This is a genomic window from Ruegeria sp. BG9 (assembly GCF_056538305.1).
Map to the genome: position 1 here is coordinate 1 of NZ_JBQFSY010000016.1, position 54,100 is coordinate 54,100.

Genomic DNA, 54,100 nt, shown 5'->3' on the forward strand with positions numbered 1-54,100 from the left:
AACAGGCCTGCTTCCCGCCGGGCTCCATGGGCGTCGACAAATACTGGTCCCCCGTCAACCGCGTCGACAACGCATACGGAGACCGAAACCTTGTCTGCACATGCCCTCCAATGGAAGCATACGAAGAAGCCGCAGAATAAACAAAAAGACCCCGCCGCGAAATCGGTGGGGTTTTCGCTTATCGGAAACCTCTGTTCTTATTTGCGCTCATCTTTGGTGTCGTTTTTTGCGGTGAAAGCGTCTTTTTCGCTTGCTGCGTCTGCGAAGGCCTCATAGCTCTGTCCGTGGGACACCCCTCCCCAACGAGGGGCGTGTATCTGGAAGGGTAATACAGATGAGCATTGAACAACCGGCGACGCGGCCGGCGAATCCGCGTTTTTCCTCGGGCCCCTGCGCCAAACCCCCCACATTTGATCTGTCCAAACTGGCCGATGCCGCGCTGGGTCGTTCACACCGTGCTGCTGTCGGCAAGGACAAGCTGAAAGCGGCCATCGAAGGCACGCGTGAGATTCTGGGCATCCCAGCGGACTACAAGATCGGTATTGTTCCCGCGTCGGACACCGGCGCGGTTGAGATGGCGCTTTGGTCGCTGCTGGGTGAGCGCAAGGTTGAAATGCTGGCTTGGGAGAGCTTCGGCGCGGGCTGGGTGACTGACGTGGTCAAGCAGCTGAAGATAGATGCCGAGGTGAAGACAGCAGATTACGGGCAGATCGTTGATCTTGCTTCGGTCGATTTCGCCAATGACGTGGTGTTTACGTGGAACGGGACGACTTCGGGCGTGCGGGTTCCTAATGGCGACTGGATCGCCGATGATCGTCAGGGCCTGACGATTTGTGATGCGACCTCGGCGGCGTTTGCAATGGATTTGCCATGGGACAAGCTGGATGTGACCACCTTCAGCTGGCAGAAAGTGCTGGGTGGCGAAGCGGCCCACGGGATGCTGATCCTTTCGCCCCGTGCCGTTGAGCGGCTGGAAAGCTATACCCCCGCATGGCCACTGCCGAAGATTTTCCGCCTGACCAAAGGCGGCAAGCTGATCGACGGTATCTTTACCGGGGCTACGATCAACACGCCCTCGATGCTGGCCGTCGAGGACTACCTGTTTGCGCTGGATTGGGCGCGCTCAGTTGGTGGGTTGCAGGGGCTGATCGCTCGTGCCGATGCCAATGCCATTGCGGTGCATGCCTTCTGCGACCAGAACGACTGGATCGCCAATCTGGCCGAGGATGCGGCGACGCAATCGAACACCTCGGTCTGCCTGAAATTCACAGATGGGCGCATTCAGGACGGTGCTGCATTCGCGAAAGCCGTGGCCAAACGGCTTGAGGCCGAGAATATCGCTTTGGACATCGGTGCCTATCGCGACGCGCCTGCGGGCCTGCGCATCTGGTGCGGTGGTACGGTCGAGACCTCGGACATCGAGGCGATGCTGCCATGGCTGGCATGGGCCTTTGAGGCCGAGATCGCGGCGCAGTCGGAGGCTGCCTGACTTTTCACCGGGCCGTCCAAGGCCCGGACCTTCCATACAATTCAAGGACCAGAGAATATGGCCCCCAAAGTACTCGTATCTGACAAGCTCAGCGAAACCGCCGTGCAGATTTTCCGCGATCGCGGCATCGACGTGGATTTCATGCCCGATCTGGGTAAGGACAAAGACAAACTGGCCGAGGTGATCGGTCAGTATGACGGCCTTGCCATCCGTTCGGCCACAAAAGTTACACCGACCATTCTGGAGAAAGCCGACAAACTGAAAGTGATCGGTCGTGCCGGGATCGGGACCGACAATATCGACAAGGATGCAGCGTCGAAGAAGGGTGTGATCGTGATGAACACGCCCTTTGGCAACATGATCACCACCGCTGAGCACGCGATTGCGATGATGTTCGCAGTGGCGCGGCAGATACCCGAGGCCAGCACCTCGACCCATGCGGGTAAGTGGGAAAAGTCCAAGTTCATGGGCATCGAGCTGACCAACAAGACCCTCGGCGTGATCGGGGCGGGCAATATCGGCGGCATCGTTTGTGAACGCGCGCTTGGCCTGAAGATGAAGGTTGTGGCCTATGACCCCTATCTGGGTGAAGAGAAAGCCGCGCAGATGGGTGTTGAAAAGGTCGAGCTGGACGAGCTGCTGGCCCGCGCTGACTTTATCACTCTGCATGTTCCGCTGACCGATCAGACCCGCAATATCCTGAGCCGAGAAAACCTTGCGAAGACCAAGAAGGGCGTGCGGATCATCAACTGTGCCCGCGGTGGTCTGGTCGACGAAGACGCGCTGGCCGAGGCACTGCAATCGGGCCATGTTGCCGGCGCGGCGTTTGACGTGTTCAGCGAAGAGCCGGCGAAAGAAAACGCTCTGTTCAACCTGCCCAACGTGGTCTGCACGCCTCACCTTGGCGCGGCAACGACCGAGGCGCAGGAGAACGTGGCGCTGCAGGTGGCGGAGCAGATCTCGAACTATCTGCTGACCGGTGCGGTGGAAAACGCGCTTAACATGCCCAGCGTGACGGCTGAAGAGGCCAAGGTCATGGGCCCGTGGATCAAACTGGCGGGCCATCTTGGCAGCTTCATCGGCCAGATGACCGATGAGCCGGTGCAGGCGATCAACATCCTCTACGATGGTGTGGCCGCCGAAATGAACCTGGCTGCGCTGAACTGCGCCGTTGTTGCGGGGATCATGAAGAAGTTCAATCCCGAGGTGAACATGGTCTCGGCGCCGGTTGTCGCCAAAGAGCGTGGCATCAAGATCTCGACCACCAATCAGGACAAGTCCGGTGCGTTTGAGGGCTACATCAAGGTCACCGTCGTGACCACCAAGCGCGAACGCTCGATCGGTGGGACAGTGTTCAGTGATGGCAAGCCGCGCTTCATCCAGATCAAAGGCATCAATATCGACGCCGAGATCGGGGCGCATATGCTCTACACCACCAACGAGGATGTGCCGGGCATCATCGGTGCGCTGGGTCAGACCATGGGCGAGAACGACGTCAATATCGCGAACTTTACACTCGGTCGGTCTGAGGCGGGGGGTGAGGCCATTGCGCTGCTTTACGTGGACGAACCTGTCCCGGCCGAGGCGCGCGCAAAGCTGGCGGAAACGGGCTTGTTCACGCAGATTAAACCGCTGGAGTTCGACGTCGCCTGATTGGCACCCTTTTTCATTTCAAACAATTTGACACCCGCGCCAAGGACCGGCGCGGGTGTTCCTGATTGCGCTATCAGCACTTTCGCCGCTAAACTGCCGTGACAGCAGCAGAGACCTTTTCATGACCAAACCGATCTACGCCATTGGCGACCTGCACGGGCAGAGCGCCGAGTTCGACCGACTCCTTTCTCTGATCGACCGCGATGGCGGGCCTGAGGCTCAGGTGGTGTTTCTGGGCGACTATACCGACCGGGGGCCGGACAGCCGGGGTGTTCTCGACCGCTTGATCGCGGGACGCGCCGAAGGGCGGGACTGGATCACTTTGCTGGGTAATCACGACCGTATGTTTGCATGGTTTCTAGAGGATTTCCCCCGCCATGATCCGCATCTTCTGGTCGGTTACCACTGGCTGCATGAGCGTCTGGGCGGGGTCGAAACACTTGCCAGCTATGGTATCGTGTTCGAGGGACAAACCCGGCTTGAGGATCTGCACGCCATGGCGTTGCAGGCCGTGCCCGAGGATCATCGTGCGTTCCTGCGGGGGCTGGTCTTGATGCACCAGACACCCGATCTGGCTTTCGTTCATGCGGGCATCCGCCCCGGTATCGCGTTGGATCAGCAGGATGAAAACGATCTGGTCTGGATCCGGCAGGAGTTTTTGAAACATACCGCGCCGCATCCCAAGCTGATCGTCCATGGCCATACTCCGGTCGACCGGGTGACGTATTGCGGCAATCGCGTGAACCTGGATACCGGCGCGGGGTATGGACGCCCGGCCAGTGTCGTTGTCTTCGAAGGCCGCACCTGTTGGGAGTTGACTGAAAAGGGCCGGGTCAGCCTTGTATAAAGCTGTCTTTATAGGTCGCGCGCAGGGCGTTCTTTTGCACCTTGCCCATGGTGTTGCGGGGTAGCTCATCCAGCACGATCAGTTTGCGCGGATGTTTGAACCGGGCCAGTTGATCCTGAACGCGCGCTAGAATGGCATCCAGATCAAGGGCTTGTTCGGGCTGAGGCACCAGAATGCCTAGCACGGTTTCGCCAAAATCCGGGTGCGGCACGCCGATGACCGCGCTTTCCAGAACGCCGGGTTGGTCATCCAACAACAGCTCGATTTCCTTAGGGTAGATGTTGTAGCCGCCCGAGATGATCAGGTCTTTGCCACGGCCGACGATATGGAGATAGCCATCCTCGTCCACCCGACCCAGATCGCCAGTGATAAAGAACCCGTCCTCGCGCAGCTCGGCCTCGGTTTTCTCGGGCATCTGCCAATAGCCCTTGAAGACGTTCGGACCGCGCACCTCAATCATGCCGATCTCGCCGTGTGGCAGCAGCGCGCCGGTTTCGGGGTCCGTGACTTTCAGCTCGACGTCCGGCAGAGGGAACCCGACGGTCCCGGCGCGGCGTTCGCCGTCATAGGGGTTTGAGGTGTTCATGTTGGTCTCGGTCATGCCGTAGCGTTCGAGGATACGATGCCCGGTGCGGGCCTCGAACTGCTCATGAGTTTCCGCCAGCATCGGGGCCGAGCCCGAAATGAACAGCCGCATATGGTGCGCCAGATCGCCGGTAAACCGGTCATCGCCCAGCAGGCGAGTGTAGAAGGTTGGCACACCCATCATCGAGGTGGCCTCCGGCATCAGACGCAGGATGTCGTCCTGATCGAACTTGGGCAGAAAGATCATCGACCCGCCCGAAGCCAGCATCACATTGGTCGCCACGAACAGCCCATGCGTGTGAAAGATCGGCAGCACATGCAGAAGAACATCGTCTTTTGTAAAGCGCCACTCCTGCACCAGAGTTTCGGCATTGGACAGCAGGTTGGCCTGCGTTAGCATCGCGCCTTTCGACCGCCCCGTGGTGCCCGAAGTATAAAGGAACGCGGCCAGATCATCCTCGGATCGGCTGACAGGTTCAAACGCAGGTAGCATCCCCAGCGCCCGGCGCATCAGGCTGCCATTGCCATCGGCGTTCAGAGTTGCAAGATGGGCGTTCTGCGCTTGGGCAATCGGGGTCAGGCCAGCCTCGTTCGCGATATCGCAGACCACTAGCTTCGCGCCGCTGTTTTCGATGAAATACTGCAGCTCGGTGGTCGTATAGGCGGTGTTGAGCGGCAAGAAAATCAGCCCGGTCTGCGCGCATGCGGCGTAGAGGGCAAGCGCCTCAGGCGATTTTTCGACCTGAACGGCGACGCGGTCTCCGGGCTCAAGCTCCAGCCCGGTCAGCGCGTTGGCCAGCCGCGCGGCCATGTCGAGAAAGGCGGCGTGGGTCAGAACTTGACCGTCGGGCAGATGCAGGAACGGCGTGGATTTCCCAGCGTGAATGCCAAACAGACGATCATAAAGCGGGTTGGCCATTCGGTGTTCCTTTCTGTGCGTCGCGGGCTGAATCTGGCTGGGAAAACCGGGACCGTAAAGCCCCGTTTGCCAGATATTTCCAACCAACTCTGGCGAAAATGCTGCACCTGCGATATGCGCTATGCAGATTGCCGGAGACCTGCCATGTACGTTGCCACCTTGCTGACAAATCCCACCACACCCTCGCTTGAGGTCCCGATGGTGGACGCGCTGCGAAATGCGTGGGGCGGAGGTGAGGTCACGTGGCTCAACACCGGTGAGGCGGCCGAGTTCAGGCTGCCCGAGATGCCAGACAATCGCTGGGATGTCTGGGCCGATCTGCAAGAGATGAGCGTTGATCTGGTCGTTCAGCCATCCGAGGGGCGGCGCAAGAAAATGCTTCTGGCGGATATGGACAGCACCATGATCCAGCAGGAATGCATTGATGAGTTGGCGGATGAGGCGGGCGTGGGTGAGCGCGTCAAGGACATCACCGCCCGCGCGATGAATGGTGAGCTGGACTTCGAAGGCGCGCTGATCGAACGGGTCGGCCTGTTGAAAGGGCTGGACGAGGCGGTCATTGACCATGTTCTGAACACACGGATCTCCCTCATGCCCGGCGGGCGCGAATTGGTGGCGACCATGCGCACGGCTGGCGGCTATGCGGCCTTGGTCTCGGGCGGGTTCACCGCGTTTACGGCCCGCGTGGCAGAGCAGTTGGGGTTTGATGAGAACCGGGCGAACACTCTGTTGACCGAGAATGGGCATCTAACGGGCGATGTGCAGCGCCCGATCCTAGGGCGGCAGGCCAAGGTGGAGTCGCTGGAGCGGATCACCGCAACGCTCGGCTTGTCCGAGGGCGACGTGATCGCGGTTGGCGACGGAGCTAACGATCTGGGCATGTTGGGGCGGGCCGGAACCGGCGTTGCACTGCACGCGAAGCCCTCGGTTGCGGCTGAGTGCGACGTGCGGATCAATCACGGAGACCTGACGGCCCTGCTTTACATTCAGGGCTACAGCAAGGCTGATTTCAGCGGCTAAAGTCGCTTAGAACAAGTCAAAGCGCACCGGATTCTGCGCCCAGTACACACGCGCGGCCAGCAACAGCCGGGCCTTTGGATCGCTGGCGGCGGCATAAGGAACCGGAACTCCGAACTTTGCGCTGATATTCTCCAGCGCAGTCAGAGTCGCCGGGCCGACTTGGCCATCGACGGTAACATTTTCCCCAAGTTCGTTCAGCGCCAGTTGCAAAGCCCGATCCAGATCCCCGCGCGAGAGGCTGTCGAGTTGCGATTGAGCCTGCGCGGCAGGTTCCTCATTCGGCAGCAGGGCTGCTTTGGCCGCCCTGAGCGCGGCGTCAGCGGGACCTTTACCCGGTACCTGACCGTCCAGAATGATAAAGGCTCCGTTCGCACCGCCCCAGGCATCACCGCGTTCCAGCGATGTATCGTACCAGGCCAAAGCCTCAGTGCGAGGCCGGCCCTGTAGCTGGTCCCGCATGATCATGCGGGCGATACTTGCCGGAGCGGTTGGGTGCCCGCCTTGGGCTGCCGCCAGAAAGTAGGACTCCGCCTTATCGAAATCGACCGGATTGCCGCCCAGACCATTCAGCGAGACATAGGCCAGATTGTCGTACCCATAGATGTCCTGCCGTAGTTCGGAAGCGCGGAGATATCGCAAACCACGCTCGGGGATATAGCGTTCCGAGTTTTCACGCAGGAAATACATGCCCAGTTCATTCATCGAATAGGTATGTCCAAGCTCGACCGACCGTTCCAACAGCTCGAAGCCGCGGTTTTTCTCTTCGGTCGTTTCACCTTTGCGCAGTAGTTGTTGGCCCAGCCGGTGCATGGCATAGGGGTCTTGCTGGGAGATGGCCTCTTCTAGCAGGGCGCGCGCTTTGTCCGGGTCATAAGGGGTCTTGGTGACCGCGCGGTCGATGCGCTGTGTATCCAACAAAGTTGCCAGAGCGTATTTGGCGCGGATATGCCCGCCGTCTACAGCACTCGTGAAACTCTCAAAGGCGCCTGGCACATTGCCTGCGGCTTGTTGCAAACGGCCTAGTTGATACTGGAACCGCGCGTTTTCCGGATAGTCCTCGACCGCTTGCGAACAGGCGGCCAGACCTTTGGTGATATCCAGCTCATTCGGCAGGCGAAACACGCCAACGCCATTAAGATCCAGCGCGTCCCCCGCTTCGAGATCGCAGGTGTTCATCCCCAATTCCAGAGAGACCTCAACCGTCTGTCGCGTCTGATCGGCGGTTACGACCTCGACCGCAAAACTATCGGCAAAATCGGTTTTGGGCAGGTCGACGGCACGTGTGTCCGTGATCTGGGGTGTATAGGTCAGAGATGTGTCGTTCGCGCTGACAGCACCCCGGTCAGGGGTTTCCGTCACCCGCACATCTAAGATATCCCTTCCCAGCGCTTGGCTCAGGCTTTGGGACAGCGGGACGGATTTGTCGAACTGATAGCTGAGCGATAGGGATTGGGGGGCGCCATCCTGCAGCGCCTCAGGTTCAACCTCGACCTTTTGCTGTGCCAGATAGAACGGGCGCACCAGTGTCGAGCTTTCCCAGGGGATCTGCTGCCCCGAGGTTTTGGTGTGAACCCGTTCGCGTATGACCGGAAACAGCTGTTGGATATTCTCAAACGGAGAGGATTGGGCGGTTTCCAGAACGGCCGCCGTATAGGGGCTGTTGTGGCCGATTTCGCCATCACTGGCCACCGCACCGGGCGAGGTTGAATAGGCCACCAGAGAATTCAACGGCGTTTTGAAGACGTCGAACCCTTCGCGGGTCTCAAAAAGGTTGGCGTCCAGATCGGCCGCCAATCTGAGGTCTTGAAACGGATTGTCCCTGCACGAGTCCAGAATGGCGACATGGGCCGCGCTGCGGGCGGATAGGGTGTCAATCACACGATCCAGCGTCATCGTTGCCAGCGGCACATCATAGACGCTTTCAAACTTGGCATCCACGGGCAGCAAATAGTTTCGCCGCCCGATCTGAATGCCGTGACCCGCATAGTAGAACAGAACATCTGCGGAATCTGGGATGTTCAGAACCGCTGTGCGGATCAGCTCTTCAAACTCGCGTTTGGTCAGGTCATAGCCGTCGAAGACTTGGAAATCGAAGTCTCGCAGCATGTCCGCAATGTCTTCGGCGTCTTTTCTGGCATTGGTCAGGTCGCCAACGCTCGTGTAGTCCTGATTGCCGATGACGATCGCAACCCTGCTGTTGGCGCTGGTTGCCGACGAGGACTGCGCGCTGAGGCCGCTTGCGCAAATCGTCAGGATAGACGCAGCTGCTAGTAAATGGCGCCGACCAGTTTTAGACCCAAGCTTAAGCATGTGGTGTCGTCTCCGGCTTAACCGCCCCAGCCGCCACCGCCGCCGCCGCCGTCTCCACCACCGCCGCCACCACCGCCACCACCACCATCTCCGCCGTCGCGGTCATACGCATTTTGAGGCGCTGTCGATGAAACGGCCGTCGGGGTCACCGCGGGGGCTGCTGCAGGGGCTACTGCCGCCGTCGTTGTGGGCGCAGGCGCGGGAGTTGTCGCTACCGCCGCCGCTGGGGTTGGTTGAGCGGCGGTTGCAGCCGGGGTGACAGTCTCAGTCTGTGACCAAGGGGACGCACAGCCTGCAACAGCAAGGGTACAGGCGATAAACAATGAAGTGGACGCGAAGCGCATCTCAAGCCTCCTAAAATAAAACAACTTATTAAACTCACACATAACACCGTAACTTGTGTCTTTGGAGCAGGTCTATGAACCTTTTCACATATACACGAAAAGAAGAGGATCGGCCAATTTTCCTGATTGGCGCTGACAAAAGGTAGGCTTTCCTAAATTTAACATTTGTGTTAAATAAGAATCATGACCGATCTTATTACAGCCTTTTCCGCACTATCTGACCGCACTCGGTTTGCCATCGTCGAGCAACTGATGGAAGGCGGTGAACTGCCCGCCGGAGACCTGGTCGAAGGCAAAGGCATGTCAGGTGCCGCAATCTCGCGCCACCTGAAGGTGCTGCGACAGGCCGGATTGGTGCAACAACGCGTGCTGGGCACCCAGAGGCTGTATTCCGTCCACTCCGAAGGCCTTCGTTCGATTGCCGAGTGGACGATCTCGAAACGGCAGTTCTGGGAAAGCAGTCTGGATCGTTTGGGTGACATTTTGGAAAGGGAAAATTCATGGCCGACCTGAAATTGGAGCGGGACTTTCCCGTCAGCCCAGAAGACCTTTTTGTTTGGGTGACAGATGGCTCGAAACTGCTGAAGTGGTGGGGGCCGGAAGGCATGCATGTGCCGGATCACAATCTGGATTTTTCCAGAACCGGCCCATGGTTTTCGGTGATGGAGAACAGCGATGGGCAGCAATTCAAGGTTTCGGGGCATGTCACGCATGTTGATCCACCGCACTCGGTTGGCTTCACGTGGGGTTGGCATGACGATCAGGATCAACGCGGGTCGGAAAGCCACGTGACTTTCTCGATAGCGGCAACCGAAACCGGCGCCCGACTTGTTATTGATCACCGCGAGTTCGCCGACGCCGAGGCAGCTGAGAACCACAACACAGGCTGGACATCCTCGCTGCGCAAACTCGAAGCGCAGTGCCAATAGATTTCATTCAGGGAGGAACAAAATGCCCCAATATCTATTTGTTTATCACGGGGGCCACACCCCAACTGACCCCGCAGAAATCGAAGCAACCATGGCCGCATGGGGCGCGTGGTTTCAAAACATGGGCGAGGCTTTGGATATCCCGGGAAACCCGGTGGGCCAATCCTATACCGTCAGCAACGGCGGCGTTGTCGACAATGGCGGGGCGAACCCGGCCTCTGGCTTCACGGTGATCAAAGCCGACAACATGGATGCCGCGACCGAGATGGCCAAAGGCTGCCCGATGGTCGTCAACGGATCTGGCTCGGTCGAAGTGGCGGAAATCCACGAAATCGAGATGTAGCTGCCTTAGTTCGGAAAGCCCGGCGCGGGTCGGATGACACCGCATTCCAGCCCTCGGCGGCTGTATTGCGTTGCATTCATGAATTTGCGCGTGGCCGGGTGATCAGCCTCCAACACCCCGAGGCTGACCAGAATGGCGGCGATGGCGCATTCACTGGCGCGGGTGGTGCCGTCGGTGATCTTCAGCGCGACACCCATGCGTTTTTCCGGCAGGATAGCCACAAAGACGGCCTCGGCCCCGGTCTTGATCGCAGCGCGACCGTTCATCGCGCGCATCAATTCGGTACAGGCGCGGGTTTCACCCGCGACAAGCTCTGGGTGCTTGATCATCGCGGCGGTCAGTTGCTGCGCCGCATCGCTTGACCGGTCCGACCGATCAGCGGCTGAGGCAAACCACGCCATGGAGCGCGCAAGCCCCACCAGTGAGGTTGCGAAATTCGGGGCCGAGCAACCGTCGATGCCGTAGCCGGGGCTGGTCTCGCCGGTTGTTTCCTCAATGGCAGACAGGCACGCTTGTTGAACGGGGTGGTCGATCTCAAGATATTCCGGTCCGGCCCCCATATGCTGAGACAAGGTCAGAAAACCGCAATGTTTACCCGAGCAATTGTTGTGGATCTGGCACGGCGTATCGTCGGCCAGAATAAGCCGGTCGCGCGCGGCGATGTCGGCGGGCTCTTGCGGGCCGCAGCGCAGATCATGCTCGGTGAGACCCAGATGGTCCAGCCAGGCCGAGACGCGATCCGTGTGAATGGCGGCCCCGTTATGCGAGGCGCAGGCCAGCGCCAGATGTTCCGAGTTCAGCCCGTATTTTGTCGCAGCGCCCGACGTGACCAAAGGCAAAGCCTGGATCATCTTGGCCGAGGAGCGTGGATAGATCACTGCGTTCGGATCGCCCCAGCTTTGCACGATCTGCCCGGTGTCATCGCAGACCACTGCATGGCCCAGATGCAGGCTTTCCAACAGATCGCCGCGCCACAGTTCTGTCATCGGGATGGGCTGTGTCATCTGGACCTCCGGATTTATGCGCAAAATTCTGCCAATCGCCCTTTCGCCTGTGGCGAAACCTGCGTTAGTGTGTGTATGTCGACAATCATCGGAATGCGCAACGTTTCCAAGACGAACTGGCAGGGTTCGCATGGCTTTCCGATGGGTATGAGGTAGAAGGTCGAGCTAGGAGGCTGGACAAATGGGATCAATGCTTACCCGCGTGCTTGCGGGTCTGTGTGTGGCGGGTATGGCCACAACTGCAATCGCACAGCAGGGGACAAGTACAAACCGCGTCGCGGCGAAAACGGATTGGAGCGTTTTTGTCGAAGATGATCCCACCGAATGCTGGAGCGTTTCGGCCCCCAAGGAAACTGTCAATACACGTGGTGGACGTGTCGTTTCCGTGCGCCGCAGCGATATCTTGCTGTTTGTCTTCTATCGCCCCAATGCCGAGGTCAAAGGGCAAGTGACCTTTACCGGCGGCTACCCTTTTGCGGCCGGTTCCACGGTGAACTTGGTTGTAGACGGGTCTGAATTCGAACTGTTTACCGAGGGCGAGTGGGCCTGGCCGGCGACTGCTCAGGACGATGCCAAGATCGTCACCGCGATGAAGCGCGGGACCGAGGCTGTGCTGACCGCACGCTCGGAACGCGGGACGCAAACCAAGGACACGTTCTCTCTGCTGGGCTTCACCGCCGCGATCGAAGACGCAGAGACCCGCTGCACCAACTGATCTGTCGGGTCGCGATAACATGCGGCCCGTCTATTTTGCGGCTTCTCGCGTAATTCTACCAAATATTCAGAAAGCTTGATCCGTATCAAAGCACATCCTGTTGGCATCTGAACTAATTTGTTCAGTAATAACAAAGGATGTCTAAATATGTTCGACAAAACTCTGATCACACTGATGTTGGCTTCTTCACTGGTTCTGGCGGCTTGTGAAAAAGAGCCTGAAACCTACCCGATTACAGGTGAGGAATGCGGGCCTGAAGATCCGGTTAAAACGCTGGATGCCGAGGATTGCTTTATCCCTCCTGCAGGAGTCTGATCCGGCGACAAAAGCGCGTAAGGGTCAATACGATTCCTTTTGATCTTTGCGCGCGATCCTATATAGAGGCGCATTCCAATCCGGAATCGACCTGAGATACGCCCAGTAGGTACCCAAATGTCGCCCAAAGCGCCGATCACTCAAGACGTCATGACCATCCCCCGCAAACTGCCTGAGGGGAAGGTGAACCTTGTCGGCCTGACTCGCGATCAGCTCCGCGCGACTCTGATCGAACATGGCACGCCGGAAAAGCAGGCCAAGATGCGGACCGGCCAGATCTGGCAGTGGATCTACCAATGGGGCGTGCGTGATTTCGCACTGATGACCAACCTGGCCAAAGCCTATCGCGCGCAACTGGCCGCGAGCTTTGTGATCGAAATTCCCGAAGTGGTCACCCGTCAGGTGTCCGAAGACGGCACGCGCAAATACCTGTGTCGTATTGCGGGCGGGCACGAGGTCGAGGTCGTTTACATCCCTGAAGAGGATCGTGGTACGCTGTGTATCTCGTCTCAGGTGGGGTGTACGCTAACCTGCTCGTTCTGCCATACCGGCACGCAGAAACTGGTGCGCAACCTGACTGCGGCCGAGATTGTGGGCCAGGTGATGATGGCCCGCGATGATCTTGAGGAATGGCCGACCCCCGGTGCGCCGAAGGATGAGACGCGCCTGCTGTCGAACATCGTTCTGATGGGCATGGGTGAGCCGCTCTACAATTTCGAAAACGTCCGCGACGCGATGAAGATCGCCATGGACCCCGAAGGAATTTCCCTGTCGCGCCGCCGGATCACTCTGTCGACGAGCGGCGTGGTGCCGGAAATCGCGCGCACGGCCGAAGAGATTGGCTGCCTGCTGGCGATCTCGTTCCACGCCACCACAGATGAGACCCGCGACGTGCTGGTGCCGATCAACAAGCGCTGGAACATCGAAGAACTGCTGCAGGCGCTGGCCAGCTACCCCAATGTCTCGAACTCCGAGCGGATCACGTTCGAATACGTGATGCTGGATGGTGTGAATGACAGCGATGAAGACGCGCATCGTCTGATCGACCACATCAAGCGCCATAGGATCCCGGCCAAGATCAACCTGATCCCGTTCAACGAATGGCCCGGTGCGCCCTACAAGCGCAGCTCGAACAATCGTATCCGGGCCTTTGCGAATATCATCTATCAGGCCGGCTATGCTTCACCCATCCGCAAGACGCGCGGCGAGGATATCATGGCGGCCTGTGGTCAGTTGAAATCGGCAACCGAGCGTGCACGCAAATCGCGTAAACAGATCGAGGCCGAGGCCGGGTTGAGCGGTAGCTAAGCCACTTCTGCCAAGGGTTGCGGCGGTAAACTTAATGTTTCCGGTGCTGATTTTGTCTTCAATATTTGCTATGTGTTAGGGCGTCCGTTCCTGTTTCGGACGCTCGGCTTTCCCTTGAAACGCCGGGACTTTTTTGGCCGCGAGCTTATTTCTTCGCTACGCGCGGCATATAGGCAAACTGATATTTCAGGTGAGCCCCAAATGATTGAACAACCTCGAAGTAAATTGAAAACCATTGCACTTGCAGGCCTTTTTGCCACGCTCTACGCAGCGAGTGCTTTTGCAGAAGACCCCGATGCCCATCTGGCCATCGAAAATCCGGCCGAGCTGAGCAAGGACGAAGCCAACGCGCATTATCGCGCGCTGTCGAAACGTATGGCCCGTGGCTATGCGACTTCTCAGCTGGATCTCATTTTGAACTACCAAAGCTGGCCACTTTTCAATGATGCGCCCTATATCTCGGCAACACACGGGCAACGGTTCGTGAACAGCTATGCCAACCGCATGGCGCTGAACTACGGAACCCTGCAACCGGGTGAAGTTTTGCCCATGGGCTCGGTTCTGGCCAAGGACAGCATGACGGTGACCGATGAGGGCAAGATCTACCCCGGTGCGATGTTCGTGATGGAGAAACTGGCCCAAGGCGCCAACCCTGAGACGGCAGACTGGCGCTACATCATGGTGCTGCCCGATGGGTCTTTGTTTGGCGACAATCTGGGCGATCGGGCCGGGGCTGTGGCCTATTGCCATGACTGCCACGTGCAAGTGGCCGACAGGGACTACACCTTCTACGTTCCCGAGGACTACCAGATCAAAGGTGAGTAGATCGCTTTGCGTTTGACTTGAATCGAAATACGCTGCCTCTCCCTCCGGTCGAACGCGCATTTCGATGATATTGCCTCAGGTAAAACGCAAAACGCTTTAGACCTATCAGCGACGAAAGCGGGCGGTTCCGATGACCTCGATCAGGTTTTGCCGGACCGGCTCGGGTTGCGCCTCGACCGCGTTCAGAACCTCACGCAGTTCAGCGCGTAGCCCGTGCATCTGGTCGATCAGAGAGATCATCATCGACAAGGCATCGGCCTCCATATCGTATTGCTCGTGCAGTTCGCAGGCCAGTTCCAGCCGGGCGACGTCGATGCTGTGGTAGACCACGCCTTGATCTGATTGCTCGGGGATCACGATCTCGGCGGCCAGGTATTCGGTTAGGCGGTCCGAGGTCAGGCGAGTGATGGTTTCGATCAGTTCCTCTTCGGTCAGGGTCATGACGGCATTCCTTTCCGAGGATCATAGTGATGGGCGTCGCGCCATGTTTCCATGAATTGCTTGAGGTCGTCGTCGATCTGGTCGGGCAGGGCGACGGTGAGTTCGATCAGTTGATCCCCCCGCTCGGACGAGCCGCGTTTTTTGACTCCCTTACCCCGCAGGCGCAGGGTTTTGCCGCTGCTGGTGCCGGCCGGGACGGTGACGTTGACGCCACCGTCTATCGTTGGGGCTGGCACTTTGCCGCCCAGAACAGCCTCATCGATGGTGATCGGCAATGTGATGTGGATGTCATCCCCTTGCCGGTCGAACAGCGGATGGTCCGCGACCGAAATCGTGACCAGCGCATCCCCCGGAGGCCCCTCACCATAGCCAGGAGCGCCCTTGCCTCGCAGCCGGATGGTTTGACCCGTGGTGATACCCGCCGGGATTTTAACCTCGATCCGGTTGCCATCGGGCAGGGTAAGCTTTTGGCTGGCCCCAAACACGGCATCCAGAAAGCTGATCTGTAGCGAGTAATTCAGATTGTGACCCGGCGCATGGAATTCCTGCGTGCGCTGGTCGCCAAACCCACCGCGGCCGCGCATGAATTCGGCGAAGATGTCTGACATGTCATCCGGGTCCGTCTGCCGTCCGCGATAGGGGTTTCCGGCGGCCTCGGCATAGTCGCGATAATATTGCTGTTGAGGGCGCTCCTGACCCGAAGCGTCAATCTCGCCATTGTCATAGCGGGCACGGGTTTCAGGGTCTTTCAGCAGATCGTAAGCAGCGGCGGCGGCTTTAAACTTGGCCTCGGCCTCGGCATCACCGGGTTTGAGGTCCGGGTGGCATTCCTTGGCGATGCGCCGATAGGCTTTCTTGATCTCGGCGGCACTGGCGTCTTTGGCGACGCCGAGGACGGAATAGGGATCGTCGCTCATCTCACCTCTCGCGGATGTGGGTCGGTCTGATCTTTATGAATGTGTTTTATCATGCGATTTCAACCGACCAAAAGGAAGAGGCAATTGAATTGGCTCGAAAAATCCTACAGGTTTGATAATATCTGCATGTCTGTACCTGTTCATACACGGAGAGCCTGAATGTCGCGCAGAATCAAATCCGCTCTGGCCCTGCTGGCCGGGAATGCCATCGGCCTGTTGCTGGCGTCGCTCATTTTGAACGGCTTTGCCATCAAGCCGATCTCATTCATCGTTGTGGTTCTTGTGTTCACCGTCGTTCAGGTGATTGCCGAGCCGCTGATCCTGAAACTGGGGGAAAAGAAGGCGCCGGCCCTGAAGGGTGGGATCGCGTTGATCGTGACCTTTGTGGGTCTCCTGGTCACCGACCTGATTGCCTCGGGGCTGACGGTTGGGGGTGTTTCCAACCTGCTGGCCGCAACGCTGTTGGTCTGGCTGGGGGCGTTGATCGCCAGCGTGGTGCTGCCGATCTACGTGTTCAAAGAACTGCGCGAAGCGAAGAAATAGTCAGAGCGCGTTCAGGCTGGCCTCGAACGCCTGCCAAAGCTCATCAACCGGCTCACACCCGACCGAAAGGCGGATGAAGGCGGGGTCGACAGCGTCACCCCACCGCGCGCGGCGCTCGGCCGAGCTGTGAACGCCGCCGAAAGACGTGGCGGGCCGCAGCAGAGGGCAGGTGTTGATGAAGGCCTCGGCCTTGTCCTCGCTTTCCAGCGTCAGCGAGAGCAGGAACCCGAACCGCGTGGTCTGAGCTTGCGCCAGCGCGTGGGACGGATCGTCCGACAAGCCGGGATAGCGGATGTGCTTGACGGCCGGATGCGCTGCCAGGCGCTCAGCCAGCACCTGGGCCGAGGCGCACATGCGATCAAAACGCACGTCCAGAGTCTCGAGCCCGCGATGCAGAAGCCATGCTTCGTGTGGTCCGGGAATTGAGCCTGAGACGCGGCGCCATTCCTCGACCCGCTCCATGATCTGCGCGTCGCGGCTGGCGACGTGGCCCATCAGCATGTCCGAGTGCCCGCCCATGGCTTTGGTGTCCGAGGACACGACCACGTCGATACCCAGATCCAACGGCCGCTGGCCCAGCGGTGTCAGGGTCGTATTGTCGGCAATGGTGATGCCTCCGGCAGCGCGAACCTGTTTGGCCACATCCGCAAGGTCAATCATGTCGAGGCCGGGGTTCGAAGGGCTTTCGACGAAGACTACGTCGAAGCCCTCAAAACCTACGTCGGCAAAGCCTGTGGTCGGCCGTTCTTCGACCACAACGCCTAGTCGGGACAAGAACCTGTCCGCCAGCAGGCGCGTCACGTAGTAGCCATCCGAGGGGATCAACAGGCGCGACCCGGCCTGAACGGTTGCAAACAAAGCGGCCGAGATAGCCGCCATGCCCGAGGGGAAGCTGAGGCAGGGCGCGTCCTCAAGATGGGACAGTACATGTTCCAGATGCACCCATGTCGGGTTGTCGACGCGGCCATAGGTGGCATGCCCATCCGGCAGGCCGGGCAGGTGGTACATGCTGCTTTGTGTTAGCGGCAGGGCGACTGGTTCGCCTTTTTCCAAAGCGTTGCCACGCAGATGAAGCATTTCTCCGGTTTTGTGAGCCATGGCTCAGCGTCCCGGAATGGCGTCGCGTGGCGGGGCGGGTTCCCAGTTGTCGATGATCTCAACCGCTTCTTGCGCGGTGTCGACAAAGCGAAACAGATCGAGGTCTTCGTCCGAGATCGTGCCCGCATCGGCCAGTGCCGACCAATTGATGACCTTCTCCCAGAATTCGCGACCAAATAGCAGGAATGGCACACGCTCCATCCGCCCCGTTTGGATCAGAGTGAGGGACTCGAACAGTTCATCCATCGTGCCGAAGCCGCCGGGGAAGATGGTGATGGCGCGGGCGCGCATCAGGAAGTGCATCTTGCGGATGGCGAAATAGTGGAAGTTGAAGCTGAGGTCCGGCGTCACATAAAGGTTCGGCGCTTGTTCATGCGGAAGAACAATGTTCAGACCGATGGAGCACCCACCCGCATCCTGAGCGCCGCGGTTTCCGGCCTCCATCACGCCGGGGCCGCCACCCGTGACGATGACATTTTCGCGGCAGCCCGTCTCGTTCGACTTCTCGGTCATCAGCCGCGCGAACTCGCGCGCCTCATCATAATACTGGGACAGAGCGGCTAGCGTTTCGGTGCGCGCGGTGTGTTTCTGAGAAGGTTCCGGAATGCGCGCGCCGCCGAACATGACGATGGTCGAGGTGATCTCACGCTCGCTCATGATCATCTCGGGTTTCAGCAGTTCCAGCTGTAGACGCACCGGGCGCAGCTCATCTCGGCACAGGAATTCCTCATCTGCGAAGGCAAGACGATAGGCCGGAGACCGCGTTTGTGGCGTGTCCGGCACCTCGCTCGCGGTCGAGCGGTCGGTCTGCGCGTCGCGGAAAGGGCTGTGGCGGTCTTCTCTCATTGGTGAACGATCCCTGCTTGCGTGTTTGACAAACAGCTATAGGGTTCGCGGGCAGAGTGCCAGTCACGGAAAGACAAGAATGGATTGGAAGACGGAAATTCAGGCGGCAGCAGAACGCATTGCCGGTCACGCACAGATTACCCCGGTTATGAAGAGCCATATTCTCGGCTATCCGATCGAGCTGAAGCTAGAGCATATGCAGCACACTGGCAGCTTCAAGGCGCGCGGCGCGTTCAACACGCTGCTGAGCATGGAGGTGCCACAAGCAGGTGTTGTGGCGGCCTCGGGCGGTAATCACGGGGCGGCGGCGGCTTATGCGGCGCGTGCGCTAGGGCATCCGGCCAAGATTTTTGTGCCAGAGATCGCGGGCCCGTCCAAGATTGCCCTGATCGAACAGATCGGCGCGGATCTGAGCGTTGTGCCCGGCGAATATGCCAACGCGCTGGCGATGGCGCAGGCGCATGAGGACAAGACCGGCGCAATGCAGATCCACGCCTATGATGCACCTGCCACGGTCGCCGGGCAGGGCACCTGCTTTGCCGAATGGGAGGCGCAGGGCTTGCAGGCCGATACCGTCCTGATCGCCGTCGGAGGCGGCGGCCTGATCGCGGGCGCTCTGGCCTGGTTTCAAGGCGCACGCAAGGTTGTCGCGGTCGAGCCTGAAACTTCATGCGCTCTAAACGCCGCCTTGCAGGCTGGTGAGCCAGTAGACGTGTCGGTTTCCGGCGTTGCGGCCAACGCGCTGGGCGCGCGGCGGATCGGGTCGATCTGTTTTGAACTGGCGCAGGGTATGGAGTCGGTGCTGGTATCCGATCAGGCCATATCTGAGGCGCAGCGCGTATTGTGGCAAGCGCATCGCATCCTTGTCGAACCTGCCGGAGCGGCCGCCTTGGCGGCGCTGATGTCGGGGGCCTACACGCCAGAGCCGGGCGAACGCGTCGCCGTTCTGGTCTGCGGCGGGAACATTGCGCCAGACCCTTTTTCAGGCTGAATTATCGCCTTGTGAAAACAGGTTGAGAATTTTATCTATAATTCATGAGCGCCACGATTGCCGATACAATCTACGAAAATCTCAGGCAACAGATCATCACCGGTGATCTGAACGCCGGCGAGAAGCTGCGCCAGGATCACATCGCCAAAGCCTTTGAGACCAGCCATGTCCCCGTGCGCGAGGCTCTGCTTCGGCTCGAGGGGCATGGCCTTGCCAAAAGCGAACCGCGGCGCGGTATGCGTGTCGCTGTTCTCGACCCGGCCGAGGTTCGCGAAGTGGTCGAAATGCGCGTGGTGCTTGAGCCTTTGGCCTTGCAGCATTCCGTGCAGAACATGACACCCGGCGATGTGAAGTGCATGGATGAGGCGCGGATCGCTTGTGACGAGGCGCAGACCATGCCCGACTGGGAAATGCGCAACCGGGTCTTTCACCGGGCGCTCCTGACGCCCTGCGGCATGCCGCGTCTGCTGCACACGATTGATGACCTGCATATCGCCAGCGCGCGCCATCTGTTTGCCCATTGGCGACCCAAGTGGAGGCAGCGCGTCGATAAGGATCATTTGGCGATTGTTCAGGCGCTGAAACACAAGGATCTTGGCGCCGCAACGACCATCTTGATCCGGCATATCCGCCGCGCCAGCTGAGGGCCGGACGATTCCGCCGCAAAAGAGCCCCTGTTCGTCGCATTGCGCCGTGGGCTTGGCTTTCGTATAGGCCACACCGACACGAACAGATTCTGTAGGGAGACGCCCAATGTCCAATGCGCAACTGGAAGCCGCCATCGAATCCGCCTGGGAGGCGCGCGATACGATCACGCCCGCAACCACTGGCGAACAGCGCGAAGCCATCGAAGACACGCTGAACGCGCTGGACAGCGGCGCATTGCGCGTTGCCGAAAAGCTGGAGAGCGGTGACTGGCATGTAAACCAGTGGGCCAAGAAGGCGGTTCTGCTGGGCTTCCGTATCAAGGACATGGAAATTCAGACCGGTGGCCCTCAGGCCGGTGGTTGGTGGGACAAGGTGGACAGCAAGTTCGCCGGTTGGAGCGAAGACAACTGGAAGGCCGCCGGTTTCCGTGCCGTGCCCAACTGCGTTGTGCGCAAGTCGGCTTATATCGCGCCGGGCGCAGTGCTGATGCCGTCCTTCGTGAACCTCGGCGCCTATGTCGACGAAGGCACCATGGTGGATACATGGGCGACCGTCGGCTCCTGCGCGCAGATCGGCAAAAACGTGCACCTGTCGGGCGGCGTCGGGATCGGCGGCGTGCTGGAGCCGATGCAGGCTGGCCCCACCATCATCGAAGACAATTGCTTTATCGGCGCGCGCTCTGAGGTGGTCGAAGGCTGCATCGTGCGCGAAGGCTCGGTTCTGGGCATGGGTGTGTTCATCGGCAAATCGACCAAGATCGTCGACCGTGAGACCGGCGAAGTCACCTATGGTGAGGTTCCGCCCTATTCCGTGGTCGTTGCAGGCTCGATGCCGTCTAAGAACAACATCAGCCTCTATTGCGCGGTGATCGTGAAACGGGTGGACGAAAAGACCCGCTCGAAAACCGGGATCAACGAGCTGCTGCGTGACTAAGCGCACTTTATCAAAACGATTGGCCGCAGCCCAGTGCTGCGGCCTTTTTTGCTAGGCTTTGACTGGATAGCGGTCCGGCTCTTCAAACACGTCGATCACGCGTGAGCCTGCCTTGATCTTACCGCCATGTTCGACCCCGTCCGGAATGGAGTAGCTGTCGCCAGGGCGATAGATTCGGGTCTCAGTCCCTATGGTTAGTTCTACCTCGCCTTCGATGACAGTGCCCCATTGGGCCTTGTGGGCGTGCATCGGCAGTTCAAAATCCTTCAGGAAAGTGAAAAACGCCACCAGCCCGGCATCAGAGCGGATCACGGCTGTTTGCACGACGTCCTCGGGGAAGGGAACGTCCAGGCTGGGAAAGTCGGCAATGAAATCTGGAAAGGTCATCAAACATCCCTATTGGCTTGTGAAAATACCACTATGCAGAGTTGTCCGCCCCATGCAAATGCTTGACCGTGCAAGGGTGCAGGACTATGGCCCCCTGCATGGAAAAACAAAAGAAACCCTCTCGTCAGCAAGTCTACACCCTGCTCGTTCAGATCGGCCGCAAGGAGGGAGATGGCCTGCCAGACGGCGCGACCGGAGCGGCCCTGATGTGCTTTGCCAGTGGCGTGGATGAGGCCGAGGCCGTGCGTGAGACGGTTGCGATCCTGAAACAGGCCGACACGGCCCCTCTGGACGTGACCGGCTATGGCACATTGGCCGAGCGCGAGGCGCAGGGGCATGACATCGACCCTGATGAACGCGCCCTGATGCAGCGGGCACTGGACGAGAACGCCGTCATTGTCGCGCAGATGACACCGTTTTTTGACGAAGGCGCAAAAGGCTGACGACTGGCCTTCTTGCATTGACGATCCGCTCGGCGCATATCCAGAGGGCTTTACTGGATTGAGGTTCTTCATGCGTCGCTGGATTTTCATCGCTGTTTCGGTCGCCATGGCATCGGTCGCCCATGCCGAGACGCGCGTCCCTCAATCCCAAGCCGAAATCTCGCTTGGTTTTGCCCCCGTAGTGAAAGAGGCCGCGCCTGCGGTTGTAAACATCTATGCCAAAATCGTGCGGCAGGGGCGCTCGCGACCGTTATTCTCGGACCCGTTCTTTCAGGATTTCTTTGGCCGCGGATTTGGAGAGCCACAGCAGCGGGTCCAGAACTCGCTCGGGTCGGGCGTGATCCTGTCCGAGGATGGCTATGTGGTGTCGAATTACCACGTGGTCGGCTCGGCCACTGAAATCCGTGTGGTAACGACTGACAGGCGCGAATTTACGGCCGAGGTGGTTTTGGGTCACGAAGAAAGCGATATCGCGATCCTGCGGCTGGAAGAGGCTCAGGACCTACCCTTCCTGAACATGCGCGATTCGGATCACGTTGAGGTGGGCGAGTTGGCCTTGGCGATCGGTAACCCGTTCGGGATCGGGCAGACGGTGTCCTCGGGCATTATATCGGGATTGGCGCGCACTGGCACGGCGACCGGGAACGCGCGCGGCTATTTTCTTCAGACTGATGCGGCGATCAACCCAGGAAATTCGGGTGGCGCCTTGATTGACGTGAATGGTGACCTGATCGGGATCAACACCTCGATCCTGACGCGATCTGGTGGTTCGAACGGGATCGGTTTCGCCATCCCCGCCAATCTGGTGGCTGAGTTCCTGCGGCAGGCGCAAGCCGGCAATGACACGTTTGTCAGCCCCTGGGCGGGTATGAGCGGCCAGCATATGAGCGCCGACATCGCCGAGTCTCTGGGTCTGGTGATCCCTATGGGCGTGGTGATCTCCGACTTGCACGACCTCAGCCCTCTGGCCGAGGCCGGATTGCGGGTTGGCGATGTGGTTACCCATGTGGACGGGGATGAGGTGAACTCTCCGGCCGAGATGAAGTTCCGCATGTCCGTGGCGGGCGTCGGAGGCACATCCGTTCTGACTCGGCTGCGCGGTGAGGAAAGCGACGACGTTGAAGTGGCGCTGATCCGTGCGCCCGATACGCCGGATGCTGAAAAGACGACCTTGGATGAAAGCACCGTACTGCCCGAACTGACCGTCTCGGGCGTCAACCCGGCTGTGATCATTGATCTGGGGCTGAAACTGTCCCAGTCCGGTGTCGTTGTTTATGACCCCGGCCCATATGGCGCCCGCGCTGGTCTGCGTGTCGGCGACGTTCTGGAGGCGATCAATGGCTCAGACATCGCGCGCCCGCAGGACGTGGTGCGCGCGCTGACCGATCCGGGGCGCAGGATCAACATGCTGATCCAACGTGGCGGCCGCAGCCTGTCCCTGCGATTCCGGCTGTAGCGCATGAGCGATCTGTTCGACACCGGGGCGGCCGAGCCTGCCGCGAACCCGCACCGCCCTTTGGCGGATCGCCTGCGTCCGCAAACGCTGGCCGAAGTGATCGGGCAAGAGCAGGTTCTGGGCCCAGACGCGCCATTGGGGGTGATGCTGGCCTCAGGCAGCCTGTCCAGCCTGATTTTCTGGGGACCTCCGGGCGTTGGGAAAACGACCATCGCGCGGTTGCTGGCGCAGGAAACCGATCTGCATTTCGTTCAGATCAGCGCGATCTTTACTGGTGTGCCGGACCTGAAGAAGGTGTTTGAGGCCGCGAAAATCCGGCGCCAGAACGGGCAGGGGACGTTGCTGTTCGTGGATGAGATCCACCGCTTCAACAAAGCGCAGCAGGACGGGTTTTTGCCCCATATGGAGGACGGGACGATCCTGCTGGTCGGGGCCACGACCGAAAACCCGTCGTTCGAGTTGAACGCCGCGGTTTTGAGCCGATCGCAAGTTCTGGTACTGGAGCGGTTGAGCCTTGCCGATCTGGAACGTCTGACCCAGCGGGCCGAGAAAGAACTGGGCAAAGCGCTGCCCCTGACGCCTGCCGCACGTGATGCACTGCACGAGATGGCAGATGGCGACGGGCGGGCCTTGTTGAACTTGATCGAACAGGTTGCGGCATGGAAGGTTGACGCACCGCTTGACCCGGATGCGTTGTCGACGCGTTTGATGCGGCGCGCGGCGAAATACGACAAATCCGGCGATGAGCATTACAACCTGATCTCGGCCTTGCACAAATCGGTGCGTGGTTCGGACCCAGACGCGGCGCTCTATTGGTTTGCGCGGATGCTGACCGGGGGCGAAGACCCGCGCTATCTGGCCCGTCGGATCACCCGCATGGCGGTTGAGGATATCGGTCTGGCCGACCCGCAGGCGCAGGCGATCTGTCTGCAATCGTGGGAGACCTACGAACGGCTCGGCTCCCCCGAGGGAGAGTTGGCGCTAGCGCAGGCGCTGGTCTATCTGGCGCTGGCCCCGAAATCGAACGGGGCCTATGTGGGCTACAAGGCCGCGATGCGCCTGGCGAAGCAATCGGGCAGTGAGCCGCCGCCGAAGCATATCCTGAACGCGCCTACCTCGTTGATGAAGGATCAGGGCTATGGCGACGGTTACGCCTATGACCACGATGCAGAAGATGGGTTCTCGGGTCAGAACTACTTCCCCGAGACGATAAAGCGGCCTGTGCTGTATCAACCGGTCGAACGTGGGTTCGAGCGTGAGTTGAAAAAACGGCTGGACTATTTCGCCAAACTGCGTACGCAGCGCAACAGCGGGTAACGCAGGGTCAATTTCGCGCTGCCGTGGCGTCACAGGCGACAGGTGGCACACATCCGGCTTCCCTTGGGTCAATGACCATGAGGGAGGACATGTCATGCCCGTTTCCATAGACAAAACCGAAGACGTTTGGACCATCATCCATGACCGACCCGAGGCGCGGAACGCTGTTGACCCGGATCACGCGAAGGCTCTGGTGGATGCGTTTCTCGAGTTCGAACACGGCCCCGCAAAGGTTGCCGTTTTCTGGGGGAAGGGGGGCAATTTCTGTGCCGGGTGGGACCTGAAGTTGGCCGCCAGTCTGGCTGACCCTGACTTGGGTGAGGCCTATTACGAGAAACACAGCTTTCCTATTGGATCCGCCACCTCGACCCTCGGGCCAATGGGACCATCTCGGCTGGAATTGTCAAAGCCAGTCATCGGAGCCATCGACGGTGCAGCCGTCGCCGGCGGGATGGAGTTGGCCTTGTGGTGCGACATACGGGTGATGGCTGAGACGGCCTACCTTGGCGTTTTTTGTCGCCGATGGGGAATTACCCTGATGGACGGCGGTACAGTGCGCTTGCCGCGCTTGGTTGGGCAAGGCAAAGCGCTTGAAATCGCTCTGACCGGGCGCAAGGTTGAGGCAGAGGAGTGCTATCGGATCGGGTTGGCAGAGAAAGTCGTGCCGCATGGAGAAGCGCGGGCCGCTGCCGAGGCCATGGCCTACGAAATCGCCCGCTTCCCGCAGGAGGCTGTGCGGGCCGACCGACGCTCGATCATCGAAACGCGTGGGATGTCAGTGCGCGATGGGCTTAAGGTTGAATGGGCCAACGGTCTGGAAGCGATCCGGCGGGAGGGCACCGCAGGCGCAGGACGGTTCCGAGACGGGGCCGGGCGACATGGGGATTTCTTGAACATCTGAAACACCTACGATTGCTTGACTCTCGACCCGTTGCAGGCCACAGACGCGCATGTTTTCTAGGATAGTGGTAACAGGATACTCCGGGCGGATCGGCCGCGCGGGACAAGGGGCGATGGCATGAGTGGCGTGCAGATGATTACGGTCGCAGAAGGTGACGGAGACCAGCGTGTGGATCGCTGGCTACGCCGCCTGTTTCCGCATGTCAGCCAAGGGCGGATCGAAAAGATGTGCCGCAAGGGTGAGCTGCGCGTAGATGGCAGCCGCGCCAAGGCCTCGACCCGGCTGGAGGTCGGGCAGGTCGTCCGCGTGCCCCCGCTGCCGGATGCCGATCACAAACCGGCTGAGGTAAAGCGCAGCGTGTCCGAGGCGGATGCGAAGATGATCCAGTCCTGCGTGATCTATCGCGACGATCATATCCTCGCGCTGAACAAACCGCACGGCCTTGCGGTGCAAGGCGGCAGCGGCCAGACCCGCCACGTGGACAGCATGTCCGAGGCTTTGCGCTTTGGCTATGATGAGAACCCGCGGTTGGTCCATCGGCTGGATAAGGACACATCGGGCGTTCTGCTGCTGGCCCGCACGCGCGAGGCCGCTAAAGGCCTAACTGCTGCCTTCCGTCACCGCGACACGCGTAAGATTTACTGGGCCTTAGTCGCCGGAGTGCCGACACCCTATCTGGGCGAGATCAAGACTGGTCTGGTCAAAGCCTCTGGCCATGGCAAACAGGGCGAGGGCGAAAAGATGATCCCAGTCCATATGGGCGACATCGACAGCACGCCGGGTGCGAAACGGGCACACACCCACTACGCCACGCTCTACCGTGTCGCGGGCCGCGCCGCTTGGGTCGCGATGGAGCCGATTACGGGCCGTACCCATCAGCTGCGCGCGCATATGGCCGCGATCGGCCATCCGATCATAGGCGACGGCAAATATGGTGGCTCGGGTCAGGAAAACCTCGGCGATGGCTGGGGCGCGCAATTGGGCGGGATTATCAGCAAAAAGCTGCACCTGCACGCGCGGCGCTTGTCTTTCCAACACCCGATGACCCGCAAGCCGATCACGGTCGAGGCCCCTCTGCCCGAGCACATGAAGCACAGCTGGGACACGTTTGGTTGGACCGAAGACCTTGCCGCCGACGACCCCTTCGAGGAGCTGCAATGAGCGCACCCCTGCGTTTGGTCCTGTTCGATGTCGATGGTACGCTGGTCGACAGTCAGGGCAGCATCGTCCATTCGATGACGGCCAGTTTTCAGGCCGCCTCGGTCGAGGTGCCAAGCCGTGAGGCCATTTTGTCGATTGTCGGCCTGTCGTTGCCTTTGGCCATTGCACAGCTTGTGCCACAGCAGTCGACGACGGTTCAGGCGCAATTGGTTGAAGGGTACAAACAGGCCTATCACGCGCACCGGCTAGATCTCGGCGCCGCGAGTTCCCCCCTTTATCCCGGCGCGCGCGATGTGATTGAAGCCCTGCATGCGGTGCCCGAGATTCTTCTGGGCGTCGCCACAGGCAAATCGCAACGCGGTCTGGATGCGCTGATCGAAGCGCATGGGCTGGAGCGCTATTTCGTGACCCGGCAGGTGGCGGATCATCACCCCTCAAAACCTCATCCCTCGATGGTTCAGACCGCGCTGGAGGAAACCGGCGTTGAGGCCGCGCATGCGGTCATGATCGGGGACACCAGCTTTGACATGGATATGGCCGCTGCTGCTGGCGTCACCGGGATCGGGGTCTCGTGGGGGTACCACGACACTGCTGCGCTAAGTGCGGCCTCTTGTGTGATTGAAACATTCGACCAGCTGCCGGATGCGCTGGCCACTCTTTGGAAGTGAAGACATGAGCGACTGGAAACCGAAACGCTTTTGGACAAACAGCACCACGGTCGAGGCCGAGGACGGCTATACGGTCGAACTGGATGGCCGTCGGGTCAAAACGCCGGCCAAGGCCGCATTGATTCTGCCGACCAAAGCGATGGCTGAAGCCGTTGCCGCTGAGTGGGATGCTCAAGACAAAGAGGTGGACCCGACCACCATGCCCTTTACCCGCTCGGCCAATGCGGCGATCGACAAGGTGCGCATCCAGCACGGCGAAGTAGCGGATATGCTGGCGGACTACGGTGACTCCGATCTGCTGTGCTATCGCGCCACCCATCCGCAAGAGCTGCAAGAGCGTCAGGCCGCAGACTGGGATCCCGCGCTGGACTGGGCCGCCGAGACCCTGCAGGCCCGACTGATTCCCGTGGCGGGGGTTCTGCACCAGCCCCAATCGGCTGAGGCTTTGGCGCAGTTGCGTCAGCGGGTCCATACGTTGGATGCGTTTCAGTTGGCGGCCTTCCACGATCTGGTCAGCTTGTCTGGTTCGTTGATTCTGGGATTTGCGGCGGCACAGGATTGGCGCGAACCGGACGAAATATGGCGCATTTCGCGACTTGATGAGAACTGGCAGATCGAACAATGGGGCCACGATGACGAAGCCCACGCCGTTGCGGAAACAAAGAAAGCCGCGTTTTTGCACGCCAAGACCTTCTTCGATCTCTCTGTTTGATCCTTCCAACGTTGGTTTTTTTACGCATCTGCCTAATCCGGAGGCGGAGACCCATCGTTTTCCCTGATCCGACCCTTGACGTTTGTTTATGAATGCGACCAAACTCAAGCCCACTAAAGGGGAGACACCTTTGGGGTAACCTTTCCGGCATCCACTATGCCGGGCAGAGCCGCCCTTACCGGGGCGGAAAATCAGGAAGAGGTAAAAATGAAAAAATCCGTAATCTTGGGCGCGGCAACAGTGGCCGGTCTGGCCGCAGGTGCTGCCGCGGCGGGAACTGTAGACGACGTCAAGGCGCGCGGCACTCTGAACTGTGGTGTGACCACCGGTCTGGTTGGCTTCGCTGCACCTGACGCGAATGGCGAATGGAAAGGCTTCGACGTATCGCTGTGCCGTGCCGTTGCCGCCGCTGTTCTGGGTGACGCAAACGCAGTTGAATTCGTTCCGACCACCGGCAAGACGCGCTTCACCGCTCTGGCCTCGGGCGAGATCGACATGCTGGCCCGTAACACCACATGGACCTTCAGCCGCGACGTCGACCTGAAGTTCGAATTCACCGGCGTGAACTACTATGACGGTCAGGGCTTCATGGTTCCCAAGGCACTGGGCGTAAGCTCGGCCAAGGAACTGGACGGCGCCACCGTCTGCATCCAAACCGGCACCACCACCGAGCTGAACCTGGCCGATTTCTTCCGCGCCAACAACATCAGCTACGAGCCGGTTCCGATCGAAACCAACGCCGAGGCGCAGCAGCAGTACCTGGCTGGCGCATGTGACGTTTACACTACCGACGCTTCGGGCCTGGCCGCAACCCGCGCCACGTTCGAAAACCCCGGTGACCACGTCCTGCTGCCCGAAATCATCTCGAAAGAGCCGCTGGGCCCGCTGGTCCGTCACGGTGATCACGAGTGGGGCGATGTTGTCCGCTGGACCCTGAACGCGCTGGTTTCGGCTGAAGAGCTGGGCGTGACCTCGGCGAACATCGACGAGCTGGCAGCTGGCACCGACAACCCGGAAGTCAACCGTCTGCTGGGCACCGAAGGTACCCTGGGCGAGATGCTGGGTCTGGACGCACAGTGGGCCATGCGCGCCATCAAGGCGGACGGCAACTATGGTGAAGTGTTTGCCAAGAACATCGGTGAAGAAACTCCGATCGGTCTGGCACGCGGCCTGAACGCTCAGTGGACCGAAGGCGGCCTGCTGTACTCGCCGCCTTTCCGCTAAGACATCCACGGAAAAGGGCGCAGGACATCCTGCGCCCTTTTTCACTAATACTTACGCGAACGGACACAGAGCGGGGACAACCTCGCCATAAAAACAAAGTCCGCTAGCTACGGGGATTCCAAAATATGTCGACTATGACTGACCCGCCGAAAGCTGATTTTCGGCTGTCGATGCTCATAAACGATACCCGCTATAGATCGCTGACCTTTCAGGTGATCGCGGCTATCGCTATTGCGCTATCCATTTGGTATCTGGGCAACAACCTGATCCAGAACCTTCGGGCCGCCGGCCTGAACATATCCTACACATTCCTCGGCGATTCCGCCGGGTACGACATCAACCAGCGTCTAATCGAATATGACAGCCAGTCCTCGCATGGGCGGGCTGCGGTAGTGGGGCTTTTGAACACGCTTCTCGTGGCGTTTCTGGCCTGTATCACCGCAACGATATTCGGAGTGATCGCCGGGGTTCTGCGGCTCTCGAACAACTGGCTCGTCTCAAAGCTGATGGCGGTCTATGTCGAGATCTTCCGCAACATTCCGGTTCTGATCTGGATCATCATCATCTTCACGATCATGACGGCCGTTCTGCCGGGGCCGCGGGCGTTCCGCGGTGATAACCCCACGTCGAGCATGCTGTTTGATGCCTTCGCCTTCACCAACCGCGGGGTCTATATCCCCCGTCCGGAATTCGCACACGGCCTGTTCAGTGCAACCATTCTGAACTGGCTGCTGGTGATTGCCGGTCTGGTCGGATCATGGTTCGCCTCGCGCGAGATCGAAAAGCGGGCAACCAAGAAACAGGAAGAGACCGGTGAACGCCCCAGAACGCTGCTGGTGAAGCTGGGCGTCTGGCTGGTGCCGTTTGCATTGCTGATGGTTCTGATGGGCCTGACTTGGGACATTCCCGCGCTGAAGGGCTTTAACTTCAGCGGAGGTATCAAGGTCGGTGGTCCTCTGATCGCTTTGTGGTTCGCGTTGTCGATCTACACCGGGGCCTTCATCGCGGAAAACGTGCGGGCCGGTATTCAGGCGATCTCAAAAGGTCAGACCGAGGCTGCGGCCGCGCTGGGTCTGCGTCAGGGTCGGATTATGAATCTGGTCATCCTGCCGCAAGCGCTGCGGGTGATCATTCCGCCGCTGATTTCGCAGTACCTCAACATCACCAAAAACTCGTCTCTGGCGATTGCCGTTGGCTACGCGGATATCACCGCGACGCTGGGCGGTATCACCCTGAACCAGACCGGTCGTGCGATCGAATGCGTTCTGCTGCTGATGCTGTTCTACCTCACCGCCTCGCTGGTGATCTCGATGGTGATGAACGTCTACAACGCATCCGTCAAGTTGAAGGAGCGCTGAGCCATGGCCGATCAAACAACCAATCCGATCGCTTTCGTGGCCGAAGGTACCATCCCTCCCTCTCCGCCCCCGGCGAATGAGACGGGTGTGGTCAAATGGCTGCGCGAGAATCTGTTCTCAGGCGTTACCAACACCATCCTGACGGTTCTGTCGCTGATCCTAATCTACATCCTTCTGAAGAATACACTGCCGTGGATTCTGAACGGGGTGTGGAACGCGAACTCACTAGCCGAGTGTCGCGAGATTCTAGGTGGCAAGACAGGCGCGTGTTTCGCGGTTCTGACCGAACGCTGGCCTCAGCTGATCTACGGCTTCAAATACCCGGTTGACGCTTACTGGCGCCCCAACCTGGCGTTTGTGCTGATGCTGGTGGCCTTTGCGCCGGTGCTGTTCTTCGACTTGCCGCGCAAGATGCTGATCTTCACGGCGCTCTACCCGTTCATTGCGTTCTGGCTGATCTGGGGTGGCACCATTCTGGTCCCGCTTGTGGCTCTGCTGGGTTGCGTCGCGGGCGGCGCCGTGTTCCAGAAATTCGGCAAGAACAGCTTTGCGGCTGGCTTCTTCGGGGCAATCATCGTTGCGCTGGTCGTGTGGAATGTTGGCGGAGCGCTGATACCAGAAGGTGCTTCTGAAGACGCGATGCTTACAGCTGTTCCCAGCCGTGATCTGGGTGGCTTCATGCTGAACATGATGCTGGGTGTCACCTGTGTGTCGCTGTCGGTTCCGCTGGGCATTGCCCTGGCACTGGGTCGCCAGTCGGACATGCCGCTGATCAAGTGGGTGAGCGTCATCTTCATCGAATTCATCCGTGGCGTGCCTCTGATCACGCTGCTGTTTGTGGCTTCGGTGATGCTGGCCTACTTCTTCCCGCCTGACAGCACGGTCGACCTGTTCCTGCGCGTTGTGATCATGATCACCATGTTCTCAGCCGCCTATATCGCCGAGGTGATCCGCGGCGGTCTGGCAGCGCTTCCACGTGGACAGTATGAAGCAGCAGACAGCCTTGGTCTGGATTACCCTCAGGCGATGCGTCTGATCATCCTACCGCAGGCTCTGAAGATCTCGATCCCCGGTATCGTGAACGTGGCTGTTGGTCTGTTCAAGGACACCACACTGGTTTCGGTCATTTCGATGTTCGATCTGGTGGGCATGATCCGAGGCCCCATCCTGGCGTCAACCGAATGGAACGGCGTCTATTGGGAGCTTCTGGGCTTTGCCGCGCTTCTGTTCTTCGTCGTCTGCTACGGCATCTCTCAATATTCTCAGTGGCTCGAGCGTCGCCTTGCCACCGATCATCACTAAGGAGTTCAACACATGTCTGAACTTGCAATTGACCGCGAAATCGACCGCTCGAAGATGCAGGTGAGCGACGAGGTCGCCATCGACATTAGCGGAATGAACAAGTGGTACGGCTCGTTTCACGTGCTGCGCGACATCAATCTGACCGTCAACCAAGGCGAACGGATTGTTATCGCGGGCCCGTCGGGCTCGGGCAAGTCTACCCTGATACGCTGCCTTAACGCGCTGGAGGAACACCAGCAGGGCAAGATCGTGGTGGACGGGATCGAACTGTCGAATGACCTGAAAAACATCGACAAGATCCGGTCCGAGGTTGGTATGGTGTTTCAGCACTTCAACCTATTCCCGCATCTGACCATTCTGGAGAACTGCACGCTGGCCCCGATCTGGGTGCGCAAGACGCCCAAGAAAGAAGCCGAAGAGCGCGCGATGCATTTCCTTGAAAAGGTGAAGATCCCCGATCAGGCGCTGAAGTACCCGGGTCAGCTTTCCGGTGGTCAGCAACAGCGTGTGGCGATTGCTCGTTCGCTTTGCATGATGCCGCGGATCATGTTGTTCGATGAACCGACCTCGGCGCTGGATCCCGAGATGATCAAAGAGGTGCTCGACACCATGATCGAACTGGCCGAAGAAGGCATGACCATGCTCTGTGTGACCCACGAGATGGGCTTTGCCCGTCAGGTGGCAAACCGCGTGATCTTCATGGATGCTGGCCAGATCGTGGAACAGAACGAACCGGAAGAGTTCTTCAACAACCCGAAGAGCGAACGCACCAAGCTGTTCCTCAGCCAGATCCTCGGACACTGATCGAGATCACATCAAAGGAAAGGCGGGGTTTTGCCCCGCCTTTTTTCATTTCAGAAGCTCGCGCGGGATCGCGAAACCCAAGACCTTGCCGCTGTGCTTCTGGATGTCGGACCACTTGTCGATCTCAAACTGGATCACCGTTGTGGCGCAGGTCGGGTAGTCGTGGAACCGAGCGTGCTCAGGCGCGGTTTCTACAAGCTGAGCCGCGAATTGGGCAATTCCGGGATTGTGGCCCAGCATCATCACGTTTCGTCCTGTTGCCGTCTTTAACTCAGCCAGCATCGCATCCGGCCCCGCCAAATAGAGGTCATAGGCGTAGTAGGCGTTTTCAGCATTCAGACCCATGTGGTCCCAGGTCTCACGCGTTCGGACAGAGTTCGAGCTCAGAAGCTCATCCGGGACCCAGCCGTTTTTCTTGAGCCAAGATCCAATCGCCGGGGCTGAGGCTCGCCCACGTTTGTTCAGTGGTCGCTCATGATCACTGAGGTTGGGATCATCCCAGCTGGACTTGGCATGGCGGGTCAGGATCAGGGTGTGTGTCATGACGGATGAAAAGCCCTCATATGATGTGCGGATTGGTCCGGGTCTCGGCCTGCGCGGGCGCTGACAGGGCAGGAGAGGCGCGCGAGGCACCCTCCGGTCATGCAGACCTGCCCCTCGGGCGTGGCGAGGTGAGTGTGGCAGGCCTCGACATTGTAAAAGCTCTGATCATTCAGCGCGCCTACCGGGCAGGTTTGTGTGCAAGGCGCTGCGCATGAGGTGCATGGCGAAGGGGCGGTTGCCAGGGGTATTGGGAATTCATCGGCGAAATGAAGCGCGCCGCGCAACGAGATCATCATGCCCATCTGGTCATGTACCAGCGCGCCCACCGGGCTGCTGAAGGTCCGCCCTGATTTCAACGCCCAGTCGATGAATGGCGTGTAGGGAGGGCCGCCGAAGGGAAAATGCGCCTCGGCTCCAAAGTCCTGAGCCAGTTGGCCGACCACACGTAGTGACCAGCGATCGACCGGATCCTTGCCCTGCCATTCCGGCGCGGCTTTCAACTGGGGCCAGAACTCGGGCCCTGCGCCCAGAAGGATCAGCGTACCGCCATCCAATTGTTTCGCTTGCACCTGACGCGGATGTAGCGCACCCATGACGATCAGCCCGACCCGCTGCGCTGCGTGTTCGACACGGTCATAAATGTTGTGAGAGGAGGCGGGCTGTTGGGTCATATCTCCTCCGGTTTGGAATTAGTCGGGGCGTATCAACGACCCGGCACCGTGTTCGGTGAACAGCTCCAGCAGGACCGCGTTGGGCGCGCGCCCGTCCAGAATAACCACCGCGCGCACTCCACTATGCAGCGCATCCAGCGCGGTTTCGGTCTTTGGGATCATACCACCGGCAATCGTCCCTTCCAGAGTCATTTCGCGGATCTGACCGGCCTTCAGTTCAGTCACCACGTCGCCAGCGGCGTTCTTGACACCTGAGACGTCCGTCAGCAGCAGTAGGCGGTCCGCCTTCAGCGCCGAGGCGATAGCCCCCGCAGCGGTATCGCCGTTGACGTTAAAGGTCTCCCCCTCGGTGCCCGCGCCTAGCGGCGCGATGACCGGGATGACGTCATGCGAGAACAGGTCGTGCAGGACCTTGGGGTCCATCTTCGACGGAGACCCCACAAAGCCCAGCGACGGATCGGTCTGTTCGCAGGTCATCAGGTTGGCGTCCTTGCCCGACAGTCCCACAGCGGTGCCGCCCTGACGGTTGATCGCCTGCACGATCCGCTTGTTCACAAGGCCCGACAGGACCATCTCGACCACTTCCACCGTCGCTTTGTCGGTGACGCGCTTGCCGCCCACAAACTCTGACTGGATGTCCAGCTGTTTGAGCATTGCGTTGATCATCGGCCCACCGCCATGCACGATCACCGGGTTCACTCCGACCTGCCGCATCAGCACCACGTCGCGGGCAAAGCTGTCCATCGCCTCGTCGCTGCCCATGGCGTGGCCGCCCAGCTTGATGACGACAATCGCGCCATCGTAGCGCTGCAAATAGGGCAACGCGCTGTTCAGGGTTGCGGCGGTGGCGATCCAATCCCGGTTCATGTCTCGTGTCTTCATGGCTGTCAGTCCTTTGGTCCACCCTGTTAGGGCGTTTGGACCGGGCTGCCAAGACCATACCGCTGCAAATGCAGGTTACGAGAGCCGCGCCTAGGTGGCGCGGCCCCTGTTCAGATCAGCTCATCGCACGTTTCATTGCCGGAATATTGCTGAGGATCAGCAAGTCGAAGGCCAGTACACCCAACAGGGTCAGCCCTACCAGCGGGAAAGCCATAGCTGTGAACAGCCCGATCAGGACCGCGCCTTTCCACAGCGGCAATTCCGCCGGCATCGGTGGCGCCGCCAGTCGACGCGCCTTTTGTGGGCGGCGCTTGACCCACATCACCACGCCTGAGACGCAGACGAAGATGACCGACAGGCAGAACACCACGTTGAGAATGAAGTTCCACGTGCCCATCAACCCCATATGGAATGGGATTCCGACTGCCATGGATTTGCCCATCAGCGAATAGTCCTCATACCGGACATCGGCCAGGATTTTGCCGGTGTACTGGTCGACATGGACAGTTCGGTCGTTCACCGGATCGGTCGAGTCGCTACTCATGCTGTCGCGGTTGAGTGTCCAAACGCCATCCTCGCCGCCTGGATAGGCCACGCGGAATCGCCCGCTCATCTCCAATGCAGTCCCCAAAGCGACTAGCGCGTCGATATCGACTAAAGTGCCCTCTGGCACGCCCTCAATGCCCGCGTCAGAGCCGGAGGAAGGCATGGGCGTTTGCTCAAGCGCCCACGGCACGTCGTTCTGATGACCGTGGTTCATGCTGGCATGGGTTTCATCCGACAAGGGAACGTTGTCCCATTTCTCGGCTGGGAAGCTGCTCCAGGGTTGAACGATCATACCGCCCCAGACCCCGGCCCAAGACAGGCCCGAGATAAGGAAGACGACCAGCAATAGCGACATCCAGAAGCCGACCACCGCGTGCAGGGACTTCCACAACGCGCGCCCTCGTGCCTTGAGGTTGGGTACAAAACCCGCCATCGCATTGCCGCGCGGCCACCACAGATAGAGGCCGGTGAACACCAGAACGAGGCTCAGGCCTGCGGCGATTTCAAGGATGCGGTCGCCAGTGGTACCGATCAGAAGGGTCGAGTGGATATTGTCCGCCAGATCATACCATCCGGCACGGCGATCCCAGATTTCCAGAACCTGACCGACGTAAGGGTCGACCGCGACCAAACGTTGGCCTGCATCGGTTTTGATGCGGAAGACGGTGGCCAGATCCTCGGCCTTCGGGCCTATCCATTCGACGACCTGCCCGGGAACCTCGGCCAAAGCGACCTCGGCCTGTTGCGAGACGGGCAGGGCTTCTCCTTCGACCGTGACGGCGATCTTCTCGCCATCGCGCCCGTCAAACTGAGTGATAAACATCATCATCAAACCGGTCACGGCGAGGATGATCAGAAACGGGACTACGAAAATCCCAGCGTAGAAGTGCCACCGCCACGCGGCGAAGTAGAATTTTTGCGCAGCTGTATTCTGCATCGGGGCTGTGCCCGATATTTGGCTATCCATTGCCATTTGAAATCTCCATATACAGACATCCCTCGCGCGCAGGTGCGCGCAGGGCCAAAACAAGGTTTCGCTGTTTCAGGAGGAGTGGGGTGGTCCCCGCGCATCATAGCGGGCGTAAAGCCCTGCACTGCGATGGGTGAAATCGGAATGATCCCAGCGCGGCTGCAATTGGAAATCCGCTGGAATGATCAACTCAAATCCAGGGAGAATGGCATCCGCAGTGAGCCCCGCAAAAGGGCACATGGAGCGCGTGTCATGCTCATCATGGATCGGATCGTCCGGGTTCAGATCGACCCATTGCTCGACCGTTCCCTCACCTGTGCAAAGCACCAGTAGGATCTTGCCGTCATTGCCTTGCGCTGGCATCCATCCCTGCGGAATTGCACTGGTCGCGAGCAGTGCAAGCAGGGTCAGAACACCAAAGACGCGCAGGATCAGGGTCATTCTAGATGGGCGATGATCGAGCGAAGCGTCGGCACCCCATCCCCTTTTTCCGAGGATGTCAGAACGATCTCAGGGTATGCGGCAGGGTGTTTGGACAGGGCTTTACGCACTTGGTTCAGCACTTTCTCGCGGTCGTTGGCCTTCACCTTGTCGGCCTTGGTCATGACGCATTGAAAGGTCACGGCGCTGGTGTCCAGCAGCTTCATGATCTCATCATCCACAGGCTTCACCCCATGGCGTGAGTCGATAAGAACGAAGGCGCGACGCAGGGTTTGCCGCCCGCTAAGATACTGTTTCAGCAGCCGCTGCCATTTCTCAACTACCTTGACCGGAGCATTTGCGTAGCCATAGCCGGGCAGGTCCACCAGATACAGCTCAGGACCTTGGGTGAAAAAGTTGATCTCTTGCGTGCGGCCCGGTGTGTTTGAGGCGCGCGCGAGGCCCTTGGTGCCGGTCAGCGCGTTGATCAGGCTGGACTTTCCGACATTCGAGCGTCCAGCAAAACAGACCTCAAGCCGGTCGGGGGCGGGTAGGCCGTTCATCGCGACGACGCCTTTGACGAACTCGGATTCACCTGCAAACAGCTTGCGCCCACGCTCCAGCGCGAACTCGTCAGGATCTTCGGCCAGAGGGAAGGGCAGGGTAGTCATAGCAGTTGAACCTTATCGTCAATGCGGATTTCACCGCCTCGGATCACCTCGGCATAAACGCCGAAATCCTGATGGTCCCAACTGTTCAGGGCACCAAGCGTGTCCGCATCCCGCTCGCCCGTGTCGGGGTTGGCAGTGGTTGCCAGACAGCGCGTTATCCGTTCGCGGACATGGAACACGGCCTGCCCAATCTGAACTTCACGACCGAGCCAATCGAACTCCTCCCATAGGGGGAGGCCATTGAACCAGATATTGCCGCGCCAGCGGATAGGCGAGAGCTCACGGCCCAGCTTCTGTTCGACCGCGCGGTGGCTGGCCATGTTGCACAGGCTGATCGAAGGGAAATCACTGTCGGTCATTCCCCGACCGGGCACGCGCACGATTCGCGCCGATGCTGCGCGATCCAAAGGCATCAGCGGTTTGACCCACTCCAAAAACACGTCCTGCTGGGTATCGGGTGCAAAGCTCAGATCCGGACGATCAGGGTGGCGCAAGGTCACGCTATCGCCGTGGGATTCAGCCGAGATCGCCATCAGCTTGGGCGCCTTCGCGCCGCGGCTGAAATTTACGCAAGGTGCCCATTCCGAGCCGTCGGTCTTGGCAGCCTCATGCGCGACGGCCCAAACACGATCCCCGGGCATGGTCTGCCCGGGGAGTACAGTGATCTCGGTCAGGGCTTCTCGCCCATGGCTCTTGATCGGGTGCCGCCAGAGGGCTGAGACCTGCCCGCTCATTTGCCGTCCGTTTTCGGCGTGCGCTTGAAGCCGGATTTGATGTTGCCGAACACGTCCGGCTTATATCCTTGGCTGCGCATGATCAGATACTGCTGGGTGAAGGTGATGGTGTTGTTGGCAATCCAGTAAACCACCAGACCGCTGGCAAACCCGCCCAGCATGAACATGAAGACCCACGGCATCCAGGCAAAGATCATCGCCTGTGTCGGATCGGTTGGCGCCGGGTTCAGCTTTTGTTGCAGCCACATCGAGATACCCAACAGCAGGGGCAGGATTCCGATAAAGATCAGCGCAAGGAAGCTTTCAGGCGCGGGTGCGGCCCAGGGCAACAAGCCAAACAAGTTGTAGATCGAGGTCGGGTCCGGTGCGCTGAGGTCCTGGAAAGGACCAAACCACGGGGCCTGACGCAGTTCGATAGTAACGAAAATCACCTTGTACAGCGAGAAGAAGATCGGGATCTGCATCAGGATCGGCAAACAGCCCGCGGCGGGGTTTACCTTTTCCTTCTTGTACAGCTCCATCATGCCCTGCTGCATCTTCTGGCGGTCGTCGCCTGCGGCTTCTTTCAGGGCCTCCATCTGCGGCTGAAGTTCCTTCATCTTCGCCATCGAGACGTAGGATTTGAATGCCAGCGGGAACAGGATCGCCTTGATGATCAGCGTCAGGCCGATAATGGACCAACCCATGTTGCCGATCAGAAGGTTGATGTTATGCAGCAGCCAGAAGATCGGTTTCGTCAGGAAGAAGAACCAACCCCAGTCGATGCTGTCGATGAACTTCTGAACGCCTTCGGATTGGTATTCCCGAATAGCTTCCCATTCCTTCGCGCCCGCGAACAGGCGGGTGCTAACCTCTTCCGTTGCACCCGGAGCCACGGTCAGTGTCGGAAGCACGGTTTCGGTTTGATAGATTTTGCGGCGCGAGTCGTATTTTGCGGCCGCTTTGAAGGCCGATCCGGGCTCGGGGATCAGCGTGGTCATCCAGTAGTGATCGGTGAACCCAATCCAGCCGTCCTCTTTGACCTGATAGACCTCGGCCTGAGCGCGTTCGTTCGGGTCGATGTCGAAGTCACGGACATCGCCATAGTCGACCTCGGTCAAGGTTCCGTCGGCCATGCCGATCACGCCTTCATGCAGGATGAAGAAGTTCTTGAGGCCCGGCAGATCGCCGTCTTCGCCAATGCCATGGCGGGCCAGAATGCCGTAAGGGGCCATGCTAACCTCGGCGCCGGTGGCGTTTTCGACGGATTGGGTCACCGAGAACATGTAGTTTTCGTCCACCGAGACTGTGCGGCGGAAGGTCAGGCCGTTTCCGTTGTCCCACGCCAGTGTGATGGGGGTGTCTACGCCCAATGTCTCGCCCTGCTCAAGCGTCCAAAGGGTGTTAGGGCCGGGAACATCCGTGCCGCTCACGCCGGATCCGGGGGCCCAGCCATAGAGGGCGTAATAGGCCGAGTCCGACCCGACCGGGGCCAGAAGTTCGACGATCGGTGCGTCTTCCTCAAGCGAGACTTTGTAATCCTTCAGGAACAGCTCATCAATGCGGCCGCCCGACAGCGACAGGCTGCCTTTCAGACGGGGCGTATCAATCGCAACGCGCGGCGCTTGCTCTTCGGGCTGAGCCTCTTCCGCGGTCGCGGTTGCCTCGCCAACCGTTCCGGTGCCGCTTGCGCTGGGCGTTTGAATCTCTGACCCTTCGGTTGCTGCAATCTCGGTCTGTTCCGTTCCGGGCGTGGGTTCCGGCGGAGGGAACAACACGAACCAGACCAGGATCACGAGAAAGCTGAGCGCGGTTGCAAGGATGAGATTCTTGTTCTGATCGTCCATCTGGGACAGCCACCTTGAGCAGTGAAAGACACCCGCAGGGTTCAATAGAGTGCAGGCCCAAAGGTCAAGCGGAATCGGCCGTAAATTCGTCGCGCCGTGGCATTCCAGGCCACTCTTTCACGGAATTCAGCCGGTTTGGCGTCCGATTTTCGGAACCCCGTTCATCCTGCCGTTGTGCGCGGCCATCCAGTCCAATGTCTTTTCGAACGGCATTGGCTTGCCAATACCAAAGCCCTGCACGTGATCACATCCAAGCTGGGCCATTATGGCATGTTCCCCTGGTGTCTCGACCCCTTCCGCCAGCGTCTCGAGGTTCAAACGTTCTGCCATGGTCAGGATGGCGCTGGCCATCTGTTGCTGACTGGGGTCTTGATCGGATTTGGCAACGAATGAGCGGTCGATCTTGATCCGCGTGACGTTGAACCGCTTGATCGACGCGATTGAGGCATGGCCGGTGCCGAAATCATCCAAATCAATACAACACCCCAAAGCCGCAAGGCCGGTGACATTGCGGGTGATCACGTCGTCGGGGCGGCGGGAAAAGACGGTCTCTAACACTTCGACGGTCAGCCTGTCGGGGGTCAGGTCGAATTGATCAAGCTCCCATTTGAGGCGGTCGATCAAACTAGGTCCGCGCAGCTCATCCGAGGAGAAGTTGACGCCCATACGTGGCACAATAACGCCCGCCCTGTCCCAGGACCGCATGGCGGTGAAGGCGTGGTTCCGGACGGCCTGACCCAAACGCTCCATCAAATCGGCTTGTTCGGCGAAGGGCAGGAAGACTTGAGGGCTCAGTACACCTTTTTGCGGATGTTCCCACCGGGCCAGCGCCTCAAAACCCGTAACGCGGCCGGTATCCGTGGATACCTGTGGTTGGAACCACGGGCGGATATCGCCATGATCCAGTGCCGCCTCGAACTCCTTGCGCAGATTGCTTCGGACCAGTGACCTGCGCCGGGTCTCGGAGGAATAGGCCCGAATCGTCGAGGGCCCACAGCGCTGTGCCTCGGTCAGCGCATCGGTGCTGGCGGCTTTCCAGTCTGCAACCGTGTCGCCAGAGATAGTTTTGTTCAGGCTGAACCCAATCGAACAAGTCAGGTAGAGACCGATTCCATTGAGCATGATCGGCTCTTCCACCGCAGACTGGATGCGCCCGGACATCTGAATGCAGGCCTCGAGGTCCAGCTGCTGCGACGGATGCAGACCTATCATCAGGCCGTCGCCTTCGACCAACATCGCAATGTCATCGTCGCGGATCATCGAAAGAACGCGGCTGCAGAATTGCTGGTGGATGTGATCGGCGGCGGCCTGACCGTGAATATCCGCAACCTCGGGAAAACCGTCGATCGCAATGGCGATGCAAGCTGCGCCAGCCTCTTGCTGAAACGCGATTTCAAGCTTTTTTGCCAAGGCCAGATTAAACTGTTCGTTTGGCAGCATACCACCGATTTCCTGCCCAGCGCGCGCTTTCGACTGACTGTTCACAATCCCTGCCACCGCGAACATCAACGGTACCCCAAGCGTCACACTGACAAGCACGCGTTCGCCGCCCAGCCAAAAAGCCCCAAGGCTGAGCGCTGGCAGAAAGGCCAGCGCAGATGGCCCGCTGAGGGCAGAGGTCACAGGACGGAGAAAACGGTCAAAATCAGGAAGTTTCCGCATAGCTATTCCAGGCCTTGGGCATCGAGCGTTCAAGGTGAATGGTAGGAAACCAGTCTGAGTTAGACGTTAACGCAACTGCGGAATTTCAGCCGAATTTTCGTTGTTTTTGCTGGAAACCAGGGAAAGCCCTGAAAAGTCAAACAATTTTGAATCCAGCAAATGAGATGGACGGGCGTTGGTCAGGGCGCGGAACATCACCTGACGGCGGCCGGGGTTGTTCTTTTCCCACTGATCGAGAATCTGCTTGACCTGCTGGCGCTGCAAACCGTCCTGACTGCCACACAGATCGCAGGGAATGATCGGGTAGTTCATCGCCTTGGCGAATTTCTCGCAATCGACCTCGGCCACATGGGCCAGTGGGCGAAAGACGAAAAGGTCGCCCTCTTCATTAACCAGTTTGGGGGGCATGGTGGCCAGACGCCCGCCGTGGAACAGGTTCATGAAGAAGGTTTCCAGAATGTCATCGCGGTGATGGCCCAGCACCACGGCCGAGCAGCCCTCTTCTCGCGCGATGCGATACAGATTGCCCCGGCGCAGGCGCGAACACAGGGCGCAATAGGTCCTGCCTTGAGGGACCTTGTCCATCACAACGGAATAGGTGTCCTGATACTCGATCCGGTGGGGAACGCCCATCCGCTCGAGAAACTCGGGCAGGACGGTGGCGGGAAAGCCGGGCTGCCCCTGATCCAAGTTGCAGGCCAGCAAATCGACCGGCAGCAACCCGCGCCATTTCAGCTCATAGAGAACGGCAAGCAGGGTGTAGCTGTCCTTGCCACCCGACAGACAGACCAGCCAGCGTGGCGGTTTGCCGTCCTTGTCATGGGCGGAGGGGTCGATCATCCCGTACTGCTCTATCGCCTCACGGGTCTGGCGCACAATGCGTTTGCGCAGCTTCTTGAACTCGGTCGTCGTGGGAGCGCCAGCAAACAGCGGGTGGATATCGTCGGCTTCATCAAACATGGGCCGTGATTACAGCGCAGGATGCGCGCGGGCAAGGTGTCGTGAACCCGGGCCAGTTTTTGGGGAAAGCGCCGCCTGTGCTATGCTCTGCGGATTTATCGACGGAGTTTAAATTGGACTATTTCTTTACCGTCCGTGGACGCAACGGCAATACCTATTCAAACAAACTGGGCAAGGCGCGCTATCTTGCGATACCGTCAAATGTAAAGACACCGGCGCGCAAACATGAAATCCGAATCTCGGACTGGCTGGACAAGGTGCAGCAGGCCGCCGGGGCGACGGATCATGAAAAGGGCCACATCGTCTTTTTCATTCATGGCTTCAATACCGAGCAGTTCGAGATGCTGGAGCGGCACCGCAAAATCCGGAAGGGGCTCGAGGCCCATGGTTTTCAAGGTGTGATCGTCAGCTTTGACTGGCCAAGCGATGGATCCGTCTTGGGCTATAGCTCGGACAGAGCCGATGCGCGTCGCTCGGCGGATAAGCTGTTCAATGACGGGATCAGACGTTTGTCCAAAATGCAGACCCCTGATTGCCCCCATAATGTTCACGTTCTGGCTCATTCCATGGGTACCTTTCTGGTGCGCGAGGCTATGGATTATGCCGATGACGACCATGAGATCGCACAGCACAGCTGGACCACCAGTCAGATCGCCTTTGTCGCGGCGGATGTCTCGGCCAAGTCTTTCCGTGAGGGTAGCGCCAAGACCTCATCCTTGATGCGGCGGTGTACGAGGCTGACCTGCTACTACAGCCCGTTTGATGAGGTTCTTTCGATCTCCGAGGTCAAGCGCGTGGGCGTTTCGCGCCGGTTGGGGCGTGTGGGAATGCCCTCGAACCATCCTGAAAAGGCGGTCAATCTATATTGCGGCAAGTTCTTCAATGACAATCGCGCGGATTACCCGGATGGGCCATCCGCCAGCCACAGCTGGTATTTCGATTCGCCTCGGTTCTACGAGGATTTGCACCACACTCTGCTGGGTAAATTGGATCGTGAAGTTATCCCGACCCGAAGGTTTACGGACCGAGGGAATCTGGCGCTGGTCTAATCGTCTTCAGATTTCTCGGGCACCGGGTCATACCCCGTACCACCCAATGGGTGGCAGCGCCCGATTCTACGGGCGGCCAGCCACGCGCCCTTGATCGCGCCGTGTTTCTCTAGCGCTTCCAGCGCATAGGCTGAGCATGTTGGTTGGTAGCGACAATTGAATCCGACCCACGGGCTGAAAACCAACCGGTATGCGCGCACGGGCAGGGCGAATATGCGCGCCAGCAGGGTCATTTGCGAGGGGCATGGATTTTGCGCAGCGCATAGCGCAGATCGTCGAGCATGGCGTCAAACGCCCGCCCGGCGGTGACCTCGGCGCGGCCGATCAGGACATAGTCCCAGCCGTCATGCCCCTGCTTGGGTAGTACGGCACGGGCGGCTTCGCGCAGGCGGCGCTTGGCGCGGTTGCGGGACACCGCATTGCCGACCTTTTTGGAACACGTAAACCCGACGCGAATGCCTGCGCCCTCGTCCGAAGCGCGCCTGCGCGCCTGCACCATCATCGAGGATGTGCCTTGTCGACGCGCCCGCGCTGCTTTCAGGAAATCAGAACGATTCTTGAGAATGGTCAGAGGTTTGGGCGCGCAAACGGACGCCGCCGGGGGCTTGACCCTCGGTTGGCTGATACCATCCTCAGGGGCCTCCGGCGGCGTCATGTTCATAACCTGATCGGTGAGGCGTTTTACGCGCTCAGCGATTTGCGGCCGCGTGCACGGCGCGCGTTCAGGATTTTGCGGCCGGCTTTGGTGGCCATGCGCGCGCGGAAACCGTGGCGGCGTTTGCGAACCAGGTTCGAAGGCTGATAGGTGCGTTTCATCGCTCCGTCTCCAATCTATAGCGGTGGGTGCGGCGCGGATTCGCCTGGCCCGAGTGTTCGAAGCCCGTCCTCTACTGCCAAGCGGGGGGTAAGTCAAACCCCAAGGCACGGGTTTTCGCGCCTTTTGCAACAATTCTGTAACCTGGCCGGTCAAAAGATTTCAGAATCCGGTTTTTTGCGCCCCGAACCCTCACATTCCCGGCCACAGAGTTCAAGGCCGCGTGAGGGGCCTGTTGCAGGACAACGAGGCAGCGCATGTTGAGGTCAGAATGAAACAATCAAAGCCGGACAGTCAGATGAGCGAAACGACCCAAGCACCGCGCAGCGGGTTTGCGCGCCATATTCCATTGCTTGTGATCCTGACCGTTGCCGCGGTGGGGTTCTTCACCCTTGGGGACTACCTGAGTTTTGAAACCCTGCGCGACAATCGCGAGGCTTTGTTGGCTTGGCGGGATGAATATTATTGGGCCATGGCCGCAGCTTTCGTTGGGATCTATATCGTGATCGTGGCGTTTTCCCTGCCGGGAGCCGCCGTCGCCTCGATGACCGGTGGTTTCCTGTTCGGCCTGTTCGCAGGCACCGCGTTCAATGTGTTCGCGGCCACGATCGGCGCATCCGCTATCTTTCTGGCCGCGCGCTGGGGCTTGGGTGAATCGTTGACGGCGCGCCTCGAATCCTCGGAAGGCACCATCAAGAAACTCAAGGATGGCCTGCGCGAGAATGAGATCTCGGTCCTGTTTCTGTTGCGTCTTGTGCCCGTGGTTCCGTTCTTTGTAGCCAATCTGGTGCCGGCACTGGTGGGCGTGAAGTTCCGCAACTTCCTGTTCACCACGGCGCTGGGCATCATTCCGGGTGGTATCGTCTACACCTGGATCGGCGTTGGCCTGGGTGGTGTCTTTGATCGCGGAGAAACGCCTGATGTTTCGCTGCTTTGGGAACCCTTTGTTATCGGTCCGATCACAGGCTTGTGCGTATTGGCCGCTCTGCCCATTCTGATCAAAGCCCTGCGCGGGAAAAAGGACGCCTGAATTCCATGAAAGAGCTGAAAACAGATATCCTGGTCATCGGCGCCGGGTCGGGTGGTTTGTCGGTTGCGGCAGGGGCCGCGCAGATGGGGGCCGATGTGATCCTGCTGGAAGGCCACAAGATGGGCGGGGATTGCCTGAACTTTGGCTGTGTCCCTTCCAAGGCCCTGATCGCCAGTGGCAAGATGGCCTATGGGCAGGCCCATTCAGCGCGTTTTGGTGTGGCCGATGTTGTGCCGCAGGTGGACTATGCGGCAGCCAAGGATCACGTGCAGGGTGTCATCGCTCAGATCGAGCCGATGGACAGTCAGGAACGGTTCGAGGGCTTCGGCGTCAAGGTGATCCGCGAATTTGGTACCTTCCTGTCTCCGACACAGGTGCAGGCCGGTGAGAAAGTGATCACCGCCCGGCGTGTTGTCATCGCCACCGGGTCTTCGCCGCTCGTTCCGCCGATTCCGGGGCTGGATTCAGTGCCGTTCCACACGAATGAAACCATCTTTGATCTCAAGGAGAAGCCGGACCACCTGTTGATTATCGGCGGCGGCCCCATCGGGATGGAAATGGCGCAGGCCCATATCCGGTTAGGTTGCAAGGTGACCGTGATCGAAGGCGCAAAGGCGCTGGGCAAGGATGACCCCGAGGCCGCGGCCCTTGTTCTGGAAACCCTGCGGGCCGAAGGGGTCGATATTCAAGAAGAAGCCATGGTCGCGCAAATCCGAGGCTCGGCCGACGCGGTCGAAGTAGTCACCCAGAACGGAGACATTTTTGCCGGTACCCACCTTCTGATGGCGGCCGGACGCAAGGCAAATGTCGAACGTTTGAACCTTGAGGCGGCCGGGATCGATCGTACACGCACAGGGATCAGGGTGGATGACGCTTTGCGCACGACCAATCGCAAGGTCTATGCTATCGGCGATGTGGCGAGTGGTCTGCAATTCACCCATGTGGCGGGGTACCATGCGGGCATCATCATCCGCTCGGCCCTGTTTGGTCTGCCGTCAAAGGCCAAGACCGCTCATATCCCCTGGGCCACCTATACGGACCCCGAACTGGCTCAGGTCGGCCTGACCGAGGCGCAGGCCCGCGACCAGCATGGCGACGCGACGGAGGTCGCCCGGTTCGACTACCATCATAATGACCGCGCCATATCCGAGCGAAAGACAAAAGGGTTCATCAAGGTCATGGTCGTGAAAGGACGCCCCGTGGGCGCGACAATCGTGGGCCATCAGGCCGGAGAGCTGATCAACTTGTGGTCCCTTGCGCTGGCCAATAACCTGAAGATGGGGCAGATCGCCGCGATGGTTTCGCCCTATCCGACGATCGGAGAGCTTAACAAACGTGTGGCGGGGGCTTATTTCTCGCCAAGGCTGTTTGAGAATCAGACGGTTAAACGCGTGGTCAGGTTCGTGCAACGCTGGATCCCCTGACCGGAAGAGGAGCGCCAATTGAACTCGCTGTCCGGCCGATTTCTGATCCTGACGACGGTCTTCGTGATGTTGGCCGAAGTCCTGATCTTTGTGCCGTCCATCGCGCGTTTCCGGGAAGACTTCTTGCTGAACCGGCTGGAGCGCGCGCAGATTGCGTCTTTGGCGCTGCTGGCCGATGATATGCTCGCCGACGATCTTGAGGCCGAGCTGCTGGCAAATGCGGGTGTCTACAACGTTGTCCTGCGGCGCGATGAGGTGCGGCAGCTGATGCTGTCTTCGCCCATCCCGGAGCAGATCACCAACACCTATGACCTACGCGACGCGGGCCCGTGGATCCTGATCCGCGATGCGATGACCCGTTTTTTCACCACTGAAAATGAGGTCATCCGCGTGATCGGTGAGCCGGTCAAAGGGGCCGGTTTGCTGATCGAGGTGACCATTGACAGCATGCCCTTGCGCATGGCGATGGTCGACTACGGGCTGCGCATTCTGGGTCTGTCCTTCGTTATTTCTATCATCACGGCTTTCTTCCTGTTCCTTGCTGTGCGCGTTGTGCTGGTACGCCCGATCAAAAGCGTTGTCGGCTATATGCAGCGCTATGCCAGCGCGCCCGAGGATGCGCGGGGCATTATCACTCCCAACTCCAAGGTCACCGAACTGCGTGAAGCGGAGGAGGCCCTCAAGATGCTGCAGACCGACCTGACTCAGGCTTTGAAACAACGCGAACGTCTGGCGCAATTGGGTGGTGCGGTGGCCAAGGTCAGCCATGACCTGCGCAATATCCTGACCTCGGCGCAGCTGTTTACGGATCGGATCGAAGCCAGCGATGACCCCTTGGTCCGCCGTATGGCACCCAAGCTGGTCAACTCGATCACTCGCGCGGTTTCGCTGTGTGAAAGCACCCTTGCCTTCGGTCGGGCGGAAGAGCCTGCGCCGACCCTGACCATGGTGCGCGTCCGCGGCATCGCCGAAGATGTTGCCGCCAGCGAGCAGTTGGCCGTTGCCGATGCCTGCGTCGAAATCGTGAACGAGGTGCCCGAGGATCTGGTCGTGCGCGCAGACCCAGAGCAGCTGTTCCGTGTGATCATGAACCTTGTGCGCAATGCCCGGCAGGCTCTGGTCTCCTCAGGCAAACCCGGGCGCGTCACTGTCACCGGCTGCGCCATGGAGGCCAGCTGGTGCATCGAAATCCGCGATACCGGCCCCGGCCTACCGCCCAAAGCACGCGAGAATCTGTTCACGCCATTCCAAGGCGGCGTACGCAAGGGGGGCTCGGGCCTTGGGCTTGCGATTTCACAGGAACTGGTGCGCGGACATGGGGGGGATCTTGTGTTGAAAGAGACCGGACCCACCGGTACAACCTTTGAAATAAGCCTCCCACGCGGCGATCTAACTTTTTGAAGATTTTTTGCAGAATCGGCTTGCACGTCTCCCGCGCCGGGTCTAAACACCGCTTCACCAACGCGGACCGATAGCTCAGCTGGATAGAGTACTTGACTACGAATCAAGGGGTCGGGGGTTCGAATCCTCCTCGGTCCGCCATTTGGTAAATTAAGCAATTGAAAATATTGTAAAAAATATTCTGGCGGTTTTCTACCTGCCAAAGTACCCGCCATATGGCTTACTAGGGTCAGGACCTGTGAACTGACTACAGCCTCGACAACAGCTTCCACTGGCACCGGACGTTCGCCGAAATCGCCGATATCTCCCAGTCGTGAAAAATCAGGCTTTAGCAGCGCTTGCAATTTGTTACGCAACTCAAGGAAAAAGAGTATACGGGATCTTCAGAAGCTTGAACCTGTTGGGGTCAAGGTAGAAAAGAATGAGGGCAGGGGTGCAATACCGGTGTGGCCAGTACCGACCGTGTAGCAAGTCGAAACTATTGTGTCGCCGTGGCGCACCCCTGAAATGAAGCGTAGTGCTGTGGTTGATAGGGTGCGCGAAATTGTTGGCGCGGAAGTCCCTGATCATTAGGTGGGCGATCAAGTTATAAAGGCGACTGGTTCGGGCGCGCTTAAACCAAAATGAGATTAGAAAGACAGTTTTTGATGCTCAATAATTTGGACTTTTCGTCGTTTCACAAAGCTATTCAGATTGTATCAGAAGTCCCCGCACGTGTGTCCATACCCTTGGCTGTAGCAATATACATGGGTGCATTTCGAGATATAGACGTCTTTTCAAAACCAGCCGGCTCGGTTTGGATCGTTTGTCTCTACGTTTTAATGGTTGCCCTTTTTCTAATTGGGGTGATTTCTCTTGGTTTGGAGTTGTGGCGGTTTATTCGTTCCATCTATTTGATCAAAAAAGGCAAGCGCAGAAACACCAAGGTCAACTTGGTTGGTATGGCTCCAGACCTGTTATACGCAGTACGGCGGAAGGCCAGAAGCCGACAGAAAATTCAGGATTATTGCGATGACGAGAACATAAGTGCGATTCTTTTTGCGTTTTACTCGCAGCTAAACAGTCTTGGTATCGAAACGCCTCCGCATCAATTCGGGAAAAAGGGTTTCAACATACCGCGACACTTAGCTTTTTTGGAGGCGATCTATCCTCTAATTCGGTCAGGACGGATAGACGACCTAAGAAAACTCACAAAGCAACTAGATGAAGTGCAGTTGCCAAAAGCGCGACGTGGAAACAAGTAGTTTGACAATTGGTACAGTTTCGGGCGCATGGAAACTGAAGTCGAAACCATTAATATTTGGGTTGCATAGGAAATCGAAATGACGCCGGATCCCAGATGGTTAGAGATACTGAAAGCCAGTAGCTGGCAACTTGGTGCAATATCGATTGGATTGGCCGCGTTTTGGCTCATGCTGCATTTCGGAGTCTTGCCTCCAATAGAGGCGACTTGGGTAGTGTATGGGGTGCCTTTGGCCTTTCTCGTTTGCGGTGGAATGTCATTGGCTGGGCTCTTTGAGCACCTATCAAAATTCCTTTCCAGCGCGCTTGCCAAGAGGCGTGAGCGTATCGACTTGGCGGCGACCATCGAACACGAAAAATCGGAGCTTGCTCAGTACATTCCGTTCATGACGGAACAAGAAAAGGCGATTATTGGGTATCTGCTCGAAAAGAGGCAAAAAGTGTTTACTGCCGAGACCGATGCCAGTGGTGCAAACACCCTTTATGCACGGCGGTTTGTCAGGTTGGCCATGAAGGGTTCTCAGCCGGTCGATCCTCTGGCGGTACCATTCCACATTCCTGATCATCTCTGGTTGGTGCTGGAGGAAAACAAAGACACTTTTCCAACTGGGTTAGCAAACAGCGAACGTCCGCCTTGGCGGACCGGCTATTGGTAGAGTTCACAAAAAGGAGGAAACTATGTTCGTGATAGCTGTGATTTTGAAAGATAATCAAGAGATTAAGCGAGTTCAGCTACCTGTGTCGGGTGACGGAGTCGACATCTCTGCTCTACAGGACGAGATGAACCGTATTCGCAGGGAGGGTATGGAAGTCTTTGATCGCGTAACAGCGACATTCATTTCCTCATTGGAGTGAGGTTCTCGTGGGTGCGTGATAAGGTGATCAAGGCGACTGGCTCAGGTGCGCGGAAATTGGACTAGAGGTGAGGTAAATTGGCGGTAAATGACAGAAGCGATTGACCAAACTTAGCGCTGGGTGGCCTTGGGTGGAACTCACCACGGAATTACGTTCAAAGCCATCATCGTAATGTATGAAGATTAAGGAGCAACGAATTGACCACCAAAGAAATACTGTACCGGATCAAGGATGCTACAGCGAAGCCTGTGGACGGCTATGTCGCGGAGCTTCATGTCCAAGTTATCAAGTACGCTGATGAACTGGCGGACGTGACCGGAAGGGAGTTTTGTGAGGTACTAGGAATTGGCCAGTCCTTCGGTACGGAATTTTCGAAAATGAAGAAGATCGCAGGTCGGCTACGCGCTGCCGGACTTGATGTCGACAGGCTCTAGTGGAGGTCCATAAATAGGAGCATGATGAATGGATAATGATCGTTTGAATGAGCTAAATGATAAGTTAACAGCTCTAAATGATGCCCTTAATGACCTGGCCAGCGATGAAGAAACCGATCCAAGAATAACCGGGTTTACATCTTTCGAGGGCTTTCAGGCAGCAAGGGAATCTTTGTTGTACCAATCGAAATTGGTAAAAGGGGAAATTGACAGAATTTTGTCATCGGCGTGTCCGTAGCGTTCACAACAAGGAGCGGGGAATGACGCAAATTCACGCAAATGCTTGGCTGACAGCGAGCGTTGACCGGATGGTGAAAGCTGATTTGCAAGCGATAGTTCGGTCACTGCCGGGGGTTTTTGCGCATACCTAAGAGTTGCCCTAAAGACCTGTGACGCTGTGCGTGCTTACATCACTTTGGCTCGGCGATACTACTATCAGTATCGCCTCTTGAAGGTGGAGCTCTCACGCCTCACTAACGAGGCAAGGCCAAACTATCAGCCTCCGGTAGGTGGCCTAGGTGAGCCAATAGAGTCGTTGTGCGAAATTACAGATGCAGAGGCCAACGATTTCCTGCGGCTGAGTTCACAACAAGGAGCCTTACTTGAAACACGAGCGAGCAACACCTGGTTCTGCCGTCGCAAATGCCCATGCGATGCAAGAGAAAGATGCAGAATATAGCGCTGCCATGTGGGCTGGATGTGCTCTAATGGCGATGCATGTTGACCGGTCTGAGGTGTTTCGTGAGCATGCAGAAAGATGGGCCAAGAAGCTTGGTTCACTAAGCCTACAGTAGAAAGCAGACTTGACCGGTCACGAGAGCCGGAAGCCCCGCTAGAAGGCAAAAACAATAGGGCCGAAGTAAGTACCTTGGCGCCGAGGACAGTCGGCTTCATAGTATTTACCGTTCATTAACCAACACTAGAGCAAGGTTTCGTCGTAGGCGTCTGAAGCGGATCCATTAATGAAAAGCCAAATGCTCGATCATCTCAAACAGGTCATTGCCGGAGACAAGAAGAGGTTCGGCAAGCTGGTCAAGTACGATGGGCAAAGCGGTTTTTCCGAAGATGCTTTGGAAGGCCTCAAGGATCTGGAAGCCCGTGCTCCACCACCTGACGCAGTTTTGGAACCGGCCTACGCGCCCGCCTATGTCAACCGTGACCGGCTATCGCCAAAAAATGCCGCTGGTGGCGGTTTGGTCAAGGGAGATGACGGGGCCAAGAGACCGCATTACTGGGGTCATCGTGAACGGCTGAGAACTCGCTTCCTCAAGGGCGGTCACGAGCCAATGCCCGAGTACGAGTTGCTGGAACTACTCTTGTTCAATGCGATTCAACGGATTGACGTAAAGCCGTTGGCTAAGCGCCTTCTGGCTGAGTTTGGTGATCTGAACGGTGTGGTTGCTGCGTCCAAGCACCGTATTCTCCAAGTCGAAGGAGCAAACGATCGGGTTTACTACCACCTGCGCGTGGTCGAAGCGTTCGGGCACAGGATGGCCCAGGCGCAAGTCATGAAGCGGGATGTGATGTCATCATGGGAAGCTCTGGTTACATATTGCCGTACGGCCATGGCTCATCGACAGGTGGAGCAATTCCGGGTGCTGTATTTGGACCGTAAGAACGTATTGATTGCTGACGAAGAGCAGGCACGGGGCACCGTCGATCATGTGCCGGTGTATCCGCGGGAAGTTGTGAAACGTGGCCTTGAACTCAATGCGAGCGCGCTCATCCTAGTCCACAACCACCCTTCGGGTGATCCGACCCCCAGCCGGCCAGATATTTTGATGACTGAACGGATTCAGAACGCGTGCGATACCGTGGGAATCTTGGTCCATGACCACGTCATCATTGGAAAAAAGGAAGAGTACTCGTTTCGGTCCAACGAGTTGCTAACTGGCGTATAGAAGCTTAATCACTTGGCGCACCGAAGCAGTTGAGATTGGGGCCAATTGATGAAGTACCTTCTTTCCGTTGTATTAGTCGTGCTTTCCGTTGCTGCCCATGCGGGTTCCCTGCACGTCCGAGACGCTGACACAATTGTTGTAGACGGCACCCCGGTTAGGTTTCAGGGCGTTGACGCACCCGAGCTGGACACACTAGCTGGTCAGGACGGAAGGCGCTGGATGGTGAACTACCTCCGCGGTAAGTCAATACGATGCGAGCTGACTGGTGAGACGCACGGAGACCGCTATATCGGTACATGTTACGCAGATGGCGAAAACCTCAGTGCTGCTGTTATCGCTGCTGGGCATGCGCTAGACTGTCGGCGGTACTCTGGGGGTCGCTATAGACATCTTGAGACCCCAGCAGCAAAATCACGGCTCAAGCGGGCCAGCTATTGTAGGTGATGAACTGGAGCGAGTGTCGGCGTCCCGGACATGTACGACTTTGCCTTCAAGCGTCGTTGCATGACCAAGCAATGCTGCAAGGCAGCCCACCGAGAGAATAGTGGCTTAGAAAGTGTACCTCATTCTGCATCTCCCAAAGCCAGCAGAAGGAGACAGGCTAGAATAGGTGATCCCACAAAACTGATAAGGACCCAAATCAGTTGGCTACGATTTCTCCGTTCCGCCATCCCTGCGGGCAGCAGGATGTACAGCCAGATCAAAAAAAAGAGCGTCAACGCTCCCACGATAATTACAAATAGTTGGTCCATCACCAGCCGCCCATGTACTTAAGTTCGCCGGTTTCGAGGTTCATCGCATGAGTTGAGCCAACCCGCATATACATGTCGTTGGTATCAAGGTGCATGAACATATCTTCGCTTCCCAAACGCATATATGTCTGACCATCTATGGGGTTCACCCAAACTGTTTGGGTATGAACTGGGGATGCCGCGCCAGAAGCCGTCGGAGCGGCCACAGGCGTAAGTGTATTGGTCGGAGACGACTCATTTTCATCGACGGCGCACGCCGCAACTAACGTTAGTGCAATGATTGCTATCGGTCGGTTCATGCATCTGGTCCGCATCACTTGGTTAACACAAAATCTAATGTTTCGTGCAAGTACTTGTATTTGAGTGACCGCCAAAAACGTCTTATTTTTTGCCAAAATTTACTAGTTGTATTCAATCCAATGGGGGATGGACAGCGTGTCTGAGTAGTTGGCATCAAGGAGACTATGGCTCAAAGCTGATGGGGTGGATGGCTCCTGCTTCAACCGGCGTCGCAATGCGCCATAGTGCAGGTGTCAAAGTCTGCTTTTGAAAGGAGC

The 54,100-nt window shown here is 58.5% G+C and carries 58 protein-coding genes and 1 tRNA gene; 37 read left to right on the forward strand and 22 right to left on the reverse strand.

From position 1 onward, the window contains the following. The first annotated feature begins 334 nt into the window (after nucleotides 1-334). The 3 genes from ACR0I8_RS21555 (at nucleotide 335) to ACR0I8_RS21565 (ending at nucleotide 3,989) form a co-directional block, all read left to right on the forward strand. A complete protein-coding gene (locus ACR0I8_RS21555; protein ID WP_170692955.1) occupies nucleotides 335-1,489 on the forward strand; it encodes a phosphoserine transaminase in 1,155 nt (384 codons plus the stop codon). Nucleotides 1,490-1,546: 57 nt separating this feature from the next. Then, nucleotides 1,547-3,142, forward strand: a complete 1,596-nt coding sequence (gene serA, locus ACR0I8_RS21560) for a phosphoglycerate dehydrogenase (RefSeq protein WP_170482243.1) — start codon at nucleotides 1,547-1,549, stop codon at nucleotides 3,140-3,142. Between the two features lie 121 nt (nucleotides 3,143-3,263). After that, complete coding sequence (locus ACR0I8_RS21565; protein ID WP_170692957.1) at nucleotides 3,264-3,989, forward strand: metallophosphoesterase family protein; 726 nt, start codon at nucleotides 3,264-3,266, stop codon at nucleotides 3,987-3,989. Here the strand turns inward: ACR0I8_RS21565 and ACR0I8_RS21570 are convergent. After that, nucleotides 3,976-5,493 carry a malonate--CoA ligase gene (locus ACR0I8_RS21570; RefSeq protein WP_170692959.1) on the reverse strand — a complete coding sequence of 506 codons (1,518 nt, stop codon included), beginning with the start codon at nucleotides 5,491-5,493 and terminating at the stop codon, nucleotides 3,976-3,978. The two genes, ACR0I8_RS21565 and ACR0I8_RS21570, sit on opposite strands and share 14 nt — an antisense overlap. Nucleotides 5,494-5,637: 144 nt before the next feature. Here ACR0I8_RS21570 and serB point away from each other — a divergent pair, with 144 nt between their 5' ends. Beyond that, nucleotides 5,638-6,513, forward strand: a complete 876-nt coding sequence (gene serB / locus ACR0I8_RS21575; protein ID WP_170692961.1) for a phosphoserine phosphatase SerB — start codon at nucleotides 5,638-5,640, stop codon at nucleotides 6,511-6,513. Nucleotides 6,514-6,519: 6 nt separating this feature from the next. Here serB and ACR0I8_RS21580 read toward each other — a convergent pair whose 3' ends face one another. Together ACR0I8_RS21580 and ACR0I8_RS21585 are read right to left on the reverse strand one after the other, a co-directional pair. Next, complete coding sequence (locus tag ACR0I8_RS21580; protein WP_170692963.1) at nucleotides 6,520-8,823, reverse strand: caspase family protein; 2,304 nt, start codon at nucleotides 8,821-8,823, stop codon at nucleotides 6,520-6,522. Nucleotides 8,824-8,840: 17 nt separating this feature from the next. Next, the gene (locus tag ACR0I8_RS21585) at nucleotides 8,841-9,167 is read right to left on the reverse strand and encodes a hypothetical protein (protein ID WP_170692965.1); all 327 of its coding nucleotides are present in this window, start codon (nucleotides 9,165-9,167) and stop codon (nucleotides 8,841-8,843) included. 183 nt (nucleotides 9,168-9,350) lie between these two features. On the opposite strand from ACR0I8_RS21585, the gene ACR0I8_RS21590 reads away from it, so the two are divergent. From ACR0I8_RS21590 to ACR0I8_RS21600, 3 genes are read left to right on the forward strand one after another with little or no spacing between them, the layout of a single operon-like run. Next, complete coding sequence (locus ACR0I8_RS21590) at nucleotides 9,351-9,680, forward strand: metalloregulator ArsR/SmtB family transcription factor (RefSeq protein WP_170376012.1); 330 nt, start codon at nucleotides 9,351-9,353, stop codon at nucleotides 9,678-9,680. Beyond that, nucleotides 9,668-10,096 (forward strand): SRPBCC family protein, encoded by a 429-nt coding sequence (locus tag ACR0I8_RS21595; protein ID WP_170692967.1) that lies wholly within the window; start codon nucleotides 9,668-9,670, stop codon nucleotides 10,094-10,096. The genes ACR0I8_RS21590 and ACR0I8_RS21595 overlap by 13 nt, the downstream gene beginning before the upstream one ends. A gap of 22 nt (nucleotides 10,097-10,118) precedes the next feature. Next, nucleotides 10,119-10,439 carry a YciI family protein gene (locus ACR0I8_RS21600; RefSeq protein WP_170692969.1) on the forward strand — a complete coding sequence of 107 codons (321 nt, stop codon included), beginning with the start codon at nucleotides 10,119-10,121 and terminating at the stop codon, nucleotides 10,437-10,439. A gap of 5 nt (nucleotides 10,440-10,444) precedes the next feature. Here ACR0I8_RS21600 and ACR0I8_RS21605 read toward each other — a convergent pair whose 3' ends face one another. Then, the gene (locus tag ACR0I8_RS21605) at nucleotides 10,445-11,443 is read right to left on the reverse strand and encodes an asparaginase (protein ID WP_170692971.1); all 999 of its coding nucleotides are present in this window, start codon (nucleotides 11,441-11,443) and stop codon (nucleotides 10,445-10,447) included. 181 nt (nucleotides 11,444-11,624) lie between these two features. Between ACR0I8_RS21605 and ACR0I8_RS21610 the strand changes: the two genes are divergently transcribed. The 4 genes from ACR0I8_RS21610 (at nucleotide 11,625) to ACR0I8_RS21625 (ending at nucleotide 14,606) form a co-directional block, all read left to right on the forward strand. Next, nucleotides 11,625-12,158, forward strand: coding sequence for an invasion associated locus B family protein (locus tag ACR0I8_RS21610; RefSeq protein WP_170376002.1), 534 nt, complete (start codon nucleotides 11,625-11,627; stop codon nucleotides 12,156-12,158). Nucleotides 12,159-12,305: 147 nt separating this feature from the next. Beyond that, on the forward strand, nucleotides 12,306-12,473 hold the full coding sequence (locus ACR0I8_RS21615) for a hypothetical protein (protein ID WP_170376001.1): 168 nt from the start codon (nucleotides 12,306-12,308) through the stop codon (nucleotides 12,471-12,473). Between the two features lie 117 nt (nucleotides 12,474-12,590). Then, nucleotides 12,591-13,781 carry a dual-specificity RNA methyltransferase RlmN gene (rlmN, locus tag ACR0I8_RS21620; protein WP_170692973.1) on the forward strand — a complete coding sequence of 397 codons (1,191 nt, stop codon included), beginning with the start codon at nucleotides 12,591-12,593 and terminating at the stop codon, nucleotides 13,779-13,781. 201 nt (nucleotides 13,782-13,982) lie between these two features. Beyond that, complete coding sequence (locus ACR0I8_RS21625; RefSeq protein WP_170692975.1) at nucleotides 13,983-14,606, forward strand: cytochrome P460 family protein; 624 nt, start codon at nucleotides 13,983-13,985, stop codon at nucleotides 14,604-14,606. Between the two features lie 105 nt (nucleotides 14,607-14,711). On the opposite strand, the gene ACR0I8_RS21630 is transcribed toward ACR0I8_RS21625, so the two are convergent. Together ACR0I8_RS21630 and ACR0I8_RS21635 are read right to left on the reverse strand one after the other, a co-directional pair. After that, nucleotides 14,712-15,047: a hypothetical protein gene (locus ACR0I8_RS21630; protein ID WP_170692977.1), complete on the reverse strand. Its 336-nt coding sequence runs from the start codon at nucleotides 15,045-15,047 to the stop codon at nucleotides 14,712-14,714. Beyond that, a complete protein-coding gene (locus ACR0I8_RS21635; RefSeq protein ID WP_170692978.1) occupies nucleotides 15,044-15,964 on the reverse strand; it encodes a J domain-containing protein in 921 nt (306 codons plus the stop codon). Before ACR0I8_RS21635 ends, ACR0I8_RS21630 begins: the two co-directional genes overlap by 4 nt. A gap of 159 nt (nucleotides 15,965-16,123) precedes the next feature. On the opposite strand from ACR0I8_RS21635, the gene ACR0I8_RS21640 reads away from it, so the two are divergent. Then, nucleotides 16,124-16,507 (forward strand): hypothetical protein, encoded by a 384-nt coding sequence (locus tag ACR0I8_RS21640; protein WP_170644204.1) that lies wholly within the window; start codon nucleotides 16,124-16,126, stop codon nucleotides 16,505-16,507. On the opposite strand, the gene ACR0I8_RS21645 is transcribed toward ACR0I8_RS21640, so the two are convergent. Then, nucleotides 16,508-17,605, reverse strand: a complete 1,098-nt coding sequence (locus ACR0I8_RS21645; protein WP_170375989.1) for a cystathionine gamma-lyase — start codon at nucleotides 17,603-17,605, stop codon at nucleotides 16,508-16,510. A 3-nt stretch (nucleotides 17,606-17,608) separates the two neighbouring features. Beyond that, on the reverse strand, nucleotides 17,609-18,451 hold the full coding sequence (locus ACR0I8_RS21650; RefSeq protein ID WP_170692980.1) for an LOG family protein: 843 nt from the start codon (nucleotides 18,449-18,451) through the stop codon (nucleotides 17,609-17,611). A 79-nt stretch (nucleotides 18,452-18,530) separates the two neighbouring features. On the opposite strand from ACR0I8_RS21650, the gene ACR0I8_RS21655 reads away from it, so the two are divergent. The 3 genes from ACR0I8_RS21655 to dapD all read left to right on the forward strand — a co-directional run bounded on the left by ACR0I8_RS21655 (nucleotide 18,531) and on the right by dapD (nucleotide 21,023). Continuing rightward, nucleotides 18,531-19,442, forward strand: a complete 912-nt coding sequence (locus tag ACR0I8_RS21655) for a threonine/serine dehydratase (protein WP_170692982.1) — start codon at nucleotides 18,531-18,533, stop codon at nucleotides 19,440-19,442. 44 nt (nucleotides 19,443-19,486) lie between these two features. Further along, on the forward strand, nucleotides 19,487-20,086 hold the full coding sequence (locus ACR0I8_RS21660; RefSeq protein ID WP_170692984.1) for a GntR family transcriptional regulator: 600 nt from the start codon (nucleotides 19,487-19,489) through the stop codon (nucleotides 20,084-20,086). A 109-nt stretch (nucleotides 20,087-20,195) separates the two neighbouring features. Next, a complete protein-coding gene (gene dapD / locus ACR0I8_RS21665) occupies nucleotides 20,196-21,023 on the forward strand; it encodes a 2,3,4,5-tetrahydropyridine-2,6-dicarboxylate N-succinyltransferase (RefSeq protein ID WP_170637832.1) in 828 nt (275 codons plus the stop codon). Between the two features lie 51 nt (nucleotides 21,024-21,074). Here the strand turns inward: dapD and ACR0I8_RS21670 are convergent, their stop codons facing one another. After that, nucleotides 21,075-21,410 carry a cupin domain-containing protein gene (locus tag ACR0I8_RS21670; protein WP_170692986.1) on the reverse strand — a complete coding sequence of 112 codons (336 nt, stop codon included), beginning with the start codon at nucleotides 21,408-21,410 and terminating at the stop codon, nucleotides 21,075-21,077. Between the two features lie 98 nt (nucleotides 21,411-21,508). Between ACR0I8_RS21670 and ACR0I8_RS21675 the strand changes: the two genes are divergently transcribed. The 11 genes from ACR0I8_RS21675 to ACR0I8_RS21725 all read left to right on the forward strand — a co-directional run bounded on the left by ACR0I8_RS21675 (nucleotide 21,509) and on the right by ACR0I8_RS21725 (nucleotide 32,756). Then, nucleotides 21,509-21,853 (forward strand): hypothetical protein, encoded by a 345-nt coding sequence (locus tag ACR0I8_RS21675; protein WP_170375977.1) that lies wholly within the window; start codon nucleotides 21,509-21,511, stop codon nucleotides 21,851-21,853. Between the two features lie 70 nt (nucleotides 21,854-21,923). Then, nucleotides 21,924-23,309 (forward strand): trypsin-like peptidase domain-containing protein, encoded by a 1,386-nt coding sequence (locus tag ACR0I8_RS21680; protein ID WP_170692988.1) that lies wholly within the window; start codon nucleotides 21,924-21,926, stop codon nucleotides 23,307-23,309. Between the two features lie 3 nt (nucleotides 23,310-23,312). Beyond that, nucleotides 23,313-24,626, forward strand: coding sequence for a replication-associated recombination protein A (locus ACR0I8_RS21685; protein WP_170662983.1), 1,314 nt, complete (start codon nucleotides 23,313-23,315; stop codon nucleotides 24,624-24,626). Between the two features lie 94 nt (nucleotides 24,627-24,720). Next, nucleotides 24,721-25,527 (forward strand): crotonase/enoyl-CoA hydratase family protein, encoded by an 807-nt coding sequence (locus tag ACR0I8_RS21690; protein WP_170692990.1) that lies wholly within the window; start codon nucleotides 24,721-24,723, stop codon nucleotides 25,525-25,527. A 117-nt stretch (nucleotides 25,528-25,644) separates the two neighbouring features. Continuing rightward, entirely contained in the window at nucleotides 25,645-26,688 is a 1,044-nt protein-coding gene (locus tag ACR0I8_RS21695) for an RluA family pseudouridine synthase (RefSeq protein ID WP_170692992.1), read from the forward strand. Further along, nucleotides 26,685-27,356, forward strand: coding sequence for an HAD-IA family hydrolase (locus tag ACR0I8_RS21700; protein WP_170692994.1), 672 nt, complete (start codon nucleotides 26,685-26,687; stop codon nucleotides 27,354-27,356). Before ACR0I8_RS21695 ends, ACR0I8_RS21700 begins: the two co-directional genes overlap by 4 nt. Before the next feature lie 4 nt (nucleotides 27,357-27,360). Next, nucleotides 27,361-28,068 carry an ATP12 family protein gene (locus ACR0I8_RS21705; protein WP_170692996.1) on the forward strand — a complete coding sequence of 236 codons (708 nt, stop codon included), beginning with the start codon at nucleotides 27,361-27,363 and terminating at the stop codon, nucleotides 28,066-28,068. Nucleotides 28,069-28,275: 207 nt separating this feature from the next. After that, complete coding sequence (locus ACR0I8_RS21710; RefSeq protein WP_170375963.1) at nucleotides 28,276-29,292, forward strand: amino acid ABC transporter substrate-binding protein; 1,017 nt, start codon at nucleotides 28,276-28,278, stop codon at nucleotides 29,290-29,292. A gap of 125 nt (nucleotides 29,293-29,417) precedes the next feature. Further along, on the forward strand, nucleotides 29,418-30,650 hold the full coding sequence (locus ACR0I8_RS21715) for an amino acid ABC transporter permease (protein WP_170375961.1): 1,233 nt from the start codon (nucleotides 29,418-29,420) through the stop codon (nucleotides 30,648-30,650). Nucleotides 30,651-30,653: 3 nt separating this feature from the next. Next, on the forward strand, nucleotides 30,654-31,952 hold the full coding sequence (locus tag ACR0I8_RS21720; RefSeq protein WP_170692998.1) for an amino acid ABC transporter permease: 1,299 nt from the start codon (nucleotides 30,654-30,656) through the stop codon (nucleotides 31,950-31,952). A 12-nt stretch (nucleotides 31,953-31,964) separates the two neighbouring features. Beyond that, nucleotides 31,965-32,756 (forward strand): amino acid ABC transporter ATP-binding protein, encoded by a 792-nt coding sequence (locus ACR0I8_RS21725; protein WP_170528808.1) that lies wholly within the window; start codon nucleotides 31,965-31,967, stop codon nucleotides 32,754-32,756. Between the two features lie 45 nt (nucleotides 32,757-32,801). Here the strand turns inward: ACR0I8_RS21725 and ACR0I8_RS21730 are convergent, their stop codons facing one another. The 10 genes from ACR0I8_RS21730 to ttcA form a co-directional block, all read right to left on the reverse strand. Further along, nucleotides 32,802-33,299, reverse strand: coding sequence for a histidine phosphatase family protein (locus ACR0I8_RS21730; protein WP_170693000.1), 498 nt, complete (start codon nucleotides 33,297-33,299; stop codon nucleotides 32,802-32,804). Continuing rightward, nucleotides 33,296-33,970, reverse strand: a complete 675-nt coding sequence (locus tag ACR0I8_RS21735; protein ID WP_170693002.1) for a ferredoxin — start codon at nucleotides 33,968-33,970, stop codon at nucleotides 33,296-33,298. The genes ACR0I8_RS21730 and ACR0I8_RS21735 overlap by 4 nt, the downstream gene beginning before the upstream one ends. A gap of 18 nt (nucleotides 33,971-33,988) precedes the next feature. Continuing rightward, nucleotides 33,989-34,852, reverse strand: coding sequence for an acetylglutamate kinase (gene argB, locus ACR0I8_RS21740; RefSeq protein WP_170375950.1), 864 nt, complete (start codon nucleotides 34,850-34,852; stop codon nucleotides 33,989-33,991). Between the two features lie 115 nt (nucleotides 34,853-34,967). Further along, nucleotides 34,968-36,371: a PepSY-associated TM helix domain-containing protein gene (locus ACR0I8_RS21745; RefSeq protein WP_170693004.1), complete on the reverse strand. Its 1,404-nt coding sequence runs from the start codon at nucleotides 36,369-36,371 to the stop codon at nucleotides 34,968-34,970. A 69-nt stretch (nucleotides 36,372-36,440) separates the two neighbouring features. Continuing rightward, nucleotides 36,441-36,809, reverse strand: a complete 369-nt coding sequence (locus ACR0I8_RS21750; protein ID WP_480703628.1) for a DUF2946 domain-containing protein — start codon at nucleotides 36,807-36,809, stop codon at nucleotides 36,441-36,443. Next, nucleotides 36,806-37,459 (reverse strand): ribosome biogenesis GTP-binding protein YihA/YsxC, encoded by a 654-nt coding sequence (gene yihA / locus ACR0I8_RS21755; protein WP_170693007.1) that lies wholly within the window; start codon nucleotides 37,457-37,459, stop codon nucleotides 36,806-36,808. Before yihA ends, ACR0I8_RS21750 begins: the two co-directional genes overlap by 4 nt. After that, entirely contained in the window at nucleotides 37,456-38,193 is a 738-nt protein-coding gene (locus ACR0I8_RS21760; protein ID WP_170693009.1) for an MOSC domain-containing protein, read from the reverse strand. The genes yihA and ACR0I8_RS21760 overlap by 4 nt, the downstream gene beginning before the upstream one ends. After that, entirely contained in the window at nucleotides 38,190-40,019 is a 1,830-nt protein-coding gene (gene yidC / locus ACR0I8_RS21765) for a membrane protein insertase YidC (protein ID WP_170375940.1), read from the reverse strand. The genes ACR0I8_RS21760 and yidC overlap by 4 nt, the downstream gene beginning before the upstream one ends. A 126-nt stretch (nucleotides 40,020-40,145) precedes the next feature. Beyond that, a complete protein-coding gene (locus tag ACR0I8_RS21770; protein ID WP_170693011.1) occupies nucleotides 40,146-41,681 on the reverse strand; it encodes a GGDEF domain-containing phosphodiesterase in 1,536 nt (511 codons plus the stop codon). A 66-nt stretch (nucleotides 41,682-41,747) separates the two neighbouring features. After that, nucleotides 41,748-42,641, reverse strand: coding sequence for a tRNA 2-thiocytidine(32) synthetase TtcA (ttcA, locus tag ACR0I8_RS21775; RefSeq protein ID WP_170375936.1), 894 nt, complete (start codon nucleotides 42,639-42,641; stop codon nucleotides 41,748-41,750). Between the two features lie 113 nt (nucleotides 42,642-42,754). On the opposite strand from ttcA, the gene ACR0I8_RS21780 reads away from it, so the two are divergent. Then, complete coding sequence (locus ACR0I8_RS21780; RefSeq protein ID WP_480703631.1) at nucleotides 42,755-43,690, forward strand: alpha/beta fold hydrolase; 936 nt, start codon at nucleotides 42,755-42,757, stop codon at nucleotides 43,688-43,690. Here ACR0I8_RS21780 and yidD read toward each other — a convergent pair. The 3 genes from yidD to rpmH are packed head-to-tail and all read right to left on the reverse strand — an operon-like array spanning nucleotide 43,687 to nucleotide 44,506. Then, entirely contained in the window at nucleotides 43,687-43,923 is a 237-nt protein-coding gene (gene yidD / locus ACR0I8_RS21785; RefSeq protein WP_170459835.1) for a membrane protein insertion efficiency factor YidD, read from the reverse strand. The two genes, ACR0I8_RS21780 and yidD, sit on opposite strands and share 4 nt — an antisense overlap. Then, nucleotides 43,920-44,345 carry a ribonuclease P protein component gene (rnpA, locus tag ACR0I8_RS21790; protein ID WP_170693016.1) on the reverse strand — a complete coding sequence of 142 codons (426 nt, stop codon included), beginning with the start codon at nucleotides 44,343-44,345 and terminating at the stop codon, nucleotides 43,920-43,922. The genes yidD and rnpA overlap by 4 nt, the downstream gene beginning before the upstream one ends. A 26-nt stretch (nucleotides 44,346-44,371) precedes the next feature. Further along, nucleotides 44,372-44,506 (reverse strand): 50S ribosomal protein L34, encoded by a 135-nt coding sequence (gene rpmH, locus ACR0I8_RS21795; protein WP_005980833.1) that lies wholly within the window; start codon nucleotides 44,504-44,506, stop codon nucleotides 44,372-44,374. A 269-nt stretch (nucleotides 44,507-44,775) separates the two neighbouring features. Between rpmH and ACR0I8_RS21800 the strand changes: the two genes are divergently transcribed. The 10 genes from ACR0I8_RS21800 (at nucleotide 44,776) to ACR0I8_RS21845 (ending at nucleotide 53,235) form a co-directional block, all read left to right on the forward strand. Further along, nucleotides 44,776-45,534 (forward strand): TVP38/TMEM64 family protein, encoded by a 759-nt coding sequence (locus ACR0I8_RS21800; RefSeq protein WP_480703633.1) that lies wholly within the window; start codon nucleotides 44,776-44,778, stop codon nucleotides 45,532-45,534. A 5-nt stretch (nucleotides 45,535-45,539) separates the two neighbouring features. Then, a complete protein-coding gene (locus tag ACR0I8_RS21805; RefSeq protein WP_170693018.1) occupies nucleotides 45,540-46,958 on the forward strand; it encodes an FAD-dependent oxidoreductase in 1,419 nt (472 codons plus the stop codon). Between the two features lie 18 nt (nucleotides 46,959-46,976). Further along, complete coding sequence (locus tag ACR0I8_RS21810; protein ID WP_480703635.1) at nucleotides 46,977-48,359, forward strand: ATP-binding protein; 1,383 nt, start codon at nucleotides 46,977-46,979, stop codon at nucleotides 48,357-48,359. 64 nt (nucleotides 48,360-48,423) lie between these two features. Further along, nucleotides 48,424-48,500: transfer RNA gene (locus ACR0I8_RS21815), tRNA-Arg, on the forward strand. A gap of 506 nt (nucleotides 48,501-49,006) precedes the next feature. Beyond that, nucleotides 49,007-49,603 carry a hypothetical protein gene (locus tag ACR0I8_RS21820; RefSeq protein WP_170693020.1) on the forward strand — a complete coding sequence of 199 codons (597 nt, stop codon included), beginning with the start codon at nucleotides 49,007-49,009 and terminating at the stop codon, nucleotides 49,601-49,603. A 78-nt stretch (nucleotides 49,604-49,681) separates the two neighbouring features. Beyond that, on the forward strand, nucleotides 49,682-50,257 hold the full coding sequence (locus tag ACR0I8_RS21825; RefSeq protein WP_170693022.1) for a hypothetical protein: 576 nt from the start codon (nucleotides 49,682-49,684) through the stop codon (nucleotides 50,255-50,257). 396 nt (nucleotides 50,258-50,653) lie between these two features. After that, on the forward strand, nucleotides 50,654-50,890 hold the full coding sequence (locus ACR0I8_RS21830) for an HTH-like domain-containing protein (RefSeq protein ID WP_170693024.1): 237 nt from the start codon (nucleotides 50,654-50,656) through the stop codon (nucleotides 50,888-50,890). Between the two features lie 28 nt (nucleotides 50,891-50,918). Beyond that, entirely contained in the window at nucleotides 50,919-51,128 is a 210-nt protein-coding gene (locus ACR0I8_RS21835; protein ID WP_170693026.1) for a hypothetical protein, read from the forward strand. A 736-nt stretch (nucleotides 51,129-51,864) separates the two neighbouring features. After that, nucleotides 51,865-52,791: a RadC family protein gene (gene radC / locus ACR0I8_RS21840; protein WP_480703637.1), complete on the forward strand. Its 927-nt coding sequence runs from the start codon at nucleotides 51,865-51,867 to the stop codon at nucleotides 52,789-52,791. Nucleotides 52,792-52,839: 48 nt separating this feature from the next. After that, nucleotides 52,840-53,235, forward strand: a complete 396-nt coding sequence (locus ACR0I8_RS21845; RefSeq protein ID WP_480703638.1) for a thermonuclease family protein — start codon at nucleotides 52,840-52,842, stop codon at nucleotides 53,233-53,235. Nucleotides 53,236-54,100: the final 865 nt, after the last annotated feature.

Bases quoted from the DNA above. Each gene is read 5' to 3' on its own strand.
- ACR0I8_RS21555 (WP_170692955.1), top strand. From the start codon at position 335: ATGAGCATTGAACAACCGGCGACGCGGCCGGCGAATCCGCGTTTTTCC.
- serA (WP_170482243.1), top strand. From the start codon at position 1,547: ATGGCCCCCAAAGTACTCGTATCTGACAAGCTCAGCGAAACCGCCGTG.
- ACR0I8_RS21565 (WP_170692957.1), top strand. From the start codon at position 3,264: ATGACCAAACCGATCTACGCCATTGGCGACCTGCACGGGCAGAGCGCC.
- ACR0I8_RS21570 (WP_170692959.1), bottom strand. From the start codon at position 5,493: ATGGCCAACCCGCTTTATGATCGTCTGTTTGGCATTCACGCTGGGAAA.
- serB (WP_170692961.1), top strand. From the start codon at position 5,638: ATGTACGTTGCCACCTTGCTGACAAATCCCACCACACCCTCGCTTGAG.
- ACR0I8_RS21580 (WP_170692963.1), bottom strand. From the start codon at position 8,823: ATGCTTAAGCTTGGGTCTAAAACTGGTCGGCGCCATTTACTAGCAGCT.
- ACR0I8_RS21585 (WP_170692965.1), bottom strand. From the start codon at position 9,167: ATGCGCTTCGCGTCCACTTCATTGTTTATCGCCTGTACCCTTGCTGTT.
- ACR0I8_RS21590 (WP_170376012.1), top strand. From the start codon at position 9,351: ATGACCGATCTTATTACAGCCTTTTCCGCACTATCTGACCGCACTCGG.
- ACR0I8_RS21595 (WP_170692967.1), top strand. From the start codon at position 9,668: ATGGCCGACCTGAAATTGGAGCGGGACTTTCCCGTCAGCCCAGAAGAC.
- ACR0I8_RS21600 (WP_170692969.1), top strand. From the start codon at position 10,119: ATGCCCCAATATCTATTTGTTTATCACGGGGGCCACACCCCAACTGAC.
- ACR0I8_RS21605 (WP_170692971.1), bottom strand. From the start codon at position 11,443: ATGACACAGCCCATCCCGATGACAGAACTGTGGCGCGGCGATCTGTTG.
- ACR0I8_RS21610 (WP_170376002.1), top strand. From the start codon at position 11,625: ATGGGATCAATGCTTACCCGCGTGCTTGCGGGTCTGTGTGTGGCGGGT.
- ACR0I8_RS21615 (WP_170376001.1), top strand. From the start codon at position 12,306: ATGTTCGACAAAACTCTGATCACACTGATGTTGGCTTCTTCACTGGTT.
- rlmN (WP_170692973.1), top strand. From the start codon at position 12,591: ATGTCGCCCAAAGCGCCGATCACTCAAGACGTCATGACCATCCCCCGC.
- ACR0I8_RS21625 (WP_170692975.1), top strand. From the start codon at position 13,983: ATGATTGAACAACCTCGAAGTAAATTGAAAACCATTGCACTTGCAGGC.
- ACR0I8_RS21630 (WP_170692977.1), bottom strand. From the start codon at position 15,047: ATGACCCTGACCGAAGAGGAACTGATCGAAACCATCACTCGCCTGACC.
- ACR0I8_RS21635 (WP_170692978.1), bottom strand. From the start codon at position 15,964: ATGAGCGACGATCCCTATTCCGTCCTCGGCGTCGCCAAAGACGCCAGT.
- ACR0I8_RS21640 (WP_170644204.1), top strand. From the start codon at position 16,124: ATGTCGCGCAGAATCAAATCCGCTCTGGCCCTGCTGGCCGGGAATGCC.
- ACR0I8_RS21645 (WP_170375989.1), bottom strand. From the start codon at position 17,605: ATGGCTCACAAAACCGGAGAAATGCTTCATCTGCGTGGCAACGCTTTG.
- ACR0I8_RS21650 (WP_170692980.1), bottom strand. From the start codon at position 18,451: ATGAGAGAAGACCGCCACAGCCCTTTCCGCGACGCGCAGACCGACCGC.
- ACR0I8_RS21655 (WP_170692982.1), top strand. From the start codon at position 18,531: ATGGATTGGAAGACGGAAATTCAGGCGGCAGCAGAACGCATTGCCGGT.
- ACR0I8_RS21660 (WP_170692984.1), top strand. From the start codon at position 19,487: ATGAGCGCCACGATTGCCGATACAATCTACGAAAATCTCAGGCAACAG.
- dapD (WP_170637832.1), top strand. From the start codon at position 20,196: ATGTCCAATGCGCAACTGGAAGCCGCCATCGAATCCGCCTGGGAGGCG.
- ACR0I8_RS21670 (WP_170692986.1), bottom strand. From the start codon at position 21,410: ATGACCTTTCCAGATTTCATTGCCGACTTTCCCAGCCTGGACGTTCCC.
- ACR0I8_RS21675 (WP_170375977.1), top strand. From the start codon at position 21,509: ATGGAAAAACAAAAGAAACCCTCTCGTCAGCAAGTCTACACCCTGCTC.
- ACR0I8_RS21680 (WP_170692988.1), top strand. From the start codon at position 21,924: ATGCGTCGCTGGATTTTCATCGCTGTTTCGGTCGCCATGGCATCGGTC.
- ACR0I8_RS21685 (WP_170662983.1), top strand. From the start codon at position 23,313: ATGAGCGATCTGTTCGACACCGGGGCGGCCGAGCCTGCCGCGAACCCG.
- ACR0I8_RS21690 (WP_170692990.1), top strand. From the start codon at position 24,721: ATGCCCGTTTCCATAGACAAAACCGAAGACGTTTGGACCATCATCCAT.
- ACR0I8_RS21695 (WP_170692992.1), top strand. From the start codon at position 25,645: ATGAGTGGCGTGCAGATGATTACGGTCGCAGAAGGTGACGGAGACCAG.
- ACR0I8_RS21700 (WP_170692994.1), top strand. From the start codon at position 26,685: ATGAGCGCACCCCTGCGTTTGGTCCTGTTCGATGTCGATGGTACGCTG.
- ACR0I8_RS21705 (WP_170692996.1), top strand. From the start codon at position 27,361: ATGAGCGACTGGAAACCGAAACGCTTTTGGACAAACAGCACCACGGTC.
- ACR0I8_RS21710 (WP_170375963.1), top strand. From the start codon at position 28,276: ATGAAAAAATCCGTAATCTTGGGCGCGGCAACAGTGGCCGGTCTGGCC.
- ACR0I8_RS21715 (WP_170375961.1), top strand. From the start codon at position 29,418: ATGTCGACTATGACTGACCCGCCGAAAGCTGATTTTCGGCTGTCGATG.
- ACR0I8_RS21720 (WP_170692998.1), top strand. From the start codon at position 30,654: ATGGCCGATCAAACAACCAATCCGATCGCTTTCGTGGCCGAAGGTACC.
- ACR0I8_RS21725 (WP_170528808.1), top strand. From the start codon at position 31,965: ATGTCTGAACTTGCAATTGACCGCGAAATCGACCGCTCGAAGATGCAG.
- ACR0I8_RS21730 (WP_170693000.1), bottom strand. From the start codon at position 33,299: ATGACACACACCCTGATCCTGACCCGCCATGCCAAGTCCAGCTGGGAT.
- ACR0I8_RS21735 (WP_170693002.1), bottom strand. From the start codon at position 33,970: ATGACCCAACAGCCCGCCTCCTCTCACAACATTTATGACCGTGTCGAA.
- argB (WP_170375950.1), bottom strand. From the start codon at position 34,852: ATGAAGACACGAGACATGAACCGGGATTGGATCGCCACCGCCGCAACC.
- ACR0I8_RS21745 (WP_170693004.1), bottom strand. From the start codon at position 36,371: ATGGCAATGGATAGCCAAATATCGGGCACAGCCCCGATGCAGAATACA.
- ACR0I8_RS21750 (WP_480703628.1), bottom strand. From the start codon at position 36,809: ATGACCCTGATCCTGCGCGTCTTTGGTGTTCTGACCCTGCTTGCACTG.
- yihA (WP_170693007.1), bottom strand. From the start codon at position 37,459: ATGACTACCCTGCCCTTCCCTCTGGCCGAAGATCCTGACGAGTTCGCG.
- ACR0I8_RS21760 (WP_170693009.1), bottom strand. From the start codon at position 38,193: ATGAGCGGGCAGGTCTCAGCCCTCTGGCGGCACCCGATCAAGAGCCAT.
- yidC (WP_170375940.1), bottom strand. From the start codon at position 40,019: ATGGACGATCAGAACAAGAATCTCATCCTTGCAACCGCGCTCAGCTTT.
- ACR0I8_RS21770 (WP_170693011.1), bottom strand. From the start codon at position 41,681: ATGCGGAAACTTCCTGATTTTGACCGTTTTCTCCGTCCTGTGACCTCT.
- ttcA (WP_170375936.1), bottom strand. From the start codon at position 42,641: ATGTTTGATGAAGCCGACGATATCCACCCGCTGTTTGCTGGCGCTCCC.
- yidD (WP_170459835.1), bottom strand. From the start codon at position 43,923: ATGACCCTGCTGGCGCGCATATTCGCCCTGCCCGTGCGCGCATACCGG.
- rnpA (WP_170693016.1), bottom strand. From the start codon at position 44,345: ATGACGCCGCCGGAGGCCCCTGAGGATGGTATCAGCCAACCGAGGGTC.
- rpmH (WP_005980833.1), bottom strand. From the start codon at position 44,506: ATGAAACGCACCTATCAGCCTTCGAACCTGGTTCGCAAACGCCGCCAC.
- ACR0I8_RS21800 (WP_480703633.1), top strand. From the start codon at position 44,776: ATGAAACAATCAAAGCCGGACAGTCAGATGAGCGAAACGACCCAAGCA.
- ACR0I8_RS21805 (WP_170693018.1), top strand. From the start codon at position 45,540: ATGAAAGAGCTGAAAACAGATATCCTGGTCATCGGCGCCGGGTCGGGT.
- ACR0I8_RS21820 (WP_170693020.1), top strand. From the start codon at position 49,007: ATGCTCAATAATTTGGACTTTTCGTCGTTTCACAAAGCTATTCAGATT.
- ACR0I8_RS21825 (WP_170693022.1), top strand. From the start codon at position 49,682: ATGACGCCGGATCCCAGATGGTTAGAGATACTGAAAGCCAGTAGCTGG.
- ACR0I8_RS21835 (WP_170693026.1), top strand. From the start codon at position 50,919: ATGGATAATGATCGTTTGAATGAGCTAAATGATAAGTTAACAGCTCTA.
- radC (WP_480703637.1), top strand. From the start codon at position 51,865: ATGCTCGATCATCTCAAACAGGTCATTGCCGGAGACAAGAAGAGGTTC.
- ACR0I8_RS21845 (WP_480703638.1), top strand. From the start codon at position 52,840: ATGAAGTACCTTCTTTCCGTTGTATTAGTCGTGCTTTCCGTTGCTGCC.